The following is a 57671-nucleotide window of genomic DNA, read 5'->3' on the forward strand; positions in this document are numbered from 1 at the left end:
CGCGAGCAAGCTCGCTCCCACCAATTGGATCGGGGTACAACCGCAAGAGACAGGCCGGCTAGAAGGCCGCCTTCGCGGGCAAGCCCGCTCCCACAGAGGATTGGAGGTGTCGCAGATATCACCGGCAACACAAAACAACTGTGGGAGCGAGCTTGCTCGCGATGGCGGCGGGTCAGTCAACAGGGATGCCAACTGAACGGACGCTATCGCGAGCAAGCCCGCTCCCACAGGTTTTGGCTGCTGACCAATGATCAGCAGCCCTCACTCAATCAAACATTCGGGCAAGGAACCGGTGCCCAGTCACCCAGGTCCGGGTTTTTGCACATGCTATTGACCTGAGTAGTACCGGCACTGGCAACCTGCTTGCTTTCATCCTGCTTGGCCTTGGCAGTCAGCAGGGTTTTCTCGGTGGTTACCGCTTCTTTCGGCACGGTCGGCAGGTCTTTCTTCTTGGCCGGTTGTACGTTCTTGTTCTTTTTCTTGTTGGTGGTCTGAGCCACGACCGGCGTGGTATCAGCAGTGGCCACAGTCACCACGTCAGTACGCTGCACACCCACTTGCTGCAGGTCTTTCTCGTAGGCCTGGGTGTAGTTGTTCAGATCTTCGGAGGCTTTGCCATTGACCGCGACGATCAGGTCGTTCGACTCTTTCAGGCCAGCGACGATTTCCGCCAGGCGCTTGCGGCCTTCGGTGTCGTTGACGGTCTTGGCCTTGCGGTCGGCAACCAGTTTGCTGAACGCATTCTGGTAGCACTGCTGCGAAGTCTTCGCGTAAGCGGTGCTGCGGTCGATGTCGGAGACGCTTTTGTTGACGTCGGCAGCGTAGGAAGCGATGCGCTGGTTGTCATCGGCGATCTGCTTCTGGCGCTCGGTGTAGTAACCGGCGGCACCACCGGCCAGGGCGCCGCCCGCAGCACCGATGGCGGCGTTGCGACCACGGTCTTCCTTGTCGGCAGTCAGGGCGCCCAGCAGCGCACCACCGACGGCGCCGACAGCGGCACCGGTGACGACCGACTTGGTCATGTTGCCTTCGGTGGAGCGCAGGTGCTGCACCGGCTCGTAGCAGTTGGGGTAGTACTCGACCTTGGTGCTAGAGGCGACCTTGGAGGTCGGCGACGTGGCGCAGCCGGTCAGTACGGTGCTGAAGCCGACAGCGACCATCAGCAAGTGACGCTTGGAAACCGAAGCAAATGGTTTACGGGAGAAAAGCATAGTTGTGTTCTCGTTTAAGTGTTGACCAGCTCAGCACGGCGCTATCGCCGCCTGAGTCCCTTCCAAGCTCGCTGACAACGAACGCTCAAGACCGCTGAGCGTTCGATGCGAGCAATTCCTTCAATATCGCCGCCGGGTCGGCTCGTTTTTGCTGACGATAATCCCCGACATGACGAACGAATAACGTTGCACGCGCCACCAGGCTTTTGCCCAGTACCGGTTTGCGCTCCAATTCTTCCTTGATGCGCTGGAACTGCGCCTGGATCACGGCATCGGTGTAGCGCGTGCCGGTGGCCAGGTTGTCGATGTAGATCGCCACCGCGCCATCCAGCGCGCTGCGGCCATTGTCGATGGCCGTGGCAAACAGTTGCGCGCTGGCCTCATCCTTGGCATCCAGCGCGGCTTGCCGGCTGTTCTGAAGATTGGTCAGGCGAATGTTGTAGTTGTTGACGGTCTCGGCCACCAGGGCCGATGACTGGATCAGGTTGCCCGCCGCTTCTTCGCGTTGCTGGGCGATGAGCGAGACGTTGCGCTTGAGCTCTTCGTTGACCAGGCCCAGTTCGGCTTGCAGGCGCGGGTCGGCGCTGGCGGCGATGATGCTGTCCAGGCGTTTGGTCGGGTCGTCGGCGTCATCGATGGCGTCGGTCAGGGACGCGAGGCGGCCTTCTTTCTGCCATTGGGCGAACAACTCCTTGTAGCGTGAACGCGGCGCCGACAACGCCCCAACGGCCACGCGGAAGCCGGTGGTTTCGTTGCTCTGCTCGGTACCGTCGGCGGCGAACAGCGGGTACTCGCGACGCATCCCGGTGAACAACGTGCCCTCGCCTTCCAGGTAGTTGCCGCCCTTGACCACGAAGCCGCCATAGGCGCCCTGGCGGCGACCGGCGTGCACCAACTGGAAGGATTCCTGGACCATCTCGGCCGCGTTGCCCACCACGTCGAACAGACCGATGGGGTTCGGCAGCTTGGTGCCGATGGGCATCAGCCGCGCTGCCTGGCCGGTGCCACCGGCGACCTGGTTGAACACCGCCCAATCGGCCAGCGGCCCGTCGCTCTCACTGCCTTCCAGGCGCCGGGGAAACAGGCGCCCTTCCAGGTCCTGGCGGCTGACGGCTTGCCCGCCGCGGGCGGCGAATTCCCATTCGACTTCCGTCGGCAAGCGCACGAAACCCAACCCGCCGTCTTCGGCAGAGGTGCCGCGACCGCTCACCGGCAGCAGGTCCTTGTGGTATTTCATCAACCAGGCGCTGTACACCGCCGAGAAGCGCTCGGCCTCGAACTTCGACAGTTTCACCTTGGGCAAACGCCCCGCCACGCCTTGGGGCAAATCGGCTTGCAGGGTTTCGCAGGCCGGCGCCGCTTCGCCGCTGGCCAGCGATTGCGCCTGGGCCATGACCTGGGCGTATTGGCGGGCCGTGACCTCGTACTTGCCGATGAAGTACAGCATCGGCTTGAGCGGCGTCTTGGCGTCGGTCTTGGGCATCAACGGCATGATGGTCTTGTTCCAGTCCGTGGGCAGGTCCTTGAGGGTGAACTGGCCGTTGATGAAGTCGCGCCGGTAGCCGGAAATGAACGACTGTTGATAGCCCGCCTCGCCTTCGCTGAACGGGTAACCGAGGCTGATCTCGCGGTCGTCCAGGGTGCCCTGGGCGAGGATGTAGACGTAGCGGAACACCATCTGGCCTTCGCACGGCAGCGGCAGGCTGACGTCGTCGGGCAACGGCTTGGGGTTGTCCAGCTTGTCCGTGCCTTCATCTGCCCAAACCATGCTGGCCAGGCTCAGCGCCACGGCGGCGCCCAATAACTTATACATCGCGAATTCCTTCACACGCCTGGATGCGCGCCACCCGCCAGCCACCACAAGCCGCCGCGACGGCGCTGACGCCGAGCACGGCCACCAGGGCCAAGGTGTAGTGACGCACCAACAGATGACTGGCGTATTCGCCGGGCATCTGCGCAAATAAATAATTCAGGCCCGACTGCGCCAGGCCATACAGGCCGGCACTCAGCAGGGCCGCAAACGTGGCGCTGTAGAGCGCCTGCAGCACCACGAACAGCAACAACGCCGCGGTGGACACCCCCAGCAGGCGCAACACCGACAGCTCCCGACGCTTACGCTCGACCGCCGCCAGGGCGCCGGCAAAGATCGCCGCGAACGCGCCGGTCAAGGCCAGCCCGGCGATGATCCAGAACACGATCGACAGATTGCGGCTCAGCGATTGCACTTGTGCGATGGTCTGGGCCTGGGTCGAAACCAACAGGTTCTGCGCGGCGAAATACTGACGCAGCGGCTCGACGTCGCCGAGGCTGCGGGCATACAAACGAAACGCCGGATAGACCCGTTGCCCGGCCACACTCAGCGCATCGCCCGCCCAGCCGAACGCGGGCACGGCGCGGCCGTCGCGGTAATCTTCAGCGGCCTCCAGCAGGGCCAGCGGTGCAAACAGGCCGTCCCGGGCGAAGGCTTCCAGGGGCAGCACGTGCAATACCTGCACGCGAGTGCGCTGCGCCTCGCTGCGACCGGCCACCTGCCGGCCGAAACTGGCCTGCACCCAATCGCCGGCCTTGGCGCCGAGCTTTTCAGCGGCGGTCTGGCTGAGCACCACTTGATCCAAGCCTTGTGGCACCGGCAAATGCTCGAACAAGGGATCGTTGGCCGCGGTGGGAATCATCTCGACCGTGACGGCCGAAGCCTCGCTGCTCAGATCCGCCGTGGCGGCGATCTGGCGGGTGCGCGGCAAGGCAAAGGTCACGTCGCCACGCTGGCCCAATTGTTCGATGAATTCAGCACTGAAGCGACCGCCGCCCAAGGGGATGATTTCCCGAGTGGCCGGATCGTTCTGCAAGCGCTCGGTCAGGCTGCTGACCAGGCCGAACTTCAGCCCGAACAACACCAGCAGCGGCGCCACCACGGCCACCAGAGCAAGCACCGAGCAGGCCGACAGCCAGGCATCGTTGCGGTAATCCTGCCAAGCCAGGGAAGCCACCAGCGCGCCGCGCATCAGCAAGCCTCCCCGAGGGTGGCGGTGACACCGCCGTCGGCATCGCGACGGCAACTGATGCGGCGCACCTGCAAACCGCTGGCGCGGGCCAGCGCCTCGTCGTGGGTGGCGACCACACAGCACACACCGTGTTCGCGAGCCTGGGCCACCAACAACTGCATGACGCGCTCGGCGTTCAGCGGGTCGAGGGCGGCAGTCGGTTCATCGGCCAGCAGTAGGCGCGGCCCATGGGCCAACGCCCGGGCACAGCTGACCCGCTGGCGCTGACCGACGGATAAGTCCGCCGGTTTCTTGTCCAGTTGATCGGCGATGTCCAACTGCCCAGCCAGGCGCGTCACGCTTGCGTCATCCTTCAAGCCCAGCAATTTGCGCGACAACGCGATGTTGCCGCGCACATCCAGGAAGCCCAACAGGCCGCCGGTTTGCAGAACATAACCCAGGTAACGGCTGCGCAGCTCGGCCAAGGTGCCCTGTTGCGACGCACGCCACAATTTGGCGATGTCCAGCGGCGTGTCGGCGGGCGTGAAGTCGAACCGGCCAGCCTGATCCGGTGCCGACACCAGCGCCAGCAGGTCCAGCAACGTACTCTTGCCACAACCGCTGGGGCCGACCACTGCCAGTTGTTCACCGCCGCGCAATTGCAGCCGTGGAATCACCAGGCTGTAGCGCTGGCTGCCGGCGCCCCGGCTTTTGTGCACTGCGTTCAGGGTCAGCATCACGGCAGCGTCGACAACGGAACGCGGTACAAGGCATCGCCCGGCTCGGCGTCGCCGAAGCGCACCCAGTTGGCGAGGTCGTTGTGGAAGGTTTCGTAGAGGCGGATTTTCGAATCCAGCTCGTCGATGAAATCTTCCTGCTCGGCCACGCTCAAGGACAGCCACAAGTCCTGGGTCATGTTCAGCGACTTGCTGCGGTACGGCAGCCCTTCCAGGTACTCGCCCAGAATCCCGCCGTCGGCCAGGTTGCCGCCCTTGCGCAGGGCCGACGGGTCGCGGCTCATGTAGGCACTGGCGCTGGCGATTTCCTGGAAGAAATCCTTGGGTGAGCTCTGGGTCTTGCGGGCCGCGTCGACAATCAGCTTCAGCGACTGCTGCAGGTCGTTGAGTTGCAGCTTGGTCAGCATCACACAGACCTGGAACGCCGGCAGCGCCGGATTGGTCAGGTCGCGGTCGGCGGTCCAGGCGCTGACCAGCTGCGGCGCCTGGCTGGCGGATTTGCGCCCCAGGAAATCCATGTGCATCGCGTAGCCGACCGCGGCCGACTTGTCGGCCAGGCTCGGCGCGGAGCTGAGCAGTGGCACGCTTTGCGCCTTGTTGCTGCGCACCTGATGCACCAGGTCGGCGAACACCGAACCGATCTCGCCGACCCGCTCGCCAAACTTGCGCACGTCGGCGCCCGGCACCGGAATGTACAGGTCGCCGATCTGCGGGTTGGCGTCGGCGGTCAGGGTGCGGTACTGGCTCTGGGCGCCGGCATGGGTTTTCTTGCCCGCGTCGCTGAGCAGGTGCAAGGCGTAGATCTTGATCTGCTTGCCCAGCGCCGCCTGGCGCACTTCGGCCTCGTTCATTTGCGTGGCGGCAAACGGGTCGTTCTTGCGCAGGGCACCGGCGTCGGTGACCAGCAGGATCAAGCGCCCGCCGTAACCGGACCAGTCCATGCCTTCGACGGCTTCCATGACCCCGGCGAACGCATCTTCGTTGAACGAATGGCTCGACACCGTCGATGCCTTGACCTGCCGCGCCAGCTCCATGAAGCGCTGCGGATCGCGGCCCTGCTCGAGGGTGATCAAGGTCTTGGCGACGTATTCCAGGCCCGGGGTTTTCTTGATGCTGCTGCGGAAACCCACCATGCCGAAGCTGACGCTGTCCAACTCGCCGCGCTCGGCGATGCGGGTTTGCAGTTCGTGGACCACGTCACGCACCTGGTCGATGTAGGGCTGCATCGACACGGTGGTGTCCACCACCAGCACCACGGCGGTGCGGAACGCGTCGGCGTTGGCGGTGGTGATCGGCGTGTTGCCCGTCGCCTTGGGGGTGTTGCCCGGGTCGATGGACGCCACGTTCAGCAACTGCACCGGCTGGCCGTTTTCATCGAGGCTTTCGCGGGAATCGAAGATCGGCAGCAGGTAGAACTGGCTCTGCGGCACCGCGCTGGCGGCCGGCTCAAGGGCCAGCACTTGCTGGTCGTCCTGCGGGCTCTGCTGGGCCTTGAGCAACACGTTCTTGGCGGCCGATGGGTTAGCCAGGAGCTTTTCCACTTCGCCAGGCTGACGCAGGAACATCACTGGCGCACGGCCGGAACGTTCGGTGAATTTGAGCACCAGGCTTTGCTTCCAGTCGCTGACCTGGGCGGCGGGCAACCAGCCGTCGCTGCGCCCGTCAGTGGCCGCACCGACCCGCACCCACGAACCGCCGTCGACGTCCTTGCGCTGATACACGTACAGCACGGAAAACGCCGGCAATGCCTTGCCCGGCGCGGCACCCGGCGCCTCGGCGAGTTTCGCCCCCGGCTTGCTGAGCACACGCTGGAACAGGGTCTTCTTGCCGGCCATCAACAGCGGACGCTGGCCGCCGTCGGCCTCGGTCGCCACGGGCGGTTGAGCCGCAGGGACAACAGGCGGTTTGACCGCGGGCACTTCCGGGGCCTGCGGCGGCTTCACTTCCGGTGGCTTGACCGAGGTGGTCGTGGCCACTGGCGTCTTCACCTCTTTGCCATCGTCACCGGCCAGCCACCAATAACCCGCGCCACCCAACGCCAGCGCCACGGCGACCGCAACGGCGGCCAGGGCGAACACCGGGCCCTTGCGCTGCTCCGACACCGAGGATTGAACCGTCGGCTTTATCGGCGGCGGAACGGGCTTGGACTGCGGCTTCGACTGTGGCTGCGGTGGTGAATAAGCCGGGCCGCTGGGAATGTCGATGGACATGGGCGTCAAGCCCGCCAAGTCATCCACCGGCGGCGTGGTCGGCAGTTGCAACGACAACGGCCGGATCAGCGTCGCTTCCGACTCCTCAGGCAGGGTATCCAGCGCCCGCAGCAACGCCGCCGCGTCCGGGAAACGCTCCGCCGGGTCCTTCGCCAATAGTTTGCGCAACACGTCCTGGTAACGGCCGTGGTGCACCGGCAACTCCGGCAACGGTTCGGTCAGGTGGGCCAGGGCCGTGGACAGGGCGTCGTTGCCGGTATACGGCAGTTTGCCGACGAGGATTTCGTAAAGCACCACGCCCAGGGCGTACAGGTCGGCGCGACCGTCGATGTCTTGCCCACGGGCCTGTTCCGGGCTCATGTAGCTGGGTGTACCGACGGCAAAGCCGGCCTGGGTGAACTGGGTGCGGTCGTCCAAGGACTTAGCGATGCCGAAGTCCGAGAGCACCGCCGTGCCATCGGCGCGGAACAGAATGTTGGCCGGCTTGACGTCGCGGTGGACCAAGCCCAAGCCGTGGGCATAGCCCAGGGCCGAGGCGATCTGGCGGATGTAGGTCAGGCCCTGCTCCGGCGTCAGGCCCGCGGCGATGCGTTCCTTGAGCGTGCCGTTGGGCAGGTATTCCATCGCCATGTAATACAACTCACCGACGTTGCCGATGTCATGGATGGTGACGGTGTGCGGGTGCGACAAGCGCGCCAGGGTCTTGCCTTCGCGCAAAAAACGCTCGCAGAACGTCGGGTCGGCGGCCAGGGCTGCCGCCATCACTTTCAACGCCACCTTGCGCTCCAGCGAACGCTGGGTCGCCAGGTACACGCTGGCCATCGCGCCTTCGCCGATCGGCCCTTCGATGTCGTAGCCGGGGATGACAATGTTCAGGGTCAAGCTCATGACGGCACCTTCACGACCACCACGGTGATGTTGTCCGGCGCGCCGCGCATCAAGCCCAGGGACACCAGGCTGCTGGCGATTTCGCCGGGCTCGTCGTGGCTCAGTACTTCGCGGATCTCATCGTCCTCGACGGTCTTGGTCAGCCCGTCGCTGCACAACAGGTAGCTGTCGCCAGGCACCAGCAGCAGCTCGGTCAGCGCCAGGTTCAGTTGCGCCTCGACGCCAATTGCCCGGGTGACGATGTTGGCCCGCGGGTGCACCCGCGCCTCGGCTTCGCTGAGCAGGCCGCTGTCCTGCAGATCCTGGACGTAGCTGTGGTCCCGGGAGATGCCTTCGAGCACGCCGTCGCGCAGGCGATACAGGCGGCTGTCACCGGCCCACAGGCACATGCCCCGCAGGTCGCGGGCGGCCAGTACCACCACGGTGCTGCCCATCATGGTCACGCCACGGTTGGCGGTTTCTTCCCGCACGGCGGCGTTGACCCGTAGCAGATCGCTTTGCAGCGCCGCGACGTATTCGTCCAGCGAACGCCCCACGGCGATGCCGCGCAGGCTGTCGACGATCAGGCTGCTGACGTAGTCGCCCGCCGCGTGCCCGCCCATCCCGTCGGCCACCACCCAGAGGCCGTTTTCCGGCAGGTCCAGGCAGGCGTCTTCGTTGACCTGGCGGACCATCCCGACATGGCTCTTGCTTGCAGACTTGATTGCTTTTCCGGCACTTGGACGCATCTACACAACACCTTCTTGGCCGAGCAAAAATTGCGCAAAATCGGCGGCTGCCGGCAATCCCTGGCAGCGCATCAAACCCGGGGCAATGCGCTCCGATCCCTGGCCCCACCACAGGCTCGCGCCTTCGCAGGCCGCCTCGGCCAGGGCGCTCATGCGCCGCTGCGGGTCGGTGGCATCGAAGCGATGCAGGCTGGCGAAACGGCTGCTCGACGTACGCGGCAGGCACATCGGGCTACCGAGGGTTTCCAGCTGTTCGTTGAACGCCTCGAAACTGGCCTCCACGCTCAACGTGCTCAGCAACAGGTTCTCGACCCGCTCGAACCACTCGTCCGCACCACCCACCACCGAGGCCGGATCCGCGTCGGGTTCCAGCAGCACCGCGACGGTCAGCGGAAAATAACGGCCGACCCGGTCGATGCTCGGCATCACCACCCCGACGGCGGCGTCCGGGCCACACACACCCGGCGCGACCATGAAGCGCCACAGCGGGCTGACCAGATAAGCATCCAGCCAGCGCTCGCCGAGGCTGCTCTGGCTGGCGAGCAAACCCGCCGCCAGCCACGAATCCCACGGGCCGATAAACCCCTGGGGCAAGCCACGGCTGACGAAGTCGCCGCGGCTGGCCAACTTTCCATAGAAGCCCGGCGTACTCATAGCCGCTCCGGCAGGCTGAAGCCGCTGAGCACCCGGCTCTTGAACGGGTTGAAGGCGCTGTTGGCCCGCAGCTCGTAAGAGGCGCTGGCACCATCGACCCGCAGCCGCAGGTTGAAGCGATCCGGCGAGTTGCCGGCGGTCAGGTCCGATTGCTCCAGCAGCCGGAACCAGGCCCACGGCCCGTCCAGGGTGATGCCGGAACGCCCGCTGGACGACGGCGGCATGATGGAGATCCGCACCACGCCGATGCTGCCCGGGTTCGGCCACTGCATGGCGGTCGGGCGGCTCGGGCCGTGGTCGTAGCTCAACTGCTGGCCGTCGAGGTCGAGCAGGAACTGAGTGATGGTCGAGTCCATCGCCACCGGCTTGAGTTCGAAGCGCACCATCGGCTGGGTGCCGCCGGAACGGAAGAACGCATCGCGGATGGTCGCCGCGCGCTGGAAGGTCTGCAGCACGCTGGGGGCGATGCCGAGCTTCTGCGCCGCGCCCGGCTGCCAGCGCCAGGTCGGCGTCGAGGTGTCGACGTAGGGTTGCAGGTACTTGCGGAAGTAGTTGTCCATCACCCCGCCAACCCCGAAGAACTGACCGAAATCATCCAGGGTCGCGTCCCGCGCACTGCCCGGCGACATCGGATAGCGCCCGGCCAGGGACTGGCGATAGATGTTCACCACTTCGCTGGTCCAGGCGGCGTTCAGTTGGTTGCGCACCCCACCCATCATGCTGTTGGTGGTGGAGTTGACTACCGACTTGACCAAGCCCTGCACCAGCGGCGGCTGGCGTTCGGCGTTGAGGCTGACCCGCGTGGCGGCGGCCGTGGCCTGGTTCTTGGCTTCGCCAAGCAAGGCGTCGCCGCTGGCCCCGACCATGGCGCTGACCTGCACGTACAGAGCGTTCATGTCGGCCAACAGACCGTCGATGGCCGCCGGCTCGCCTTCGCTTTTGCTGACGATGCTGTTGAGCTCGGCGAAGTGCGCGGTGATCGGGTCATCGCTCGCCGCCGGCGCGTTTGGCGTCGCCTGCTCCTGGCCGAGCAAGCTGCCCAAACGCTCCTTTAGCTTGTCCACGCCGCCTTCCACCGGCGCACCTTGGGCGGCCAGCAGGCGTTCATCCTGTTGCAGGTCGGTTTCCTTCGCCACCGCCACCAGCAGCTTTTTCAGCGGCGAAGTCGGGCCGGAAATCACCCGCAGCACATCGGCGGCCTGGGCCACGCTGGTGATCGGCACGAAGTCGATGTCGGCCAGCAAGGCGTCCCATTGGCGCAGGTAGTCCTGGAAGTACAAGCGACGCACATCGGCGGCCAGGCTGGCGACGTTCTGCTGATCGGCCTGTTCATGGCCCAGCACCCATTGCTCTTCAGCCAGGGTGCCGGTCTGGCTCAGGCTGGTGAGCAAGAAGCCCTGGCGGTAGCCCTTGACGGTGAAGAACCCACTCAGTGGCTCGCCCAGCGGCTTGCCGCTCTTGCGGCTGAACACCAGCGCCGCGTCACGCCCGGCGGCTTCGTTGATACGGAAGTCCGGGATGCCTTCGGGCAGTTTCTGGCGCTTGATCCGGTCATAGACCCGCTGGGCCACCGGCAATTGCTGCAACTGGCGACGCAGGTCTTCGACCAGGCGCTGGTCCAGGCGCGCGAGGGGCGGACGTCGCTCGAACAGTGCCTGCAAATGCGCGGCCAGGGCCTGGCGCTGCTCGGCCGGCAAGTCCCGCGGCAGGCTGCGATCCCAATCCAGGGCGATCCAGGCCTTGATGAAGTCGGCATCGTAATGCTCGGTGTCGGCGAGCATCAGGTAGGCCTTCAAGCCTTCGTAGAGGAAATCCGAATTGCCGCCGCTGTGCAGTTGCTCTTCGATACGCGTCAGCAGGCGTGGCGCGAACACCGCGATCAGCAGCTTGCGGTAGACGCTGCCGGACTCGGCTTCGAGCATGTCGCCCTGGTACAAGCCCAGGCCTTCGGCCCAGCTCGGGGCGTCGTCGGCCAGGTGTTTCACGGCGTTGAGCAATGGCAACACCGCGAGCACATCCCGTTGCGCCGGGCTGAGGTTCTGCACGGTCTGGCCCAATGGCGCGACCTTCTGATCGACCTGGGCGATGTAGGCCTGGTTGGCACGGTAGCTGACCCACCACAATGTGCTGACCACCAGCACCAGCACCACCGTGGAGGCCAGAACACCGCGGGCGATCCACTTGCGTCGACGCTCGACTTTCGGGTCGACGCCCACCAGCCCACGCTCGGCGAAGGCCACGGCGGTGAAGAGTTTTTCGATGAAGTAGCTGCGCCCGGTGCCGGTCTGGCGCGCCAGGTGCTGGCGGTCCAGGTTCATGCTCTGGGCCATGGAGCCGATCAGGCGGTCGATCGGGCTGCCTTCCTGGGTGCCGCTGGTGAAATACACACCGCGCAGCAACACGCGCTCTTCGAAGGCGTTGGGTTTGAACACGCCTTCGAGGAAGCTTTGCAGGCAATCTTTCAGGGCGCCGAACTGCTGGGGGAAGCCGTAGATCAGGTCGCGCCGCGCCGGGTCGCGCTCTTGTTGCAAGCGCTCCACCAGACGGTCGTTGAGGCGCTGCTCAAGGCCGGTGAATTCGCTTTGCAGGTGTGCCAGCGGACTGTCGTTGCTCTTGCCATCGTCCAGGGCGAAGGTCATGCCCCAGACCTGGGCGCGCTCTTCCTTGCTCAGGGTATCGAAATACTCCATGAACCCGGGCACCAGGTCGAGCTTGGTCAGCATCAGGTAAATCGGGAAGCGCACGCCTAACTGGGTGTACAGCTCCTGGATCCGCAAGCGAATCGCCGCGGCATGGGCGGCGCGCTCGGCGTCGCTGCCCAGCAGCAGGTCGGACAGGCTGATGGCAATGAACGCACCGTCAATCGGGCGTCGGGCCCGTTGCTTTTTCAACAGCCCCAGGAAGCCCAGCCAGGCAGCCTTGTCGATGGTCGCGTCGCTGTCCTGGGTGGTGTAGCGGCCGGCGGTGTCAAGCAGGACCGCCTGGTCGGTGAACCACCAATCGCAGTTGCGCGTACCGCCGACACCGCGCACGGCACCGGCGCCCAGTTGCGCGGCCAGCGGGAAATGCAGCCCGGAGTTGACCAGCGCGGTGGTCTTGCCCGAACCCGGCGGGCCGATGATCACGTACCACGGCAGCTCGTAGAGGTTGCGACGCTCATCACCGCCCAGCTTGGCTTTCTTGAGCAGGGCCAAGGCTTCGTCCATGCGCTGGCGCAGGGTTTCGAGCTCTTCGGCGGTGGCGATGCTGGTGGGGTCGGGCGGGGTTTGCGCCGCCAGGCTGCGCATCACTTCGGCGGCCTGACGGCGCGCCTGGATGATGCGGAACACCCGGTAGGCGATCCACACCGCGAACACCAGAATGATCAAGGCCCAGCGGCGGCCTTCAGGCACCAGCCAATCGAGCAGCGGGCCGACGAACCAGATGATCAGGCTCAGGGCGATCAGCCCCAGCAATGGGATGACCCAGCGGGTCATAAAACTGAAAAACGCCTTCACTCGACCCCCTCCGCCAATACTGTGATTTCAACCCGACGATTGCGCGCACGCCCCTCTGGGGTAGCGTTGGACGCCAACGGCTCGGTGTCGCTGCGGCCTTCGGCGCTGAAGCGCTCGGGCTGGCCGGTCTTGGCCGAAAGAATTTGCAGCACCGATTGGGCCCGCGCTTCGGACAACGCCCAGTTGGACGGGAACCGGAGAGTGGCGATCGGCCGATTGTCGCTGTGGCCGGTGACCAGGACCTGGCCCTTGACCTTGCGCACCGCATCGGCGATGCGCAGCATCAGCGGCTGGAAATCGTCCTTGATGCTGGCGCTGCCCGAGGCGAACAGTTCATCGCCGCGAATGGTCACCACCGAGCGGTCGACGGCGTCTTCCACGGCAATCCGGTTGGCGCGGATTTCATCGGCCAAAAAGCCTGCCAGGCGTGGGCGTTCGACCACTTTCGGCTGCACCACGGGGCGGTCGATGGTCTGCACCGGGATTTCGCCCAGGAAGTGAATGTTCTTGAACACCGGTTCGGCATCGGAGGCCAGTTTCATGCGCAGGCCGAACAGCAGCGCCAGCAGCAAGGCCGCGCCGATGGCCACGGCGATCCACGGCGGCATGAATTGCGCCAGTCGATCACGGGCCACGGTGACACCGCGCCAGTGCGGCGACAGCTCGCGCTCGTAGTCGCCCCGGGCGCTGCGGATCACCGCACTGGTGCGTTCACGCAACGCTTCCAGTTGGCTGCGACCGTCGTTCATCACCCGGTAGCGCCCCTCGAAACCCAGGCACATGCACAGGTACAACAGCTCCAGCAGGTACAAGCGCTCACGGGGACTTTGCAGGCAATGCTCCAGCAGCTGGAACACCTTCTCGCCGCCCCAGGCTTCGTTGTGCACGGTGATCAACAGGCTTTGCTTGCCCCAATCACTGGTGCCACCCCACGGCGTGCTCAACACCGCTTCGTCCAGCGCGGTGCACAAGGCGTAGCGGGCCAGCAACACATCGTTGCGCACCACCCCGGCGGCCTCGGCGCGCTCTTCGAACTGGCGCAGGTAGGCCAGCAGTTGTGCGCGCAAACTGGCCGGCGCCGGGTGGGCGATGGTGTTGCGCAGGCGCGTCAGCAGGGCCAACAGCGGGCCGGCGGCGCTTTCCAACGGGTTGAGGCCCTCGGCCTTGCCGGTCAGGACCGGCGCGGCCGGCATCGACAGCGGCGCAGGCTGCGGACGACCCGGGTCCGGACGGCCAGGGTCCGGCCGGAATGGATCGGCGCCACGGCCACCGGGCGTCGGCATGAACTGGGTACGATCGTCGTTGCTCATCGCGGTTTATCCTCGGATCGCCCAGAAAGCCAGGTTCAGCCCTGGGAACTGGCCGGCGATGTGGAACGCAAAGCCGCCGGAGTTGCTCAACTGCTGCCAGTGGTCGCTGCCCCGGTCGAGTTCGTAGTAGGTGGAACCGGCGTGGTACGGCAGTTGCCGTGGCGCCACTGGCAACGGCAGCAGGCCGATGCCCGGCAGTTGCAGGTTGACCAGGTCGCGGATGTGCTCCACCGAGCCGACCTTGCTTTGCTGGCCGAAGCGGCTGCGCAGGGTTTCGGCCGGCACATCGGCACGCACCACCAGGATGAAGCTGGCGCTGTCGAGCAGGGTCTTGTCGGCCAGCATCGCCACGTGGATGCCGTAGGCTTTCTCGACAATCGGAATCGGCGTCGCCTTGCTGTCGATCAGCATCGACAGGGCTTCGCGCAAGGCCTGCATCACCGGCGCGTAGCTGAGCGCCAGGTCATCGTGCTGGTACGGCGGGTATTGCTGCGGTCGTCGCCCAGACGCGGTGAACGTGGAGAACTCCCCGGCCAGGCTCACCAATTCGCTGTAGAAACGCTCGGGGTGCAGCGGGCTCAACTGGCTCAGGTGCTGGATCAGCGGCTGGGCGCGGTTGACCAGTTGCAGCAGCATGAAGTCGGCAATCTCCGAGGCGCCACCGGCACCGGACGCCACCACCCGCCCGGCCAAGGCTTCGCCGCGTTGATGCAGCAGGCCCAGCAATTCGCTGCGAAACGCCGCCAGCGGTTTGGAGGCGATGACATCCAGCAGTGGCGGGATGTAGGTATCGTCGAGCACCAAGGCACGGTCGGCACGTTTTTCCTTGATGCGCACCACACCGATGGCGGCGTAGTCACCGATGCCATCCTGTTCGGTCAACAAGCGCAGGGCCCGGGAGCCAAGGGCCACCGGCGCGCGGTTTTCGAACGGTGCGTTGTCGTCGCGCACTTCGCACACCTGGCTCACATAACGCGCGGCGCCGAGGTCTTCGCCTTCGTCCACGGTGTCACGGGCGCCAGCGCGCTTGAGCGGCAAGGCCAGGTACACCAGGCCGTCGCGCAGGTTGTCATCGACGTTCAGCGGCGTCGGCGCCAGGTCATCCTGGGGAATGTTGAAGGGCGTGCCGTCCGGCAACAGGCCCCGCGCCGAGATGATCGCCAGCTTGCCCTGGGCCAGCAGGCCCTGGTCGATCAGCAATTCGGAAAAACCCCAAGCGCCGGCCGACAATGGGCGGCTGCGTGCGTCGATGAGGTTTTCCAGGTAACGGTCATGCTGTTGGAAGTGCTGCGTTCCAATGAACATGCCTTCCGACCAGACCACGCGATTGTTCCAGGACATGGGGGCTCCGATTGCTTATTGGGCAGGGCTGGATGGGGGAACGACGACGGCGCTGCGCACGGCGCGCACATCGAGGCTGATCTGGTATTCGGTGTATTCGCGCGCCGGGACATTCATCACCGTGCGCCACAACGACTGGTCCAGTTCGCGATAGCCCACCAGTATTCCGATGTGCCGCGTGGCCGGGTCGAGATCGCGTTGCAGGCTCAGTTGCTGGCCGGGCTGGATCAACACCTCGTCCTGGTCGATCAGGTCGGCGCCCAGCGTGGCCTGGGCCCGCTCGGCCAGGGCGAAATAATCGGAACGGCCAAAGGTCGCGGCATTTTTCAGTTCGAAAATGCGCACCCTGACCGGGGCCGGCTGGCCGGTGGCGCCGGGGTTGAGGCCGGCAATGGCATGAAAATGCAACTCGATGGCGGCGGTGTCGGCCTCAGCTTCTTCGGGCTGGGGGTTGGCCGCATCCTTGGCGCACGCCGTCAGCAGAAGCGCGGTGGCGACTGCGAGTAAAAACCTGGGAATCATCCTGCGTCCTCAATGACGTTTGAGCTATCCGTTGTTGGCTGATCAATATTGTTATAGGACGGCGCCGCTCAACGGCGTCGCTGTCGTGTGCTGTGTTCTTCGTAGGCGCGACTGAACTCGCGACCGAACAGGTCCTGGAAATCCTCCTGGGCTTCCCGGGAAATGTTGCTGTAGAGCTCGGTGAATTGCTGCCAGTACTGGGCCTGCCGCGAGCCGCTGAAAATACCTGAAAGCCCGCCTGGCTTGGCCATGCGTTCTTCCAGTTGTGCCGGCTCGAAGCGCCCCAGCAAATGCTTGATGGCCGCTTCCACACCGGCCATTACCGCCAGTTGGTGGGCCCGCAAGTCGTCGAAACTGTCACGCACCGCCGCGTCCGGGGCCATGAACGCCTGGTTGCCGTGGCGCAACAGCAGCAGCAAGGCTTCATCGACATTGGGGGCGAACTTCAGCGGGTTGTTTTCCACCGGCTGGATCATCGTCTGCTGGATGCGGAACTCACCCTTGAGGCTGCTGCGGGCACGCAGCACATCAATCAGGCCTTCGACCATCAACCGATAACTGCGCCCGATGCTTTCCATCTGTGCTTCGGCCTGGGCCTTGTCCAGGCGCAACTGGTCCAGCCCGGCACCGCGCAGGAAGGCTTGCAGCAAGTCGGGTTGGGCGGCCTCGGCCTGCGCGGCCGGAGCAACTGAGGCGGCCGGGGGAACTGGAGCGACTGGAGGTGCGACCGGGGTCTCGACGCGGGTCACCGGTGCTTCACGCACGGGCGCCGGCGGCGGTGCACTGATTTCAGCAAAGATGTCGACAAGCGGAGGCTGCGAAACAGGTGTCGCGATCGGCTCAACCACCGGCGGCAGCGGCACCGGCGGCGGGGCCACGGGCAGCGGGGCAACCGCCACCGGTGCAGGCTTGTCGCTGAACGGGTCCCAGTCGTCCGGAATCACCGAGGCAGACGCCGGTACAACCGGCTCGACCACGGGTGGCGGGCTCGGCCGGGCAATTGGCGTCGGCGGGCGGAAATTGTGTTGCTCGGCCGGGACATGGTCAGGCTGGGTGGCCGGCGGGACACTGCTCGGGGCCAAGAAGTCGAACAGGTCCGGCAGGGTGTCCATGGCCGACACGCCCTGGAAATGCGCAGGCGAGGCCACCTGGATCGGCGACGGCACAGGCGCGGCGGCGCTCTGCTGCCCCATCAAGGCCTCGAAACTGCTGGGCGATTCGGCGAACGGGTTGCTATCGGTGACCGGCAGGTTGAAATCGACGCGGGCCTGGATTTCATAGTCACCAATGCGGATCACTTCGCCGTCTTGCAGGGGCTCGCTATTGCCCTTGCGCAAGCGAACGCCGGCCTTGACCAATTCCACACCATTAGTGCTGTTATCGGTCAAATAATAACGCCCGTCTTTGTATTGGATAACGCAATGTTTACCGGAAACCAGACGCTCCGGGTCCGGTAATACCCAGTCATTATCGGAATTACGGCCAATTGCCATCACCCCCTGATCCATGGACTTTTCAGAACACTGGCCTGGGGTAATTTTGTGATAACTAGTGATAGTCAAACACAGCGGCATCTTGCCTCCTTGCTGAATACTTCACGCGCGGGCGGGTGGTTGAGGGTTCACACCCTGGCGACCCGCCGGCAACCTGCCAACAACCGCAACAACGGCTTTTTGCCAGCATGATTGCTGATCATAACCGGCTTGCGTGACAAAAACCCCACGTCAGTTGCCGCTTCGACCAGTAGGTCGGGCGGGCTGTTAAGCGCATCACAACTGTTACATAGGGCATACACAGGCGAAATAGCTTACCTTGACAAGCGATAAGTACTACACCAAAAATGCACAACTTCTTGAATATACATGATGGCACTTTAAGATCATCACGAATCTAAAGGGCCATTACCGTCAAGGAACATGTGAAGTTTCATCCGAAACTTGCGTGTGAACTGCCCGACTTCTATCAAGCGGGTGATAGGGAGATCGATCCAAGTGGATGTGCCTTTGCTGCTCGCCGCCGTTTCCGCGACTTCGCCGTGTGGTGAAGATCTGGAATATGACGCGGATTTCCTGCGCCTGGAACGCGACTCCCGGGGCCAACCCGAACGCAGCATGGGCGATTCGATCCTGCCTGCCGAACCCCCTGAATGGCGCAGCATCCAGCAGCAGAGCCTGGACTTGCTGCAGCGCAGCAAAGACCTGCGCATTACCCATTTCCTGATGCAAAGCTCCCTGGCCCTCGAAGGCCTGCCGGGCATGGCCCGTGTGCTGACGCTGATCAGCGAATTGCTCAAGCAATACTGGGCCGAACTGCATCCGCGCTTGGACGCCGATGACGACAACGACCCCACCGTGCGCATCAATGCCCTCGCCGGCCTGACGTCCGATCTCACCCTCCGCCTGCTGCGCGAAAGCATCCTGGCCCGTTCGCGGACCTTCGGTGCCGTCAGCCTGCGCGCCGCCGCCAACGCCAGTGGCCTGCAAAGTTTCCCGGATGAAAACCTCGGTGCCGAACAGCTCGCCGGGGCCCTGCTCGACAGCGATCCCGAGCAACTGGAAATCACCCGCGCCGCCCTGCTCGAAGCCCGCAGCGCCGCCGAAGCCATCGAGCAACAGGTCAGCGACCAGGTCGGTTCCGCCCAAGGCGTGGACCTCGGCCCGTTGAAGCAGCCTTTGAAGATGGCCCTGCAGATTCTCGGCCAGTTCGCCCCGCAGAGTGGCGACAGCGCCCAGGCCGATCCCGTCGGCGAAAACAGCCCAGCGCCCAGTGAGCATGCAAATGTCACAAGCTCACTGCGTAATACCAGCACCGTCAGCGGCGACATCAACAACCGCGACGACGTGCTGCGCAGCCTGGACCGGATTCTCGCTTACTACACCCGTCATGAGCCCTCCAGCCCGCTGCCGGTGCTGTTGAACCGGGCCAAGCATCTGGTGCACGCCGATTTCGCGGCCATTGTGCGCAACCTGATTCCCGACGGCATGAGTCAATTTGAAAACCTGCGCGGCCCAGACAGCGAATAAAAAGCGAGCGGATCACGCAGTCACGTCACCGGCACCCCCGATGACGCCAACACCGTCGCTCAAGCGACCAGGAGCAGCAACGTGGCGAAGCAAAGTTCTCAGAAATTCATCGCGCGCAACCGCGCGCCTCGAGTGCAGATCGAGTACGACGTCGAGCTCTACGGCGCCGAGAAAAAGGTCCAGTTGCCCTTCGTCATGGGCGTCATGGCCGACCTCGCCGGCAAGCCCGCCGAGCCTCTGGCCCCGGTGGCCGACCGCAAGTTCCTCGAGATCGACGTCGACAACTTCGACTCGCGCCTCAAGGCCATGCAGCCGCGCGTGGCGTTCCATGTGCCTAACGAACTGACCGGCGAAGGCAACCTGAGCCTGGACCTGACGTTCGAAAGCATGGACGACTTCAGCCCGGCGGCCGTTGCCCGCAAGGTCGACTCGCTGAACAAGCTGCTCGAAGCGCGCACCCAGTTGGCCAACCTGCTGACCTACATGGACGGCAAGACCGGCGCCGAAGAAATCATCATGAAGGCGATCAAGGACCCAGCGCTGTTGCAGGCCCTGGCGAGCGCGCCGAAGCCAGCACAGGACCAATGATCATGACTGACAATACAGCCCGCGAAGGCGCACAGAACCTGGGCGCAACCCAAGAAACCAGCGAGTTCGCGTCCCTGCTGCTGCAAGAATTCAAACCCAAGACCGAGCGCGCCCGCGAAGCCGTTGAAACGGCCGTGCGCACCTTGGCCGAGCAGGCCCTGGCGCAGACCGACCTGGTGTCCAACGACGCCATCAAGTCGATCGAATCGATCATCGCCGCCATCGACGCCAAGCTCACCGCCCAGGTCAACCAGGTCATCCACCACCCCGACTTCCAGCAACTGGAAAGTGCCTGGCGTGGCCTGCACTACCTGGTCAACAACACCGAGACCGATGAGCAGCTCAAGATCCGCGTGCTCAACATCTCCAAGACCGACCTGCACAAGACCCTGAAGAAATTCAAGGGCACCGCGTGGGACCAGAGCCCGATCTTCAAGAAGATGTACGAAGAAGAATACGGCCAGTTCGGCGGCGAGCCTTACGGCTGCCTGGTGGGCGACTACTACTTCGACCAGTCGCCACCGGATGTCGAGCTGCTGGGCGAGCTGTCGAAAGTCTGCGCGGCCATGCACTCCCCGTTCATCGCCGCGGCATCGCCGACCGTGATGGGCATGGGCTCGTGGCAGGAACTGTCGAACCCACGCGACCTGACCAAGATCTTCACCACCCCGGAATACGCCGGCTGGCGCTCGCTGCGTGAATCGGAAGACTCGCGCTACATCGGCCTGACCATGCCGCGTTTCCTGGCGCGCCTGCCTTACGGCGCCAAGACCGACCCGGTGGAAGCCTTCGCCTTCGAAGAAAACACCGACGGCGCCGACAGCTCCAAGTACACCTGGGCCAACGCCGCCTACGCGATGGCGGTGAACATCAACCGTTCGTTCAAACACTTCGGCTGGTGCTCGCGCATCCGTGGCGTTGAATCTGGCGGCGAAGTGGAAAACCTGCCAGCCCACACGTTCCCGACCGACGACGGTGGCGTGGACATGAAGTGCCCGACCGAAATCGCCATCTCGGACCGCCGTGAAGCGGAACTGGCGAAGAACGGTTTCATGCCGCTGCTGCACAAGAAAAACACCGACTTCGCCGCGTTCATCGGCGCCCAGTCGTTGCAGAAACCGGCCGAATACGACGACCCGGACGCCACCGCCAACGCCAACTTGGCCGCGCGCCTGCCGTACCTGTTCGCCACCTGCCGTTTCGCCCATTACCTGAAGTGCATCGTGCGCGACAAGATCGGTTCCTTCAAAGAGAAGGACGAGATGCAGCGCTGGTTGCAGGACTGGATCCTCAACTACGTCGACGGTGACCCGGCGCACTCCACCGAGACCACCAAGGCCCAGCACCCACTGGCTGCCGCCGAAGTGATCGTCGAAGAAGTCGAAGGCAACCCGGGGTACTACAACTCCAAGTTCTACCTGCGCCCGCACTACCAGCTCGAAGGACTGACCGTGTCGCTGCGCCTGGTATCGAAACTGCCTTCGGCCAAGGGCGCGTAAGGATTTACTGAAACGGGTGGCCGGTAACCCTGTGGGAGCGAGCTTGCTCGCGATAGCGGTGGATCAGCTTGCATTGATGTCGGATGGGACGCCGCCATCGCGAGCAAGCTCGCTCCCACAGAGGATCTCCAGCAGGCTGGAGATCGTCTTCCCCCCGTTCAGCCCCCGTAATTTCGCAAGGTCAGCGTCAACCAAACAATGTGGTTAGAAACCACACAGGGAGAAAACATGGCTGTTGATATTTTCATCAAGATCGGCGACATCAAGGGCGAGTCCATGGACAAGGCCCACAAGGACGAGATCGACGTCCTGAACTGGAGCTGGGGCATGTCCCAGTCCGGCAACATGCACGTGGGCAGCGGCGGTGGTGCCGGCAAGGTCAACGTCCAGGACCTGTCGCTGACCAAGTTCGTCGACAAGGCTTCGCCGAACCTGATGATGCACTGCGCCAGCGGCAAGCACATCGACAAGGTCAAGCTGACCGTGCGCAAGGCCGGCGGTGAAAGCCAGGTCGAGTACATGATCATCAACCTGGAAGAAGTGCTGGTCACGTCCCTGAGCACTGGCGGTTCGGGCGGCGATGATCGCCTGACCGAAAACGTCACCCTGAACTTCGCCAAGGTGATGGTGGACTACCAGCCACAGAAAGCCGACGGCACCAAGGAAGGCGGCCCGGTCAAGTTCGGCTGGAACATCCGTCAGAACGTCAAGGTGTAATCGAAAATACCCCCGGTGCCACGCGCCGGGGGTATTTGGTGCTTGCTCGAATCCAATTCTTTCCCACGTGGTATCTGAGTCATGGCCAAGCCTTCGTTTATCAATCTGTGGAACAGCTACCCGCCCTACCCGTCCGCCAATCCGGCCTGCGATGGTCCTTACATCAACCAGTGTGCCATCCGGATGAGCATCGCCTTGTGCGGGGAAAAGACCCTGCCGGTCAATTCATCGACTTATACGCTGGATCCTCGGTGCGCTCATGGGCATGCCCGCGGCGCGGAGTCATTGGCAAATTGGTTATGGAAGAAGAACCGCCTCGGTCCGCCGAAAATCTATACCAACAGCGTGACAGACCGCACGGCGCTGCTGGGCAAGACTGGAATCATTTTTTTCAAAGACTGCTACCAGCAAAGTAGCGACACTGCCGGCCGCCCTACCGGGGACCATATCGACCTGTGGAATCGTGGTTTGACCAAAAGCGGCGACCTGTTCTCGCGTTCAAAAGCCATTTGGTTCTGGGAGCTTGTGTGATGCGCAGTCCCTTGTTCTTTTCAGCGCTGACAGCAAGCCTCGTCAGCCTGAGTGCATGCGCCGGACAGGACACGGCCGCCACAGCGGCGCCGACCCAGGCGATGTTCGTCGGGCAGCCGGTGAGCCTGACCAACGATCAAGGTCGCTGCACGCTTGTCAAACCTGACCAGAGCCGGCTGCCGCTCGATATGGAATGGCCTTGCCAGTTCAGCTTGGGTCCGGACAAGCAATTGCGAGTGGAGATCTTCAACCAGGTTCCGATCTTCGCCGTTGAACGCAGCGAACACATGCCCGCGCCCAGCCGCGACTGCCTAACCAAACTCCAGGCGGTGCGCCAGATAAAGGGAACAATGGAAGTCGCGGACGTCAGTCAGTTCGCCGCCTGCGGGCCTAGCCACTGGGACCAGAAAATGTACGTAGCGCCATTCACGTGGTAACCGAAATCGCCACCCGCGATCGCCTCCAGCCCTCCCTATTGGACCGGTTGACCGACGACGATCCGACCAACCCCAAGGAAAGCGCCGACAAACGCGTGCTGTCCCTGACCCAATTGAAAGCCTCGGTGCTGCGTGACCTGGCGTGGCTGCTCAACACCACCTCATTGCTCGACGCCGATGCCACGCTGCACACCCCCGCGGGCACCTCGGTGGTGAATTTCGGCCTGCCGGCGCTGGCCGGCAACAGCGCGTCGAACGTCGATGTCTCGGCCCTGGAAACCTTGATCCACCAGGCCATTGCCACCTTCGAACCGCGCATCCTGCGCCACACCCTGCGGGTGCGCGCCCGGGCGACCGCCGAGATGAACCACAACGCCTTGAGCTTCGAAATCGAGGGCGACCTCTGGGCCCAGCCGGTGCCCCTGCGCCTGATGCTGCAGACCGACCTGGACCTGGAAACCGGCCATGTGCGCGTGGTCAACGCCGACCAGCGGAGACGCTCATGAACCCGCGCCTGCTGGAGCTGTACAACCAGGAACTGCACCACGTGCGCGAAAGCGCAGCGGAGTTCGCCAAGGAATACCCGAAGATAGCCAGTCGGCTGACGCTGTCCGGCATGGACTGCGCCGACCCGTATGTCGAGCGCCTGCTGGAAGGCTTCGCCTACCTGACGGCGCGGGTGCAGCTCAAGCTCGACGCCGAGTACCCGACCTTCACCCACAACCTGCTGGAAATCGCCTACCCCCATTACCTGGCGCCGACACCGTCGATGACCGTGGTGCAAATGCAGGCCGACCCGGACGAAGGCTCGCTGAGCAGTGGTTTCCCGCTGCCCCGCGATACCGTCCTGCGCGCCGCCCTGGGTCGCGAAACCCAGACCTGCTGCGAGTACCGCACCGCCCACGCGGTGACGTTGTGGCCGTTGCAGGTCAGCCAGGCTGAGTACTTCGGCAACCCGTCGGTGGTGCTCGGGCGCCTGGCCGCCAGCGAGCCCAAGGCCAAGGCCGGGCTGCGCCTCACACTGCGCACCGGCGCCGAACTGCCGTTCAACAGCCTGGCCCTGGACAACCTGCCGCTGTACTTGAGCGGCGCCGACGAACAGCCCTTCCGCCTCTACGAACAACTGCTGGGCAATGCCTGCGCGGTGTTCGCCCGCAAGCCCGGCGGCGACTGGGTGGAGCGGCTGCCCCAGGATGCGTTGCGCTCGCGCGGCTTCGACGATGCCGACGCCGCGCTGCCGGTGGTGTCCCGGGCCTTCCAGGGCTATCGCCTGTTGCAGGAATACTTCGCCCTGCCCCACCGCTTCCTGTTTGTGGACTTCACCCAGTTGAGCCGCGCGGTCAAACGCTGCGACGGCCAGGAACTGGAGTTGATCGTGCTGTTCGACCGTCACGACCCAAGCCTGGAAGGCAGCGTCGGCGCTTCGCAGTTCCTGCCGTTCTGCACCCCGGCCATCAACCTGTTCCCCAAGCGCCTGGATCGCATTCACTTGTCGGAACGGGTCAACGAACACCACGTGATCGCCGACCGTACCCGGCCGATGGATTTCGAAGTGCATTCGCTCAGCGGCCTCACCGGCCACGGCACCGGGCCGGAGCAGCCGTTCTTGCCGTTCTACGCCGTGCGCGATCCGTCCCGCTATGGCCGCGACCTGGCCTACTACACCGTGCGCCGCGAACCGCGCGTGCTGTCCAGCGACCAACGGCGCAACGGCCCGCGCTCGACCTACATTGGCAGCGAAACCTTCGTCAGCCTGGTGGACAGCCAGCAAGCGCCCTACCGCCACGACCTGCGCCAGCTGGGCGTGACGGCGTTGTGCACCAACCGCGACCTGCCGCTGTTCATGGGCGTGGGCAACGGCAAGACCGACTTCACCCTGGCCGACAGTGCGCCGGTTGGCGCCGTGCGTTGCGTGGCAGGTCCCAGTCGCCCACGGGCCAGTCATGCCCACGATGCCAAGGCCTGGCGGCTGATCAGCCAGTTGTCGCTGAACTACTTGTCGTTGAGCGAACAAGGCCAAGGCGCCGCCGCCCTGCGGGAACTGCTGCGCCTGTACGGCGACAGCAACGACGCGGCGCTGCAATTGCAGATCGAAGGCCTGCGGGAAGTCAGCAGCAAGGCCTGCACCCGGCGCTTGCCGATGCCCGGCCCGATCGTGTTCGGTCGGGGCCTGGAGATCACCCTGGAATTCGATGAAAACGCGTTTCGCGGCACCGGGGTGTTCCTGCTCGGTGCGGTGTTCGAGCGCTTCCTGGCACGCTACGTGTCGATCAACAGTTTTACCGAGACGGTGATCCGTACCACCGAACGCGGCGAGATCATGCGATGGAAAGCCAAGCCCGGACGTCGTCCGACCCTGTGAGTACCCTGGAGGCGATGCACCAGGAGCCCTGGGAATACGACTTCTTCCAGGCGTTGCGGCGCATCGAGTGCGAATCCCCCGAGCTGCCGCGCCTGGGCCATTCCCTGCGTCTGGCCGATGATCCGTTGCGCCTCGGGCAACAGGCCGACTGCACCTTCGCCCCGGCCACCCTCGCCTCGGTGCAACCGGGCGGTGACGGTACGCCGGCCCGCCTGGAGCAATTCTTCTTCGGCCTCGGCGGCCCCAACGGCCCGATGCCGCTGCACATCACCGAATACGTACGCGAACGCCAGCGCAACAACGCCGACAGCACCAGCAAGCGCTTCCTCGATGTGTTTCACCACCGCCTGCTCAGCCTGTTCTACCGGGCCTGGGCCGAAGCGCGGCCGACCGTCAGCCATGACCGCCCGAACGATGACTATTGGTCGGCGCGCCTGGCGGCCCTCAGCGGCCGGGGCATGCCGAGTCTGCTCAACCAGGGGCTGATCCCCGACACGGCGAAGCTGCACTACAGCGGCCACCTGTCGGCACAGACCCGCTACCCGGACGGTTTGAAGGCGATTCTCAGCGAGTACTTCGGCCTGCCGGTGGAGATCGAAGAATACGTCGGCCAATGGCTGGAACTGCCCGAACGCAGCCGCGTCGGTGTCAACGCCCGACTGGGCGTGGACTTCTGCCTGGGCCGCTTCGTGTGGGATCGCCAGCACAAATTCCGCATTCGCCTGGGGCCACTCAAGCTCGTCGACTACATGAGCATGCTGCCCGGCAGCCAACCGTTCAACGAGCTGGTGGCCTGGGTCGCCGAATACCTGGGCCATGAGCTGGACTGGGACCTGAACCTGGTCCTGGAGCAACCCGAAGTCCCGGCACTGCAACTCAACGGTCGTTTCCGCCTGGGGTTCAATACCTGGCTGGGTCGTCCCGAAACAGATGCCAAAGATTTAATACTGGCCCGGCATTACGCCGAACAGGCCAACACCTCACAGACCTCAAGGAGCCATGAGCATGGGTGAAATCAGTCGCGCCGCGTTGTTCGGCAAACTCAACAGCGTGGCCTACAAAGCCATCGAAGCCGCCACCGTGTTCTGCAAGTTGCGCGGTAACCCTTATGTGGAACTGGCCCACTGGTTTCACCAGTTGCTGCAACTGCAGGACTCGGACCTGCATCGCATCATCCGCCAGTTCAACATCGAGCCGGCGCGCCTGGCCCGTGACCTCACCGAAGCCCTCGACCGTCTGCCACGGGGTTCGACTTCCATCACCGACCTGTCCTCCCACGTCGAAGAAGCCGTGGAACGCGGCTGGGTCTACGGCAGCCTGATGTTCGGCGAAAGCCAGGTGCGCACCGGTTACCTGGTGCTGGGCATCCTCAAGACGCCGAGCCTGCGCCACGCCCTGCTGGGGCTGTCGTCGGAGTTCGACAAGGTCAAGGTTGAAGCCCTGAGCGAGCGCTTTGACGAATACGTCGGCGACTCGCCGGAAAACGCCCTGACCGCCAGCGACGGCTTCAATGCCGGTGCCGTGCCGGGCGAAGCCAGCGGCGCCATGGCCCCCAGCGCCATGGGCAAGCAGGAAGCTCTCAAGCGCTTCACCGTCGACCTCACCGAGCAGGCCCGCAGCGGCAAGCTCGACCCCATCGTCGGCCGCGACGAAGAGATCCGCCAACTGGTGGACATCCTCATGCGCCGCCGGCAGAACAACCCGATCCTCACCGGCGAAGCCGGTGTGGGCAAGACCGCCGTGGTCGAAGGCTTTGCCCTGCGCATCGTCGCCGGCGACGTACCGCCAGCCCTCAAGGACGTGGAACTGCGCAGCCTCGACGTGGGCCTGTTGCAGGCCGGCGCGAGCATGAAAGGTGAATTCGAACAGCGCCTGCGCCAGGTCATCGAAGACGTCCAGGCCTCGCCCAAGCCGATCATCCTGTTCATCGACGAAGCCCACACCCTGGTGGGTGCCGGTGGCGCCGCCGGCACGGGCGACGCGGCCAACCTGCTCAAGCCGGCCCTGGCCCGCGGCACCTTGCGCACCGTGGCGGCCACGACCTGGGCCGAGTACAAGAAGCACATCGAAAAAGACCCGGCCCTGACCCGCCGTTTCCAAGTGGTGCAAGTGGCCGAACCGTCGGAAGACAAAGCCCTGCTGATGATGCGCGGCGTGGCTTCGACCATGGAAAAACACCACCAGGTGCAGATCCTCGACGAAGCCCTGGAAGCCTCGGTCAAGCTGTCCCATCGCTACATTCCCGCACGCCAGTTGCCGGACAAGTCTGTGAGCCTGCTGGACACCGCCTGCGCCCGCGTCGCCATCAGCCTGCACGCCGTGCCGGCCGAAGTGGACGACAGCCGTCGGCGCATCGAAGCGCTGGAAACCGAGCTGCAAATCATCGCCCGTGAGCACGCGATTGGCGTGGTCATCGGCACTCGCCAGACCCAGACCGAAAGCCTGCTGAGCGCCGAACGCGAGCGTCTGGCCGAGCTGGAGAGCCGCTGGGCGGAAGAGAAAACCCTGGTGGACGAGCTGCTCGCCACCCGCGCCACCCTGCGCGAGCGCGTCGGCGTGGTGGACAGCGAGGACGGCAGCGAAGCCAGCCACGACTTGCGCGAGAAACTGGTGGACTTGCAACAGCGCCTGACCGCCCTGCAAGGCGAAACCCCGCTGATCCTGCCCACCGTGGATTACCAGGCCGTAGCCTCGGTGGTCGCCGACTGGACCGGTATCCCGGTGGGCCGCATGGCCCGCAACGAACTGGAAACCGTGCTCAATCTCGACCAGCACCTGAAAAAACGCATCATCGGCCAGGACCATGCCTTGCAGATGATCGCCAAGCGCATCCAGACCTCCCGCGCTGGCCTCGACAACCCGAGCAAGCCGATTGGCGTGTTCATGCTCGCCGGCACCTCCGGCGTGGGCAAGACCGAAACCGCCCTGGCCCTGGCCGAAGCCATGTACGGCGGCGAGCAGAACGTCATCACCATCAACATGAGCGAGTTCCAGGAAGCCCACACCGTGTCCACCCTCAAGGGCGCGCCACCGGGCTACATCGGCTACGGCGAAGGCGGCGTGCTGACCGAAGCCGTGCGGCGCAAACCGTACAGCGTGGTGCTGCTGGACGAAGTGGAAAAAGCCCACCCCGACGTGCATGAAATTTTCTTCCAGGTGTTCGACAAAGGCGTGATGGAGGACGGCGAAGGCCGGGTGATTGACTTCAAGAACACCTTGATCCTGCTGACCACCAACGCTGGCACCGAGCTGATCGCCGACGTCTGCAAAGATCCGCAGAACGTGCCCGAGCCGGAAGAAATCGCCAAGGCCCTGCGCCAGCCGCTGCTGGAAATTTTCCCGCCGGCCCTGCTCGGCCGCCTGGTGACGATCCCGTACTACCCGCTCAGCGACGAGATGCTCAAGGCCATCACCCGCCTGCAACTCAACCGCATCAAGAAGCGCGTGGAGAGCACCCACAAAGTGGCCTTCGACTACGACGACGCGGTGATCGATTTGATCGTCTCGCGTTGCACCGAAACCGAAAGCGGCGGGCGTATGATCGACACCATCCTGACCAACAGCCTGCTGCCGGACATGAGCCGCGAGTTCCTGACCCGCATGCTCGAAGGCAAGGCCTTGGCCGGCGTGCGGATCAGCGCGGTGGACAACGAATTGCAGTACGATTTCAGCGACGCGGCCTGACCTGATAGGAACCGGATCAAGTGTGGGAGCGGGCTTGCTCGCGAAGGCAATCTGTCAGTGACATTAATGTTGGCTGACACACCGCTTTCGCGAGCAAGCCCGCTCCCACAGTGCATCCGGTGTCTTCAGGCAATCAGCGGCGCAGCCATTACAACGATGAGATGACCGATGTTATTCAACCAAGCCTCACGCCTGGCCAAGATCACCAGCCCCCTGGGACCTGAGGTACTGCTGCTCAAGGACATGAGCGGCGGCGAAGAACTGGGGCGGCTGTTCAACTACGAGCTGCAGCTGCACTCGCTGGACAACGCCATCGACCTCAATCAGGTGCTCGGCAAGCCCATGTGCGTGAGCCTGCAGCTCGATGGCGGTGGCGAGCGTTACTTCCATGGCATCGTCGCCCGTTTCAGCCAGAACGTCGACCAGGGCCAGTTCGCCAGCTACCACGCCACCCTGCGCCCGTGGTTTTGGCTGCTGACCCGCACCTCCGATTGCCGGATTTTCCAGAACCTGACCATCCCGCAGATCATCAAGCAGGTGTTCCGCGACCTGGGCTTTTCCGATTTCGAAGACGCCTTGAGCCAGACGTATCGCGAGTGGGAATACTGCGTGCAGTATCGCGAGACCAGTTTCGATTTCGTCAGCCGGCTGATGGAGCAGGAAGGCATCTACTACTTCTTCCGCCATGAGCAGGGTCGTCATGTGCTGGTGCTGGCCGACGCCTATGGTGCCCACACCCGTGCGCCGGGCTACGCAACGGTGCCTTACTATCCGAAGAACGAGCAGCAGCGCGAGCGCGACCACATCCACGACTGGCACCTGGCCCAGGAAGTCCAGCCCGGCTCGCTGGAGCTCAACGACTACGACTTTCAACGCCCCAGCGCACGCATCGACGTACGCTCGGCCATGCCCCGCCCACACACTGCCGGCGACTATCCCCTCTACGACTACCCTGGCACCTACGTGCAGAGCCAGGACGGCGAACACTATGCCCGCACTCGCATCGAAGCCTTGCAGACCCAGCACGAACAGGTCGAGCTGGCCGGTAACGCTCGGGGCCTGGGCTCGGGGCATCTGTTCAGCCTCACCGGCTTCACCCGCCAGGACCAGAACCGCGAATACCTGATCGTCGGCGCCCGCTACTACATTTCCCAGGAAAGCGGCGAAACCGGCGGTGGCGCGCCAACCGCGCAGTTCGAAAGCAGCCTGACCTGTATCGACGCCCAGCAAAGCTATCGGCCACTGCCCATCACCCATCGCCCTATCGTCAAAGGCCCGCAGACTGCGTTAGTGGTGGGTCCCAAGGGCGAGGAAATCTGGACTGATCAGTTCGGCCGGGTGAAGGTGCATTTCTACTGGGACCGTCACGACCAATCCAACGAAAACAGCTCGTGCTGGATTCGCGTGTCGCAGGCATGGGCCGGGAAAAACTGGGGCTCGATGCAGATCCCGCGAATTGGCCAGGAAGTGATCGTCAGTTTCCTCGAAGGCGACCCGGATCGGCCGATCATCACCGGTCGCGTCTACAACGCCGAACAGACCGTGCCCTATGATCTGCCCGCCAATGCCACCCAGAGCGGCATGAAAAGCCGTTCGAGCAAGGGCGGCACGCCAGCGAATTTCAACGAAATCCGCATGGAAGACAAGAAAGGCGCCGAGCAACTGTACATCCACGCCGAGCGTAACCAGGACATCGTGGTCGAGGTGGATGAAAGCCATTCGGTGGGCCATGACCGCAACAAGAGCATCGGCCACAACGAGACGGTGACCATCGGCAACAACCGCCTGCGCATCGTCAAGCAGGAGGACATCCTCTCCGTCGGCCAGCGCAAGACCGACAGCATCAGCCAGAGCTACGTGATTGAAGTGGGCGAAAACCTGCGCCTGGTATGCGGCGAAAGCATCCTGGAGCTCAACGCCAGCGGCCAGATCAACCTGACCGGCGTACAGATCAGCTTCTACGCCAGCGGCGATGCCGAGTTCAACACCGGCGGCGTGCTGCACCTGAACAACGGTGGCGGCCCCGGAGCCACGCCGGACGGCCAGGGCGTCAAGGGCAGCATCGATGCCAACATCCAAGCCGCGTTCCCTGCACCCAAGGGTTAACCTCGAGATTTTTGCGCCATGACTTACCGCCTCAATGAATTCCAGTTCCAGCTGCCGCCCAGCGAATTGCTGGACGCGACAATCAACATCCTCAAGTTCCCCGAACTGGGCACGTCCTTGATCGTCAGCCGCAGCTTGCTGGCCGAGGGCGAGACCCTGCAAAGCAACCTCGACGACCAGCTCAAGCGCCTGGAAAAACAGGTCCAGGACCTGCGCTGCCAACCGGGCGCCACCGTGCGCGTAGGCGCCAACCAGGAAGTCGAAGCCATCGAACTGCGCAGCCAGTTCAACAAGGGCAATGAAAAGGTCTTCCAGTTCCAGCTGGCCCTGGTGCTGCCCGGCACCCGCAAAATGCTTGCCCTGAGCTACGTGAAAGCCGAGAAACTGGGCGATGCCGAAGCGGCGCATTGGGCAACGATCAAGGGTTCGCTGCTGTTCGACGTTCAGGCTTGATGAGCACCTTGGATGTCTGACGCACTCTGGGCCGCTCGGCTAGGCGACGCGCTGAACCACACCTCGATGATGGCCGATATCCTCGGCGGCGTCTTGGAAGTGGCCGCGAACATTGCGATCACCGCGGTGGCGACGGCTGCCGTGGTCGCGGCCACGGGCATTACCGTTGCCACTGGCGGCTTGGGTTGCTTCCTGCTCGGCGCGGTGGTGGGCGCCGTGGTCGGCCTCGCCATGAGCAAGACCGGGGCCGACAAGGGGCTAAGCGACCTATGCGAGGGCATCGGCAACGCCCTCTTCCCGCCCACGGTGCAGGCCAACATCCTCACCGGCTCCACCAACACCTTGACCAACAACATCCCTGCCGCCCGCGCCGCCGGGGCGATCGAGTCCCATGTCGCGCCGGCCGGCACCGAACTTGAAGCACCCGAAGCCGAACCCAGCTACCTGGACATGGCCGAGAATTTCTTCTCGCAGATGTGGCGTCCCACCGTCGCCGTGCCCGCGCCCGGTGCCGTGCCCAAGCCGCTGGACATGATCACCTGCATGAAACACCCGCCGATGCCGCCGCAGTTCCTGGCCGAAGGCTCGGACAAAGTCACCATCAACGGTCAGCCCGCCGTGCGCAGTGGCGACCGCAGCACCTGCGATGCGACCGTGGTATCAGCCGGGCTGATTTCACCTGACGTGACCATCGGTGGCGGTTCGGTGGTGGTGCGCGAGATCCGCAGCGGCAAGACCCCGGGCGTCGGGCTGGCGGTCACGGCGCTGCTGATGCTCAAGGGCGGCAAGGGTAAATTCCTCAGTAACCTGCCCTGCATGTTGGTCGGCGGTGCGGCGTCGATGGCGGTCAGTAGCGCGATGGGCGCCGCGGCCAACGCCGCGATGGGCTCGTCGAACCCTGTGCACGCCGCCACCGGGGCCAAAGTGTTGGGCGATGTCGAGGAGATGGACTTCGTCCTGCCCGGCATCTTGCCGATCGACTGGCAACGCTTCTACAACAGCCGCGACGAACGCCGCGACGGATTGTTCGGTGCCGGTTGGAGCGTGCCCTACGAGGTGCGCGTCGAAATCCTGCCTCATCCAGACGGCGGCGAAACCCTGGTCTATAGCGACGAACAGGGCCGACGCATCGACATGGGCTCGATCCCCCTGGGCGGTGCCGTGTTCAGTGCCGGTGAAGGCCTCAGCGTGCGCCGGCATGCCAACGGCGAGCTGCTGATAGAGAGCGCGGACGGGCTGTACCGCTTGTTCGAACCCACGTCAGCCAATGCAGCGCTGCTGCGCCTGAACCAACTGGGTGACCGCAACGACAACCGTATCCACCTGGAATACGACGATAACGGACGCCTGGCGCAACTGCGTGACACCTTCGACCTGACCCGCATCGCACTGGCGTATGACGAGCGCTGGCCACAACGGGTCAGCCGGATCGACCGCCTCTATGCCGATCGGCGCCGGGAAGTGCTGATGCACTATGGCTACGACGGCCAGGGCGATCTGGCGCAGGTCCGTCAGTCCAACGACCAGGTAAAACGTCGCTACGCCTACGATGCCGGGCGGCGAATGGTGGAACACCAACTGCCTACCGGGCTTCGCTGTTTTTATGAATGGGCATTGGTTGAAAACCTGGAATGGCGCGTGGTTCGCCACTGGACCGACGCGGGCGACGCCTACACCTTCGATTACGACCTGGCCGCCGGGACTACGCGCATCACCGACGGTTTGCAGCGCATCAGCACCCGTCGCTGGGATAGCCGATATCAGATTACCGAAAACACCGACGCGCTGGGTCGCACCTGGACCTTCCAGTGGAACGACGAAAGCCAGTTGCTGGGGGCGACCGATCCCAACGGCGGACAACATCAGTTCAGCTATGACGAAGCGGGCAACCTCTGCGAAACCCGCGACCCGCTGGGGCGCAGCGAGTCAACCCTGTGGCTCGAACACTGGGCCCTGCCCCTGGCTGAAACCGATGCCGCGGGAAATACCTGGCAGTACCGCTATGACGCGCGGGGCAACCGCATTCGCGAAACCGACCCGCTAGGCCACGTCACCCGCTATCGCCACGATGCCCACGGCCAAGTGGTGGAGGTCATCGACGCCACCGGCAAAAGCAAGCGCATGCGCTGGACGGCGCTTGGGCAACTCAGCGAACACACCGATTGTTCCGGTTACACCACACGGTTGAGCTATTGCGAGCGAGGGCTGTTGCTCAGCAGCACCGACGCACTGGGAGAGCGGACGCTTTTCAGCTACGACGACCAGGGTCGACTGCTGAGCAAGCAACTGCCGGACGGGCGCACCGAGCACTATCAGCGTGACGCAAGCGGACAATTGATCAGCTATAGCGATCCGGCCGGGCATACGACAACTTTCCAACACACCCTAAGCGGTCAACTGCAGGTGCGCACCGACGCCCACGGTCGCCGGGTGGAGCTGAGCTACGACAACTACGGGCGCCTGCTGGCCCTGACCAACGAAAACGGTGAGCGCTACCGGTTTGCCTGGGACGCCGCCGACCGCTTGACCGCCCAACACAGCCTGGACGGCAGCCTCAAGCGCTACGCCTACGACCCGCTGGACAACGTCACCCGCGTGGAAGCGCTCGCGGTGCCTGGCAGCACCGACCTGGACCTCGCGCCCCAAGCCCCCATCACTCATGAGCTGGAGCGCGATGCGATGGGACGACTGGTGGCGAAAGTCACCGCGGACGGGCGCACCGAGTACCGCTATGACGCGCTCGACCAGGTCAATGCGATCACCTTCACCAGCCAGACCGGTGAAGTACAAAGCCTGGGCTTGCGTTACGACGCCCTGGGGCAATTGATTGCCGAGCAAGGCTGGGCGGGGAACCTCGAACATCGCTATGACGAACTGGGCAACCTGAACCAGACGCTGCTTCCCGACGGTCGTTGGCTGAACCGCCTGCACTACGGCAGCGGTCACCTGCACCAGATCAACCTCGACGGCCAGGTCATCAGCGATTTCGAGCGCGACCGCCTGCACCGCGAAGTGCTGCGCACCCAGGGGCGCCAGAGCACCCGCAGCGAATACGACCGCAGTGGCCGCCTGCGGGCCCGCCAGCGGCGGCAACAGGGGCAATCCACGCTGCTGCAGCCTGTGGCGCAATCGCTGTTTGGCTATGACGCCAGCGATCAACGGGTGGAGCGGTTCGACAGCCAGCCCGAAGCGTCCCATCGCCAGTTACTGCACTATGACGCCACCGGCCGCATTCTTGCCAGCCAGGACAACCTTCAAGGCCAGCGTGAAAGCTTCGCCTATGACCCGGCCGCCAACCTGCTGGACGGTCTGGGCACTGGCCAGGTCGCGCATAACCGCTTGTTGACCTATCAGGACAAGCGCTACCGCTATGACGGTTTCGGTCGCATGGTGGAAAAACGCAGCGCCCGACGTGGCGTCCAGCGTTTTCGCTACGATGCTGAACAACGCCTGGTGGAAGTGCGCAACGATAACGGCTCGGTCGTAAAAATGACCTATGACCCGTTGGGTCGACGCATCGAAAAAGCCGAGTACGACCGCAACGCCACGCTGCTCAGCCGCACCCGTTTCACCTGGGATGCGCTGCAACTTTTGCAGGAATACCGCGACAGCCAGACCAGCCTCTACATCTACGCCGACGACAGCCACGAACCCCTGGCGAGGGTCGACGGCCTGGGCGATCAGCAGAAGGTCCGCTACTACCACAACGACTTCAACGGCCTGCCCGAACAGCTCTCGGAAGCCGACGGCCACACACTCTGGCGAGCCCGTTACCAAGTGTGGGGCAACACCGCCGAAGAGCTGCGCGAACCGTACTACATCGAAGAGCAGAACCTGCGCTTCCAGGGCCAATACCTGGACCGCGAAACCGGGCTGCACTACAACACCCTGCGTTTCTACGACCCGGACATCGGCCGCTTCACCACACCGGACCCGATCGGCCTAGCGGGTGGGCTGAACCTCTACCAGTACGCGCCGAACCCGGTGAGTTGGATCGACCCCTTCGGGCTGATGAAATGCTCGACGCCACCCAAGGGTCGCAAGGTCAACCGAACGGTGTATCGCTTTGAAGAACCGGGGCGGATCAGCACGACTTGGACGGCGCACAAGTGGAACGTCGCCTCCAGGCACCGTTACACCGCCCCCGGCCTGGGCGGTGTCTATGGCGCCAACTCACGCAAGACAGCCATGGGCGAAGTCAATCACTGGGGCGTGGACCTGTCCACACGGGTGCTGGTCAGCAAGAAAGTGCAGCTCAACAACGTCCTGGACCTGACCCGGGCCGATGTGCGCAAACAATTGGGGGTCTCCCTCAAGAGCATTACCGGCGACAAATACACCCAGACCCATCAAATCGGCGCCTGGGCCAAGGCGAATGGTTATGATGGGATCCTGGCGCCGTCGGCGCGAAACCCGACCGGCAGCAACTTGATTTCGTTTGCAGGTTTTTAAAATGGGACTGGAAGACGAATACGTCGGCGATGCCGATTGGCAGCATTTCGTGCGGTTGTACGAAGAGGACTACCTCGACGACAACGCCCGCGCGCTGGCCAAGGCCATGGATGACCACCTTGACATGGCCGTGGTGCTCTATGGCAAAAGGGGGCTCAAGGAAGGCTTATGGTGGCTGGAACAGACCGTGCCCGCCCTGGGTAACAAACGCCCGGCCGATTGCCTCAAGACCCCGAAACTGATCAAGCGCCTGAGAATGGCCCTGATGAGCATGCCCTAACCCACAAGGACAGATGCAATGGAAGGCATCCAACTGCTTGAACACACTCTCCCCAACCACCCTACCCGCCTGAGCAACCTGCATGTCTGACGCGCTCTGGGCCGCCCGCCTGGGCGATGCACTCAACCACACCTCGATGATGGCCGACATCCTGGGCGGTGTATTGGAGGTGGCGGCCAACATCGCGATCACTGCCCTGGCGACCGCCGCCGTGGTCGCGGCCACGGGCATCACCGTGGTCACCGGCGGCCTGGGCTGCTTCGTCCTGGGCCTGGTGGTGGGCACCATCGTTGGCCTGGCCATGAGCAAGACTGGGGCCGACAAAGGCCTGAGCAATTTATGCGAGGGCATCGGCAACGCCCTCTTTCCGCCCACGGTGCAGGCCAACATCCTCACCGGCTCCAAGGACACCTTCACCAACAACATCCCCTCGGCCCGCGCCGCCGGCGCGGTGGTTTCCCATGTCGCGCCGGCCGGCACCGAACTGGAAATGCCCGAGCCGGAAGAAGAACCCAGTTACCTGGACATGGCCGGGAGTTTCTTCTCGCAAATGTGGCGCCCCACTGTCGCCTCGCCCGCCCCCGGTACGGAGACCCGCCCGGAAGACCTGGTGATCTGCACCAAGCACCCACCCATGCCACCGCAGTTCATGGCCGAAGGTTCGGACAAGGTCACCATCAACGGCCAGCCCGCCGTGCGCAGCGGCGACCGCAGCACCTGCGATGCCACGGTGGTGTCGGCTGGGCTGATTTCCCCTGACGTGACCATTGGCGGCGGCTCGGTGGTGGTGCGCGAGATTCGCAGCGGCAAGACCCCGGGCGTGGGCCTGGCGGTCACCGCACTGCTGATGCTCAAGGGCGGCAAGGGCAAGTTCTTCAGCAAACTGCCGTGCATGCTGGTGGGCGGCGCGGTGTCCATGGCCGCCAGCAGCGCGGCGAACGCGGCCGCCAATGCGGCCATGGGTTCGTCGAATCCGGTGCATGCCGCCACCGGGGCCAAAGTGCTGGGCGCTGACGAGGACCTGGATTTCGTCTTGCCCGGCATCCTGCCGATTGACTGGCAGCGCGTCTACAACAGCCGCGACGAACGCCGCGACAGTCTGTTCGGCGCCGGCTGGAGCGTCGCCTACGAAGTGCAGGTGGACATCCAGCCCCACCCCGAGGGCGGCGAAACCCTGGTCTACACCGACGAACAGGGCCGGCCCATCGACATGGGCTCCATCCCCTTGGGCGGCGCGGTGTTCAGCGCCGGCGAAGGCCTGGCCGTGCGCCGCCATGTGAACGGGCAATTGCTGATCGAAAGCGAAGACGGCCAGTACCGTTTGTTCGAACCATCACCCGCCAACCCATCACACCTGCGCCTGAGCCAACTGGGCGACCGCAACGACAACCGCATCCACCTCGACTACGACGACGCCGGACGCCTGGTACGGCTGCGCGACACCTTCGACCTGGTGCACGTCGAGCTGATCCGCGCAGGCGAACGCGTCACCCACATCGAACGTCTCTACCCCGACCAAACGCGGGAGGTGCTGGTCAGCTACGCCTACGACGCGGCCAACACCCTCGCCGAAGTGCACGACGCCACCGGCCAGGTGCAACGGCGCTTCCGCTACGACGCCGGACAACGGATGGTCGAGCACCAGCTGCCCACCGGCCTGCACTGCTTCTACGAATGGGCTCTGATCGATGATCAGGAATGGCGCGTGGTCCGCCACTGGACCGACGAAGGCGACGCCTACCAGTTCGACTATGACCTTGAGGCCGGCATCACCCGCATCAGTGACAGCCTGCAACGCGTCAGCACCCGGCAGTGGAACAGCCAACACCAGATCACCCAATACACCGACAACCTCGGCCAGACCTGGCTGTTCGAATGGAACGATGAGCGCCAGTTGCTCAGCGCTACCGATCCACAGGGCGGCCAGTACTCATTCAGCTACGACGAAGCCGGCAACCTGATCAGCGAAACCGACCCGTTGGGCCGCAGCGAATCCACCCTCTGGCTCGAACACTGGGCCCTGCCGCTGGTGGACACCAACGCCGCCGGCCACAGCTGGAAATACCGTTACGATCAACGCGGCAACTGCACGGCAGAAACCGACCCGCTGGGCCACGTCACCCGCTACCGCTACGACGCCCACGGCCAGGTCGTGGAAATCATCGACGCCACCGGCAAAAGCAAGAAGCTGCGCTGGAACCCGTTCGGCCAATTGGTGGAACACGTCGATTGCTCGGGTTACCCGACGCGTTTCAGCTACGACGCCCGCGGTTATCTGCACACCATCACCGACGCCCTCGGCGAGCGCACCCAATTCAGCTACGACGCCCAGGGGCGCCTGCTCGGCAGCCAATTGCCGGACGGCCGCACCGAGCGTTACCAGCGCGACACCGCCGGCCAGCTCACCGGCTACACCGACCCGGCCGGGCACACCACGCTCTACCACCACAACCGCCGCGGCCAGGTTCGCCAACGCACCGACGCCCAGGGCCGGCAGGTGCAGTTTGCCTACGACAGCTTCGGCCGGCTGCAAGCACTGACCAATGAGAATGGTGAGAGTTACCGGTTTGCCTGGGATGCAGGGGATCGGTTGGCCGAACAGCGCAACCTTGATGGCAGCGCCAAAGGCTACACATACGACGCCCTCAACAACGTAAAACGGGTCGAAACCGTCGCCGCGCCGCGAGGTGGTCATCAGCCCAGTGAAAAGCCCCTTGTTCATCAGTTAGAACGTGATGCCATTGGCCGGCTGACAACCCGAATCACACCGGATGGACAGTCCCGGTACAGCTATAGCCCGTTGAATCAGTTAATCGAAGCCACGGTCATCGATAACGACGGCAACGAACAACGACTGGGCTTTGCTTATGACGCTCTGGGTTATCTGATTGAGGAGCAGAGTTCAGCAGGTGTTCTGAAGCATCACTACGATGAACTCGGCAACCTGATCCAGACCCACCTACCCGATGGCCGTTGGGTCAACCGTTTGTACTACGGCAGTGGTCATCTGCACCAAATCAACCTCGACGGCCACGTCATCAGCGACTTCGAACGCGATCGGCTGCATCGAGAGGTACTGCGCACCCAAGGCCAAATCAGCACACGGAGTGAGTACGACCGTAGCGGGCGCTTACGCAGCCGCCAACGTCGGCATACCCGCCAACCGGCGTTGATCCCTGCCACCGATCAGACCCATTTCGAGTTTGATCCTGGCGACCACCTGGTGGGGCGCCTTGAGCGGCTGCCAACAGGTCAACAACGCCAATTGCTGCACTACGATGTGACGGGCCGGATCCTGGCCAGCCAGGGCACTCGGCAAGGCCAGAATGAAACATTTTCCTTCGATGCCGCCGCCAATCTCCTCGACAGTTCACCGGGTACAAGTGGGCGGGTTACGCACAACCAACTCAAGCGCTATCAGGATAAGCACTATCGCTACGATGGCTTTGGCCGAATGATTGAAAAGCGCAGCAGCCGGCATGGCCTGCAGCGTTTCAGCTACGACTCGGATCATCGGTTGGTTGAAGTTCGAACGCACAAGTCCGACGGTGAAAGCATCGTCAGGATGCGCTACGACCCGTTGGGCCGAAGGATTGAGAAAACCGAACACGATGACGACGGACGTCTCATCGCCTGCACGCGTTTCGACTGGGATGGCCTGCAACTACTCAAGGAACATAAAAATAGCCTGACCAGCCTGTACCTCTACATCGGCGACAGTCACGAACCCTTGGCCCGCGTCGACGGCATCGATGAACATCAACGCATCCGCTATTACCACAACGACCCCAATGGTTTGCCACAAGCCTTGACGGAAAGTGACGGCCATCCGCTATGGCACGCGCACTACCAGGTATGGGGCAACACCACTGATGAAGTCCGTGAACCGTACTACATCGAAGAACAGAACCTGCGGTTTCAGGGGCAGTACCTGGACCGGGAAACGGGCCTGCACTACAACACCTTCCGCTTCTATGATCCCGACATAGGCCGCTTTACCACGCCCGACCCGCTGGGCCTGGCGGCAAGCCTGAATCTTTATCGCTACGCACCGAATCCATTTACCTGGATCGACCCGCTGGGGCTCAAAGAGAATGAGATTATCCGGTACATGGGCGAAAGCGAAACCGTCTCGTCCAAGGCTGCCAACGGAGGCAAAGGTGGCCTGGTTCCGAATATCCGAGGAGAGAAAGCGGTGTGGGTCAACCAGGACAGTAACCCTGGGTTCAACCCAGGCAATGAGAAGTATCGGGTAGTGGCCACCGTCAATAATGAAGGTGTGAGCATGCTCAATAATCACAAGGACATCTCTACCGTTGACTATAAAGAGACGGGCCTGAAAGATGGCGTGCTGTCCAAGACGAATGAGCCCAAGGCCAGAGGCATCGGTTTCCGATTATTGGATAAATTCAATAAAACCATTACGTCATTTCGTGTCGAGAAAAAAGGCCCGAACGGAAAATGGAAGACCTGCGGATAACGCCAGATGGACATATTCGATCTTCTCTCCTACAAGCTTGAAAATTTCCTCAACGTCCGGCCGTATCCGAAGGCGTTGGGTGCTGTTTTTTACGAAGAAGACGAGCCTGCGCTGCTGACCGCTGTCGCCAGAAAACGCAATGGCGTGCCCTTCAGCGTTAGCCGCTGGCATGATTTGTTTTCCGTCAGCGCTTTCGAAAAAGCCATGTTGAAGAACGGCTTCACAGAACCCGACTGCTACGCCCTGCTGCTGGTCCTGTCGCGTTTTGGCTACCTGCTTGAAATCGACAACCGTCAACGAACCAACAAGCAGTACTTTATTTTCTTCTACCTGATCCAACTGATCAGCCTGAAGAACAGCGCCCTGGATGCGGACGCGCACCTGAGGAACTACATGCTCAGGTTCCTGCTTTTCGAATTGAGCATTGATGACGAGGCTTATCGCCGGTTCAGCATCGAAGGCGATCAACTGATGATGGCGACCGACGGGCTGGGGTCCGTGGCTTTTCTGGATGTGATTGATCGGGTCTACAAAACGATCAAGGCCGACAGCAGGAAAGAGCATGAACTGCTCAGGACGTTGAAGACCTTTCAAACAAGCACCGTCAGATTACTCACCGAGCCCGACGAGACTCATTACCGCTTCGCGATCAATGATCGGCACAGCGAGCTTATGTACCCCGATGTATTTCTGCTCACGTACGCTCAGGACCCGAAAAAAATATTTGATGCGTTGATCGATGCGGTCAATCCGCTTCAGTCAACGGCAAACCTGTTCGTCTCCAATATGGTTGTGATGAATTACACCTTTCACATCCTGAAAGACAAACCTCGCGACGTTCTAAAACTGAAAAAACACGTCCGCGATGAAGCGTTGTTTGGCCAATTGCTGGAGATGATCATCCGGCGTCGGATGGGGGTCGACAAAGCGCTGTTCGAAAAAATTCCCACGGGACAGGATCTTGCCTTGATCAACGATGAGCAAACCTCGTTCTACAACATCTTGTACAGCCACGCAGGCTGAGCACAAATCCCCGTGGCGAGGGAGCTTGCTCCCGCTGGGCGGGCATGCTGAAAGAGCAAGTCCGTAGTGGTCACGATGGTTTCGATCTCGGAACTGTCCTTGGCCTCCAACAAGGGGATGGTGTTGATCAACACCGTTTGGTTGGGGATCAGTTCGGCTGCCTGCTTCAGCTCAGCCAAGGCCGTGCGCGCCTCGATACAGCGCTTGAGTACTGCACGGGTTTCCAGTTCGGCGGCTGGAGGCAGAGGCGGTAATTGGTTATACGGTTTATCGGCCTGCCAGATGGGAGGGGCTGCAGTCATGGGGCGATCCTGGTCCTTTAGATAAGGGGCGAGGGCGCTCGGTCAGGCGCCCTCTCATGTCGTCAGTGTGAACACGACGGAATAACGTGTCGCTGTTTTTCGATTTTTGCGACACGTCATGTTCTCATGTCGCTGGCGACGACATGAGAACGGAACGTGTCGTCGAAATGGCTTTTTAGCGACAATGGAGGCGTCCTGAATGGCTTCAGCGCTCATCGAGCCTTTGACGAACTGATCGATGAACTCCTGGGGGATCGAGGGCAACTCCCTCGCTAACCGCAGCCCCCCCCGTGGCGAGAGAGCTTGCTCCCGCTGGGTGGCGAAGCCGCCCCAAAGCAGGCTGACGCATTCTTCCATGCAGACCGCAGCAACCGGTTTACGGCGGCGCCACCGAACGCAAGCAAGCTCCTTCGCCACGGTCTGCATACACCTTGAAGCCAGGTGATATGGCTGCCGCCTTCGCAAGCAAGCTCGCTCCCACAAAGGAGGCGGCCTCCCCGTCCTGTGAAGCCCAGCCTGCGCGCCTTAAGGTGTACTGCAAGTTAAGAAAAAATCCGCAAAACCAGCGTAAGTGAAGATTTTCTTGGCGCACTGAAAAAAAACTGGGCCTAAGGCAGAAAAGTAAAAAATTCACCATGAGCTCGGCTAGTACGTGCGGATCTAGGAGTCCTTTCAAGGATCCTTACCAAATTTGGAGTGGTTCAGAGACAGCAGCAAAACTTTCTATACGTGCAATACCTTAGCTCTAATTGCATATTTAGCTGGACAGCTAAACATGCCAAACAAGCTAATAATCGATCATTTTTTGATCCATCAAGATTCTGGGACCAGTTGGGATGGGCTTGTAGAACATCAAGGAATTCACCGTACGGTTCCCTGCCCGACGTCCAACGACTGCTCAAATTCATTCATTGCTGACGAGCCGAATGCCGGGTTATGTCGCCTCCCCCTCTCCGCAGCACCACAATCCCGCTGGACGACAACCCCCAAAACAGCCGGCTCATTCCTACAGAAAAATCACTGCGCCACCGAACGAGAGCAAGCTCCCTCGCCCCGAATCCTGGGCATTACAAAGGCTTGTTTATTCCCCCTCCGCAACGCCTCCACCAAGCTACGAATCCTTGCGCCATTGCCTACAACTACGCCAGAATCCGCCCGCTTGTGCGCCTTGTCTCTAGCCTCTATCGTTTTCCCTGCCACTGCCCATCAGTGGTCGGGTTTAGTAGCCCTGGTTGGAAATACATAATGGTTGCATGAGTCTCATCAGTCAGGCGTTGTCTGCACTTGATGGTGGCTGTGCGCATGGCGCCCTCGGGCGCGCCGGGCTTTTATGTGTTTTCCACCGGTCTACTAACTTGCGCACAGCTGCCACCCCTTCGTTTAGTAGCGAGATGGTTGCGGCCTACTAGAGGGAAAAATGCATATGTTCAAGATAACTCCAAATCCTCCAGAAACAGACCCAACCGCTACCCGTTCCGGTAGCAAAAACAAAAAGCAGGACGAAGCTGCTAAACGCGCCTTGGATTACTACCTGCTACCGAAACCGGAAAAGTCCGAAGATGCATCCAAACCGGGCCAACTATTCACCGTGGCAAAAAACGCCGACAACGAATGCCTGCTCGCCAACCTCAGCGAAAACCTGGCATCCGCCGACGCGATGATCAGCAACTTGGCCTTCGACCTCGAAGGCCCCCGCCGTCACATCGCCCTCGGCATCCAGCAACTGATCGAACTGAGTTCATTGCTGGCGCACCGAGTGCTAGATAACGTCGACCCGCGCTAGTAACAAGGGCATGGAAAAAGGCATACCGGTCAATCGATATGCCCTTTTCCTACTTCGGCCAAGGGGTTATCGCGGCAGCTCTGTGTGTCATTCTAAAGAGCGCCAGCGAGTTAAGAAAAATCAGCAAATTGGGCACAACTGGAGCTTTCCTTGGCACACCAAAAACATTCTATGCCCAAGGAGAATATTAATAGTTTTTGCTATGACGGCTCGGCCCTTGGCATCCATCGACTATCGAACTGAGTGCAACGCAGACAATTGGGCGCTAGAAAACGTCGTTTCACAATAGCCGCTTCATCAACCCCTTACTTACAGCCCCCACGAGTAGGCTCGCTCCAATAGGAAATTGTTGGTGAGTCTCTGGCTGCTCTAAGGCGGCGCGGTGAGTTTCCTATAGCCACAGACAGCAAACGGCCAGAAGCGGGCACTTGGCCCCATCGACTATTTACTCAGCGCCTCTTTATGCTCGTAACCCACATGTAAATTCAGATTCGAATAGAGCTCGATACATACAATCAAATTACTGTGCTTCCAACGTTTTTATATTACCCGACAAAGCCTTGTATCTCTCTTTAGCCTCAACACATACTATACCTGTTGCGTCCGCGACACAGGAAGCACTGGATTCCAGCGCCAACATCTTTAGGTTATCCTTTAAGCGTTGCAATTTATGAGCATTACTCTCATTCGTACCTTCAGCCAAAGCGACTCTTAAACCATCCATGAAAGAGCAAGACTCATGAAAATTATAAAAATCTAACAAGGCACGATTCACCGAATAATCACTAATATTTTTTTCCTCCAGACTGGCATACAACTGTTCAGCCTTATCAGTTCGGAGTTCAATAATTTTTTTGTCTACACTAGTTACCAGCATTTGTTTGTAAACACTCTCATTCACAAGTGATCGCTCAGCGTTGGACAATAATGCCAATGCTGAGAGTATACTTTTTCCCACTTGCGCTGTTGCAACAGTAGAGGCACCAGCAAATAAGTTAGTAAAGCTGCCCGCAGTGATATTAAATGCAGCATCATTACCGTAAATTGTTTTACGATGAGCGACACATAGATTTTCCGATGCCAAAACCATGGCAGAGATCCCATCATTCCGCGCTATCGTGCAAGTCGATTCGAGATTGGTGGGAGTGGTGGGAATGGGATTATTGAAGCAGTCTACGGGAATAAGTTTGGAATCAACCAATAGCGACTTTATGGAAGTGTAATCTTTGAGCATATCCGAATTTACCGGGCCAATAGAGTACCCATCATACTGCTTCAAATCAGAAAACCAACTACACCCTGTCATTAATGACGTAGCGACAGCAATTGAAATTACTTTATACATGACAAACTCCTTATGAGAACAAGATTAATCGGAGACTCTTACCGCCAGACGCTTTACGTTGGGCTGACTGTCTTGCAGTGTTTGCTCTACCGCAGGCGAGCCTTCTCCTGCGAGCCCGGTTATAACCATAGCCGCACAGTATCTTTTATTGTGCGACAGCTGCTTTTGCCCCGCGGGTATTTCAGAAAACCAGAAGTATTTATCCAAACTGTACAATAGATTTCCTTTTTGGCTTACAGAGCATTTTTTAGCATCAAAACAGCTAGCCAAATACCTCAAGTGTTCTGCGATACTTGAGCCACCTCTAAAAGGGAGTTCGTAGTTGGTCCCGTCGGGGTGATAGTTAAATATTTGATTATCTGGAATTACGTCTTGAACAATATCTGCGTAAGCTAACAACTGCGGTTTCAGCTCGGAGTGTTTAGCCTCCCAGAACGCAAAAAAGTGGCCCGTCGCACTAAAAAAACTTCCAATCTTTCTAAGAAGCGCAGGAGCGGCTGATAAACGATCACTTTCCGATTGCTGATCATTCACAGAGTAGCCACTACCGTCCGCAGGTGGTTTGTATTCATTGCATTTGGAGTTTACGCTGTCTAGGAAAATCCGATTTGAGCGGACACTCATCGCCCCCCCATCATACAGTTCAAATGAAATATCTCTGTAATATAATGGCGCATCTGCAAGACTGCCTGTGTTCAGTTCCTGCAAATGTCCTCCTCCGAAATCGTGTTCGTACCACCCACCTTCGTGCGTATGAGCAGTCACAACAAATCGGAGAGATTGCTTCCCCATGCTCAACGTCATGAATCTATTCAATTTTTCGCCTTTCCAACTCTCCACTTTCCAATCTTTAAAAGAATGATGCCCAGTAAAAAAATATCGAGAGTCATCTGACAATGACGAAACTAATTGCTGAGCGGCCTTGATTTGATCGAGTGAGATTCCTGCATCAATGCCTGCGGTAGGTCCACCTATTCCAAAATTCGGGCGACTTAGATAGTCTGAGGTATCTAAAAGAAGTGCATATATTCCTCTGCTATTATTTCTGGAGGGCGGTAATTTAACGAGTTGAACTATAAATGACCTCCACGGTTCAGAAGCTATTCGGTAGGCAACGCATAGCTGATTTCCATCTAAACAGAACTGTCCACTCGCAGGATTTTTCTGACTCAGAGGCTGCCCTCTAAGCAGATTCACGTAGTCGTTTACAATAGCTTCTTTCGGCATTCTGCCGAACCGTTGCTTGGAACCGGCGTAGCCCCGACCAACGTTGCACACATTGGTCCAATACTCAGTCTTATAAATACCGTCGGCTTTTGGATATATGTTACCTACCATAAAGCCGTCATGATTCCCAGGAGAGAAAAGCCATGACGAAGCGGAAGGATGCCCTTTAGCCTCACCCATAACTTGCTTGAATAATGACCACTCTGTCTGACACGAGACGTCGATTCCATCACCCAAGTGCAACGCTAATGGATAAGATTTCCCTTGATCCAATGCTCTTAATAGAAGATCAGGAGCACCGATTACCTGCTGCCCGGTTCTGATGGTTACAGGAAAAAACTCATCCCCGGCCATTGAAAAATAATGACTGGCTGTCCCACGGCTCTCATGAAACTGCGTATCGGCAACAAGCATTATCGGTTCAGTTAAACTTTCGGAATGCTGGTCGTCTAAAACCGTAGAATCATGCCAATTTGACGCCTGTTTATTGGCACAACCTGATAACGAAAAGGTACAAACTCCCATTACCACGAACAGTGTCCGAATGATCTTCATACAACGCCTCTTTGGGCAAGTTCCGCATTTTTTTGAAGGCTAGATGGCTTATTTCAAACTGTCCAAAAAAAAAGAAGGTTTGTTAGAAAAATATCTATCGAAAGGGCCTAGCAGGCAAGTACTGCTCGCGACACCTCGCTAAGCTTTCCCGCAAAACCTCTTCCGATACGCTGAGCCTGATTCACGGAAAAGTTAAACGTCTCAAGCATCTACACAAAAATGACGCAACCGACCTTCAGAGTCGGACCTTGGGAAATGGTGAAATTATGGGTGGGGTTCGGCACACTACGTATGATGGCGAGATCGCTTCACGCTACATAGACCGTAGTCTTGGTCTACGCCACTAGAGCCTTATGATTAGGACAGGCAGTCACAAATCCCCTTCCAAATAGGCTTTGAAGCTCACCGGATTCTCTCCGGTTTTCCTAAAAGGATTGGAGTAGTAGGAGCAATAGTCCTCGGCCTTGGAACTCTTTTTAGGAGAGTTCAGGAACTGAACGTCATATTTTTTGAGGATGACAAACGTTGACTCGTCGGCATATGGGTTAGCGATCTTTCCATGGAAGAAGAGCTGATACAAAAGGATCCAGCATCGATCTAGCTCGTAAAGACCACCACCCTCAATCACCTGATTTGCATAGGCCACCGCAGCTTCCTCTCCAGCCTCGAAGCTACTGAGTAGCGCGATAGCAGTAGCATCTAGCGTCTGTACCACTCGCGTGACGTTTTCTGGCGTCGGCTGAGCGCTTAGTTGCTTCAGGTAATATAGCGCCCAGCACATGCCATCAGAACGCCGATGTAACGCATTGACTTCCAAGATTCCATTGAACTTCTGAACTACGGCGTCCTTATCGTAGAGGTCGGATGTGGCATCAATTTTTTCAAGCAATGGCAAGAGAATTGGGTAATGCCAGCTAAGACTCAAGACATACTGGAATACTATAGCGGCGGTGTCGCCTTGAGCCCTACTACATATAAGACCTGCGGCGAGCTTCAAGACGCTGCCGTCAGGCTCTGCTCTCTTCAATTGGACGGCGAAGTCTAAGAAGTTTATCGCGTCGCGCGTGCACAAAGATGAAGTCCCATTGGGTTCCGCCCTCCATGGGATGGCGTTATTTAGCTCAGTAATCCAAGGGTCTACTAATGGTTCTGGAAGTTCAGTTATCCTAGTTTTGCTTAGATTCAGCGTTAAGCGGTATTTATATAATGCGATGCTAAGTGCACGAATGAACTCTTGGGCCTCTAGGTGCGTCCAGCAGTAGGCGGTGTAATCGTCGATGTATCGAACAAATCGAAATTTTCCTGCCAGCTCTTTATCGACTGCCGCAAGGATGATTTCTACGGCAATACTTGAGGTGCAGGGACCAATAGGAAGACCCGTCGTCTCTTTACGCTTAGCATTTCGAAGCACCGTATCGAGGGCAGAGCTCCAGTGTTTGGGGCCGTTTTTCTTCTGAAACTGCCTCTTTGCCTCATCGTATCCCTGAATTGCCCATTCCAATGAGTGCGTATAAATGGATCCGAAGCAATTGGCCACGTCTGCATGCGCTCTAAATTCCGCTCCAAAGCTGAGATCTAACATGTCCTTAGTTTTTGTTTCATGATCCTCATAATTCATGATAAACATTCGACCGTCATTGTGCTGCTCGGCAGTAATGGCGCTATTTTCATCATCCATGAGTTCGAGTATTTCCCCTCTGTAAGTCTTTAGAGTGGTAAATATCTTCGAGTAGGCAAGAGGGTGTATGAGGCCCAGGATTCGAGGCACGTTATTAAATCGTGTTGCCTTGTACTCTGCCAGGTCGAATTGAAAATCCTTTCGGTCGCCCGTCAACACGATTTCAGATAGTTCTGCAGCCACCTCTGGAGTAAACCTGCTAGTTGAAAAGCAGGGAGGCAGTTCAGTTGAAGAGTCTTTCTGATTGGGGAAATAATTCCAGCGAGTCAGGGCCTCTAGGAAGTGCCTTTCTGAGTCGAGAAATATAGCGATATTTGAGACGGGGTTAGTAAATTCTCTCACGGGCTTCATGCCTCCTAAGGGCTCGCATATAAAATAAAAACTGCTGAACTTTATGCGCTTACGCATCCGATAGCTATGAGGCTATCAATCCTTGCTATGTGCAGTAATGCCTCCATAGTCGCTGCAGCAGTTTTGCCATCAAGCGAAGCGCCACTTCCAGGCAGTCTGCGCCTAGTGGATGCAGATCGACGGGGTATCTCGATCTCCCAATTGCACAGGGATCATGCCTATGCCGCCAGCGACCTTGACACGGGCAATGGTGGTGTCGAGCAAAAAGTGGGCATCCGTTTTTTGGCTGAACACAGCCGCTCAGAACCGACCGCTCTTGGCAGTTAACTGCCGGATTGTCTGTCTAACCAAGCGTATTCTTTGAATTCCCGTTGCAACACCATCACCGGCCCATGAGCTTGAAAAGGCCACCGGATAGCTCTGCATTACTGACCTAACTCATCCAGACCGGCAACCATTTCATGCTCCCCAGCTACATCCCCGCTTGCTGGGCGACCTTGCGGCGCTGGCAGGAAGCGCACATAACCGGAAGCACACTGGCGACAAAACGCGAATATGAATGGATCGACAATGCGCTGGCACGCATTACCCAACAGCTGCGTGATGAAGAGCGCTCCCTGGCGGGACGGAGCGCACCCAATGGACGTAGCGAAAGCGATATCAACATTGCGCTCATCCGCGAGGTCGACAAGCTGCACAGCACCCGCGCGCGCCTTGCTACGTTGCGCACTGCGTCGGTCAGCGAAAAAGACGTCTATGGGAGCTTGTCGGAACACCCCGGGCAACTGGCACAAAACCTGGCCCGCTGGCAGGCACACCCGGAAAACAGGGAGGCGGAGCAACTGGCGATGGCACCGGCCCGGGATGACGACAGTGACTTGATCCGTGGTGCTCACGGGTACGCTATTGGTGAACCGTATACGCTGGATCTCGATTCAATCGTTTGACCGGCGTAGCCGCCAATACGACGGCTACGCCGTCGAGCGGGAGCAAGCTCCCTCGCCACGGACCGTGTACACCCTTTAATCCGGGTATGTCACATGCTGCCGCTTCGCGAGCAAGCTCGCTCCCACAAGGGATTGGTGGTGGGTGCCCGCTCTGTGATCGCCTCGGGATAAGGCACGTCCTAGAACCATCGAAATTCACATCGCAACAAAATAACCATATTCTATTTTATGAACCACAATTGACTAGATGGTTTTTCAGGTAGACGATGGTTCCATCTCTTCTACGTCGGAGGAGCTTTCCCAGAGTCATTCCCTATGAACGATGTTGAAAAGGCCGAAACGGTCTCCTACACGCTGCGTAATTTGAGCAGCAGCCTGGACAGGACCATTGCCGCTGTCGCCAATACCCTTGGCAAATCGAAAAACGCCTTGATCCTTGAGACCTTGGAGCGGGAGTTCTACACCTACATCTCCACCTACGCCCGGTCGAATCTGCTGGTTTCGGCGATGGATGCCGAGCTGGCGAAAAAATTCGGCATCGAGATTCTTTCGGAATGGTATGAAAGCGACCACACCATTCGATACGACCGCTACCTCAGCGGCGAACTCAAACTGGACAGCATCGATAAGGTGGATGCTATGTTCAAGACGAATCTCCCATTGCTTGAACTGCGTGCCAAGCAACTTATAGACAAAGGTTACTTCCGGCTGCCACGGGGCATCTCTTTGACGTTTGCCGTGTTCATTGAGATCGCCAAGCAAGATGAGGCTCTCGTTCACAAGATCTACAGAGGGGCGTTCGGCAACACTGAGGATTTCTACGTGTCCTTGAACGCAATACGTGCAGCCCTTTCGCTTCCCGCGATCAAACCTGAATAGCCAATGCCCAAGGGGCTCCACCCGCTAACCCCGCGCATTCGTTCAGCTAACAAATGAACAAGGAAATATGACGCATGCTACTCGATCATCTGAGTGAAATTACAGACAACCAACACTACCTTGTAAAAACAAGTATTCATTACGACGAGTACCTACACGCGCTGAATAAAATCCTCAATTCGCTTCAGGCTAAGATAGGCGAGAAACCAGTCAAACGTCTCATCCGAGATAAATTGCAAGTTCGCGCCGGGGCTTTTAACGAGAGTCAATATATACAGGCTGCTTGCGAGCTAACAGCCATGAGTGAATTTATCGACTACCCCAACGCGGCATTCGTCTACGAAGATAAAGTCACGTCGCCTAAAGATGTGGACTTCAGCGTAACCGTAAAAGGGAAAAAATATAATCTCGAAGTAAAATGTGCCTCTTACAAAGATGAAGTACGCTCCCCTGACGAAGTGACGCTTACCTTTTCAAACAGAATGCCCCATAACGCACTCCGCGAGCAGGCGCTTAAGGACGCGCGTGAGCGCTTAACGCCACAAGGCATCACAGTTAAAGAAGGAAAAAATCTAGATAACGTAATGAAGGATTTTCTGGAATCCACCCAAGCAAAAGTCAAGCAATGCAGAGTCGAAGACACCAACATATTAATTGTGTGCTGTCACAAAGAGATCGACATGCAACTGTGGCGTGGCTACCTGTTTGGTGAGGGTGGTTTTTTTACCGAAGACAGTCCAATTGGGCATGAACGCTTCGATCTCGTGGATTTTGTCCTGCTCACCAACATCTACAACCGGCATTTCAATTACTTCAATGACTTCAGGGTATCCAATCACTGGCGCCTTTCGTCCTCTTTCAATCTGTTGTACCCCAATAGATTTTCAAAGAAAAGCAAGTCCATAACCGTAGAAAATGGACGAAAAAAACTAAATGAGCTAAATGAGATATTTCCCAACCACAATGTAAAATTTGAAGAATTCTTAAAAAACCGGGACGATGTTCCTTCCGGAGAAAAGGAAGCAATGAAGCATATTCTCGGCGTTGCTTGGTACGCCGACAAATTCAAGACCAACGGTGTTTTCTATTTTCAACAGAGCTGAATCACGAAGTCTTGCGTGATCAAAAGCATTATTCATTACACACAAAACTACTTGAGCACCTCTAAATGGCCTCGACCCCTGACGTTTTCATTATTGAAACACTTGATCCTGACGATGAGGGCAATGGCCGCTTTGAAGGGGGTGTTATTTCTTCAGTCTTAAGGCTACACGAAAAAAACCCCATCTACCGTTATGTCAGGACACGACACCAGTTCATTGAAGCCGTTACAGAGTTCGGGAAGTCGGGTTACCGGTATCTGCACATCTCTGCTCATGGGAACGAAGATGGATTGTTCACGACCAATCAGAATGAGATCGGCTATACGGATCTTGCAAAAATCCTAGAACCTCACCTGAAAAAACGTCGCCTGTTCCTATCCGCTTGCTCCATGATCCATGACAAATTTTTATCTGCACTTTTCTCTACTACAAAGTGCATCTCAGTCGTGGGCCCCCGTGAGGACATCTATTTTTCGGACGCAGCTGTCACTTGGCCTGCCATTTACCACCTTATGTTTTCAGAAAATACTGATCGCATGACTCGATCTCATCTCAAAGCACAGCTCGCCCACGTCCGCGCTCTTTTTAAAATCGATCTGGCTTATTACTCCAAATCAACCAAGGAAAAACGCGGCTATGCCCATAATCTCTAAGCTGATTGGCCCCCGGCTCTGACCGCTCCCCTGCCCCAACCCCGCGCACACCCGCGCCAACAAGGGGCGATTTACGGTCAAACTTATTGGCCATTTCGATCCCCTTTTGGCCTCTCCTGCCGTTCTCTGAAACGCCTCTGGCCGCAAGACTGTGTTCAAACCGACCAGCCTTGCGGAGAACAAAAAAATGCTGACGATCTACTCAGACGATCACCACCTGCACCACGGGCGCTGCGAGTTGATGGATGGGCAATTGATGCCCTGTTTCGAGATGCCGTCCCGGGCCGATCATGTGTTGGAGCGGGTCAAGGCGCGGGGGCTGGGGCCGGTGGAGGCGCCGCAGGATTTTGGCCTGGGGCCGATCCAGCGCATCCACAGTGCGGCGTACCTGGAGTTTTTCAAAGGCGCCTGGGACCGCTGGGCCAAGTACAACCGCGAGGGTGATTTGTTGCCCTTCACCTGGCCGGCGCGAACCCTGCGCTCGGTCATCCCCACGAGCCTGCACGGCCAGTTGGGTTATTACAGTTTCGACGGCGGTGCGCCGATTACCGCCGGTACTTGGCAGGCGGCCTACAGCGCCGCGCAAGTGGCCCTCACCGCTCAGGCAGACATCCAGCGCGGCGCGCGCAGTGCCTTTGCGTTGTGCCGCCCACCGGGGCACCACGCCGCCGGCGATTTGATGGGCGGTTATTGCTACCTCAACAACGCCGCCATCGCCGCCCAGGCCTTTCTCGACCAGGGCCATCAGAAGGTCGCGATCCTGGATGTGGATTACCACCACGGCAACGGCACCCAATCGATTTTCTATGAGCGCAGCGACGTGTTGTTCGCCTCGATTCACGGTCACCCCGAGGCGGAGTTTCCGTTCTTCCTGGGGTATGCCGACGAGCAGGGCGAGGGCGACGGCGAGGGCTTCAATTTCAACTACCCTTTGCCTGCCGGCTCCGGCTGGGACACCTGGAGCGCGGCGCTGGAGCAGGCCTGTGGGCAAATCCGGGGTTACGACGCCGATGTCATCGTCGTGTCCCTGGGTGTCGACACGTTCAAGGACGACCCCATCTCGCAATTCAAGCTCGACAGCCCGGATTACCTGGCGATGGGCAAGCGCATCGCGGCGCTCGGCAAGCCGACGCTGTTCGTGATGGAAGGCGGCTACGCGGTGGCAGAAATCGGCATCAATGCCGTGAACGTTCTTGAAGGTTTCCAAAGCGCCCCATGAGGAATCACAGCATGAACAGACTCAAGCGTTTTATGGCTCCAGCCGTGTGCGCCGCGCTGCTTTGCGGCGCTGTCCAGGCCGAGGAGCGCACCTTGCGCGTCTACAACTGGTTCGACTACATCACGCCCAAGGCCTTGGAGGATTTCAAGGCGCAGAACAGCCAGGTCAAGCTGGTCTACGACATCTTCGACACCAACGAGGCCCTGGAGGCCAAGCTGCTGACGGGTAATTCCGGCTATGACGTGGTGGTGCCGTCCAACGTGTTCCTGGCCAAGCAGATCGAGGCCGGGGTGTTCCAGCCCCTGGACCGCAGCAAGCTGCCGAACTGGAACCACCTCGATCCCAAGCTGATGAAGCTGATCGAAGCCAACGACCCAGGCAACAAGTTCGCCGTGCCCTACATGTACGGCACCATCCTGATCGGCTTCAACCCGGACAAGGTCAAGGCCGCCCTGGGCGACAACGCGCCGGTGGACAGTTGGGACCTGATCTTCAAGGAAGAGAACATCAGCAAGCTCAAGCAGTGCGGCGTGGCGCTGCTGGATTCGCCGTCGGAGATCCTGCCCCTGGCCTTGCAGCACCTGGGCCTGGACCCCAACAGCAAGAAGCCGGCGGACTACGCCAAGGCCGAAGCGCTGATGATGAAGATTCGCCCGCACATCACCTATTTCCACTCGTCCAAGTACATGGCCGACATCGCCAACGGCGACATTTGCGTGGCGGTGGGTTACTCCGGCAGCTTTTCCCAGGCGGCCAACCGCGCCAAGGAGGCCAAGAACGGCGTGAAGGTGGACATGCGCCTGCCCAAGGAAGGCGCGCCAATCTGGTTCGACATGCTCGCCATTCCCAAAGGCGCCGCCAACCCAGGGGACGCCTACGCCTTCATCAACTATTTGCTGCAACCGCAGGTGATCGCGCCGGTCAGTGATTTTGTCGGCTATCCCAACCCGAACAAGGACGCGACCGAGATGGTCGACCCGGCGATCCGCAACAACCCCAACCTGTACCCGACCGAAGCGGCCATGACCACGCTCTACACTTTGCAACCCTTGCCACGGGATGCCGAACGGGCGCGGACACGGGCCTGGACGCGGATCAAATCCGGTCAATGAGATCGTCAAGCTAAGCAGAAAACCTGTGGGAGCGAGCTTGCTCGCGAAGGCGCCGGCACATTCAACATCACTGGCGCCTGATACACCGCTTTCGCGAGCAAGCTCGCTCCCACAGGCGCTCTCCCCGTCCCCTCCCATGTCCCATACATAGTTACCACCTTCCCCGTTTTGAGCCGCCCTAGCATGGAAAACCCCGAGCGTTTCGCTCCGGGAACGCCATGGATCACAAGACAGGGAGACTCAGATGACATCTACGTCTAACACCAGGCCCAAAGCCGACCCCAAGGAAGCGGTTTACAACCAGTTGCTCGCAGGGCCCACTTATCCAGAGGTCGCGGCCGTACTCCTGAGCGATGGCCTCAAGAAGCTCTACCCCACGCTCAACCTCGATCCGCACAATACCTTGGTCGGCGAGCCGTCCTGGGACATTGTCGATGACGAAATCGTGCGGCGCCCGACCCGCTACGAAACCCTCAGCGAGATGCTGGCCGGGCTGGTGAACGAAAAAAGCGACCCGGTGCTGCTGATCGAAGGCTTGCACTTCCTGACCCAATTGCCGCTCACCGAGCCCGAAGTGCATTTGCCGGTGCGCATCGACCAGATCGGGCGTCTGCTCAACGAACTGGTACCGGCCATGCTGACGGCCTGTCAGGAGCAGCAACTGGCGTATTGGAATGCGCCGCAGGGCGAGTCCGGCCCACTCTGGCATGAACTCTCCAATACCCTGCGCAAGGCCTGGGATGTCACGCGCATCGAGGGCTGGACGGCCACTGAATGCGCCATGGCCCGGCAATTGTTCCATTACCCCGACCGCAAGGACCGTAAGGACAACGACCCTTATGACACCCACGCGTACCTGATCGACATCGATAAAGTCGATGGCCCTGAGGTCAGACGCCTGGGTGACACCTCGCTCGTGGTGCTGATCGGTACGGTCGATAAAAAGGAAGTCATCCTGACCTACTCGCTCAACAACGCCTACGAGAAGTTCGATTCGCGGCAGGCCTTTGGGGAGTCTTTGCCGTCCCACTTCGTTCCGGGCAGCTACCGGAAACTCCAATGGCGACTGTACGAGCCCGACGGCAATATTTTCGATCACAAAGCCTGCGGAATCATCGCCGAGCAAGTCACGATCCTCGGGACCTTTCCGCAAACATGGGCGATCTACGAAAACACACCGCCCCCGGCCAACGAAGAAACGGACGACGATGCGCTCGTGGCCTTGTTCCAGAAACAAATACCCGATTGGTTGCTGGGGGCCTCGCCGACCGACCAGATCCTGTTCGCCCAGCACATGAAGCGCCTGTCGATATTGAATCAGGCCCATGCCGGCAAAACCTACCTGGATGGGATTGCTCCCCTCAAGGAATATGCGCTCGGCCTGCTGAGGAAGCGGATGGTCTCGAAGCATGCCGACGCCTCGAAGCTCGACCTGGAGGCCATCGAGATCGAGGTGCGCAGCCCCGTGGTCTGGGGCAGCTTCGTGGTGCCCGGCAAGATCGAGACCACCCGGTTCAGCCTTGTCGAGCTCGCCTTGCAAAACCTCATCGCGCTCCCCCTTGGCGACAAGATCGTCAAGTTCGTGGACGACACCGAGTTGCCCGACTGGATGACCGTCGCGTACGTCGAGAGCCTCATCACCCAGGTCGACATCGGCCGTGTCTACCCCGAGCTGATCAAGCAAAAGCTGCTCGACGATCCGGCAGAGTCGAGCCGCCGCGAAAAGCTCTACACGTCCCAGTTACGCATCCAGCTCCCGATGCTCGCGCTGGAATGCAAGATCCGTGGCCTGGGTCACCTGGACGATCGGGGCTACCGCTACGTCGCCGCACTGATGCAGCCCGAAGAAGCCAATCGCAAGGTGGATGGAAAAACCATCGTCCTGCGCAAACTGGCCTTCGTGCCCGAGCTGCAACTGGGCGACGCGGAGGATGTCGTGGCCAATATGTTCATCATCGGCCCCGAGGACTCGAGCGCCGGGCCCTGCCTGCTGTATCGCCCCATGATGGAGCCGCAGTTGAGCCAGTACCCGTCGTTCAGCAATCTGTTGTACGCGATCAAGCAAACCCCTTCTTTGCGTCAATCGGTGCTGGCGTGGTTGCCCGATGGGGTGCGCGACGATTACGGCCGGTTCGTCTTCCCTGACTTGCTGCCCTCCCCTTGGAGCATCGTGGCGTTCGTGGCCGCCCCGTTGACTTCATTGGCCAATAGCGGCCCCGTCAGGTTGACCGACAAGACCCTCGGGGCGGATTTCCTGCCGCTGTTGTTCAAGGCCAACGCCGATGCCCTGGTGGAGCTGGCCGATCGGCAAGCGGTGTCCAACCGTGAAAATCGCTGGGAGACCTTCAAGCGGACAGGCTGGCTGATTTTCAACCTGGTCTTGCCTTACCTGGGGACCACCGTCGGCACCGCGGCCTGGCTCTGGCAGATCATGGACGACATCGACAAGCTGACGCAGCGCAACGACGAAGCCAATCGCCCGGTCAAGTGGGAAGCGTTCACCGACCTGCTGCTGAACCTCGCATTGGCGATCATTACCCATGCCATTGACCGCGCCAGGGCCGCCAGGAGTCCGAATCGGGCACAGGCATCGAAGGAGGTGCGCGAACTGGAGAGCCTGCCAAAACCCGAACATCAACTGGTGATAGAACAGCTCGAACCGTTGTCGAGCACGGCGCTGCCGGCCGAACACTACGAGCCCATCCGCTCCAGTGGCGCCTTGATGGGACGCTCGAGGGAAACCACCCGGCTCCTGGATGCCTTGAGCATCGACGAGCCCGCAGAGCCTGGGCAACTCCAGGCC

At 60.5% G+C, this 57671-nt stretch carries 39 protein-coding genes and 1 pseudogene (1 of these 40 running past the window's edge); 24 read left to right on the forward strand and 16 right to left on the reverse strand.

Annotation, left to right across the window (positions count from 1 at the left end; genetic code table 11):
• Positions 1 to 269: 269 nt before the first annotated feature.
• From tagQ to tagH, 12 genes are all read right to left on the reverse strand, one after another.
• The gene (gene tagQ, locus BT125_RS12935) at positions 270 to 1211 is read right to left on the reverse strand and encodes a type VI secretion system-associated lipoprotein TagQ (RefSeq protein ID WP_072407473.1); all 942 of its coding nucleotides are present in this window, start codon (positions 1209 to 1211) and stop codon (positions 270 to 272) included.
• Between the two features lie 85 nt (positions 1212 to 1296).
• Complete coding sequence (locus tag BT125_RS12940) at positions 1297 to 3024, reverse strand: formylglycine-generating enzyme family protein (RefSeq protein WP_072407475.1); 1728 nt, start codon at positions 3022 to 3024, stop codon at positions 1297 to 1299.
• A complete protein-coding gene (locus BT125_RS12945) occupies positions 3017 to 4213 on the reverse strand; it encodes an ABC transporter permease (protein ID WP_072407477.1) in 1197 nt (398 codons plus the stop codon). Before BT125_RS12945 ends, BT125_RS12940 begins: the two co-directional genes overlap by 8 nt.
• The gene (locus BT125_RS12950) at positions 4213 to 4929 is read right to left on the reverse strand and encodes an ABC transporter ATP-binding protein (RefSeq protein WP_072407480.1); all 717 of its coding nucleotides are present in this window, start codon (positions 4927 to 4929) and stop codon (positions 4213 to 4215) included. Before BT125_RS12950 ends, BT125_RS12945 begins: the two co-directional genes overlap by 1 nt.
• On the reverse strand, positions 4929 to 8027 hold the full coding sequence (locus BT125_RS12955; RefSeq protein WP_072407482.1) for a serine/threonine-protein kinase: 3099 nt from the start codon (positions 8025 to 8027) through the stop codon (positions 4929 to 4931). Before BT125_RS12955 ends, BT125_RS12950 begins: the two co-directional genes overlap by 1 nt.
• Positions 8024 to 8755: a PP2C family protein-serine/threonine phosphatase gene (locus tag BT125_RS12960; protein ID WP_003206909.1), complete on the reverse strand. Its 732-nt coding sequence runs from the start codon at positions 8753 to 8755 to the stop codon at positions 8024 to 8026. The genes BT125_RS12955 and BT125_RS12960 overlap by 4 nt, the downstream gene beginning before the upstream one ends.
• Entirely contained in the window at positions 8756 to 9409 is a 654-nt protein-coding gene (gene tagF, locus BT125_RS12965) for a type VI secretion system-associated protein TagF (RefSeq protein ID WP_072407484.1), read from the reverse strand. It abuts the gene before it with no gap.
• Positions 9406 to 12906, reverse strand: coding sequence for a type VI secretion system membrane subunit TssM (gene tssM / locus BT125_RS12970; RefSeq protein WP_072407486.1), 3501 nt, complete (start codon positions 12904 to 12906; stop codon positions 9406 to 9408). The genes tagF and tssM overlap by 4 nt, the downstream gene beginning before the upstream one ends.
• Positions 12903 to 14216 (reverse strand): DotU family type VI secretion system protein, encoded by a 1314-nt coding sequence (locus tag BT125_RS12975; protein WP_072407488.1) that lies wholly within the window; start codon positions 14214 to 14216, stop codon positions 12903 to 12905. The genes tssM and BT125_RS12975 overlap by 4 nt, the downstream gene beginning before the upstream one ends.
• A gap of 6 nt (positions 14217 to 14222) precedes the next feature.
• On the reverse strand, positions 14223 to 15557 hold the full coding sequence (gene tssK, locus BT125_RS12980) for a type VI secretion system baseplate subunit TssK (RefSeq protein ID WP_072407490.1): 1335 nt from the start codon (positions 15555 to 15557) through the stop codon (positions 14223 to 14225).
• 15 nt (positions 15558 to 15572) lie between these two features.
• Complete coding sequence (gene tssJ / locus BT125_RS12985; protein ID WP_060740022.1) at positions 15573 to 16079, reverse strand: type VI secretion system lipoprotein TssJ; 507 nt, start codon at positions 16077 to 16079, stop codon at positions 15573 to 15575.
• Between the two features lie 68 nt (positions 16080 to 16147).
• The gene (tagH, locus tag BT125_RS12990) at positions 16148 to 17653 is read right to left on the reverse strand and encodes a type VI secretion system-associated FHA domain protein TagH (protein WP_072407492.1); all 1506 of its coding nucleotides are present in this window, start codon (positions 17651 to 17653) and stop codon (positions 16148 to 16150) included.
• A 417-nt stretch (positions 17654 to 18070) separates the two neighbouring features.
• On the opposite strand from tagH, the gene tssA reads away from it, so the two are divergent.
• The 16 genes from tssA to BT125_RS13070 all read left to right on the forward strand — a co-directional run bounded on the left by tssA (position 18071) and on the right by BT125_RS13070 (position 41714).
• The gene (tssA, locus tag BT125_RS12995; RefSeq protein ID WP_072407494.1) at positions 18071 to 19102 is read left to right on the forward strand and encodes a type VI secretion system protein TssA; all 1032 of its coding nucleotides are present in this window, start codon (positions 18071 to 18073) and stop codon (positions 19100 to 19102) included.
• Positions 19103 to 19183: 81 nt separating this feature from the next.
• Positions 19184 to 19690 (forward strand): type VI secretion system contractile sheath small subunit, encoded by a 507-nt coding sequence (gene tssB / locus BT125_RS13000; protein WP_003177230.1) that lies wholly within the window; start codon positions 19184 to 19186, stop codon positions 19688 to 19690.
• 2 nt (positions 19691 to 19692) lie between these two features.
• Positions 19693 to 21189, forward strand: a complete 1497-nt coding sequence (tssC, locus tag BT125_RS13005; protein ID WP_072407496.1) for a type VI secretion system contractile sheath large subunit — start codon at positions 19693 to 19695, stop codon at positions 21187 to 21189.
• Between the two features lie 228 nt (positions 21190 to 21417).
• Complete coding sequence (locus tag BT125_RS13010; RefSeq protein WP_072407498.1) at positions 21418 to 21906, forward strand: Hcp family type VI secretion system effector; 489 nt, start codon at positions 21418 to 21420, stop codon at positions 21904 to 21906.
• 81 nt (positions 21907 to 21987) lie between these two features.
• A complete protein-coding gene (locus tag BT125_RS13015; RefSeq protein ID WP_003177227.1) occupies positions 21988 to 22437 on the forward strand; it encodes a type VI secretion system amidase effector protein Tae4 in 450 nt (149 codons plus the stop codon).
• Positions 22437 to 22874, forward strand: coding sequence for a hypothetical protein (locus BT125_RS13020; RefSeq protein ID WP_072407500.1), 438 nt, complete (start codon positions 22437 to 22439; stop codon positions 22872 to 22874). Before BT125_RS13015 ends, BT125_RS13020 begins: the two co-directional genes overlap by 1 nt.
• Positions 22868 to 23380 (forward strand): type VI secretion system baseplate subunit TssE, encoded by a 513-nt coding sequence (tssE, locus tag BT125_RS13025; protein WP_058542707.1) that lies wholly within the window; start codon positions 22868 to 22870, stop codon positions 23378 to 23380. The genes BT125_RS13020 and tssE overlap by 7 nt, the downstream gene beginning before the upstream one ends.
• Positions 23377 to 25236, forward strand: coding sequence for a type VI secretion system baseplate subunit TssF (tssF, locus tag BT125_RS13030; RefSeq protein WP_072407502.1), 1860 nt, complete (start codon positions 23377 to 23379; stop codon positions 25234 to 25236). Before tssE ends, tssF begins: the two co-directional genes overlap by 4 nt.
• Positions 25200 to 26249 (forward strand): type VI secretion system baseplate subunit TssG, encoded by a 1050-nt coding sequence (gene tssG / locus BT125_RS13035; protein WP_072407504.1) that lies wholly within the window; start codon positions 25200 to 25202, stop codon positions 26247 to 26249. Before tssF ends, tssG begins: the two co-directional genes overlap by 37 nt.
• Positions 26242 to 28920 (forward strand): type VI secretion system ATPase TssH, encoded by a 2679-nt coding sequence (gene tssH, locus BT125_RS13040; RefSeq protein WP_072348178.1) that lies wholly within the window; start codon positions 26242 to 26244, stop codon positions 28918 to 28920. The genes tssG and tssH overlap by 8 nt, the downstream gene beginning before the upstream one ends.
• 168 nt (positions 28921 to 29088) lie before the next feature.
• Entirely contained in the window at positions 29089 to 31026 is a 1938-nt protein-coding gene (gene tssI / locus BT125_RS13045) for a type VI secretion system Vgr family protein (RefSeq protein ID WP_072407506.1), read from the forward strand.
• Between the two features lie 18 nt (positions 31027 to 31044).
• Positions 31045 to 31479, forward strand: a complete 435-nt coding sequence (locus BT125_RS13050) for a DcrB-related protein (RefSeq protein ID WP_072407508.1) — start codon at positions 31045 to 31047, stop codon at positions 31477 to 31479.
• A gap of 12 nt (positions 31480 to 31491) precedes the next feature.
• On the forward strand, positions 31492 to 35931 hold the full coding sequence (locus tag BT125_RS13055; protein ID WP_072407510.1) for an RHS repeat-associated core domain-containing protein: 4440 nt from the start codon (positions 31492 to 31494) through the stop codon (positions 35929 to 35931).
• Between the two features lies 1 nt (position 35932).
• On the forward strand, positions 35933 to 36211 hold the full coding sequence (locus BT125_RS13060; RefSeq protein WP_072407512.1) for a hypothetical protein: 279 nt from the start codon (positions 35933 to 35935) through the stop codon (positions 36209 to 36211).
• Between the two features lie 82 nt (positions 36212 to 36293).
• On the forward strand, positions 36294 to 40691 hold the full coding sequence (locus tag BT125_RS13065; RefSeq protein WP_256573765.1) for an RHS repeat-associated core domain-containing protein: 4398 nt from the start codon (positions 36294 to 36296) through the stop codon (positions 40689 to 40691).
• Positions 40692 to 40697: 6 nt separating this feature from the next.
• Positions 40698 to 41714 carry a hypothetical protein gene (locus BT125_RS13070; RefSeq protein ID WP_072407515.1) on the forward strand — a complete coding sequence of 339 codons (1017 nt, stop codon included), beginning with the start codon at positions 40698 to 40700 and terminating at the stop codon, positions 41712 to 41714.
• Between the two features lie 38 nt (positions 41715 to 41752).
• Here the strand turns inward: BT125_RS13070 and BT125_RS13075 are convergent.
• A pseudogene (locus BT125_RS13075) lies at positions 41753 to 42016 on the reverse strand (Fic/DOC family N-terminal domain-containing protein); the annotation flags it as partial.
• Positions 42017 to 43439: 1423 nt separating this feature from the next.
• Here BT125_RS13075 and BT125_RS13085 point away from each other — a divergent pair.
• Complete coding sequence (locus BT125_RS13085) at positions 43440 to 43799, forward strand: DUF6124 family protein (RefSeq protein ID WP_072407517.1); 360 nt, start codon at positions 43440 to 43442, stop codon at positions 43797 to 43799.
• A gap of 520 nt (positions 43800 to 44319) precedes the next feature.
• On the opposite strand, the gene BT125_RS28765 is transcribed toward BT125_RS13085, so the two are convergent.
• The 3 genes from BT125_RS28765 to drt4 all read right to left on the reverse strand — a co-directional run bounded on the left by BT125_RS28765 (position 44320) and on the right by drt4 (position 48946).
• Positions 44320 to 45144 (reverse strand): hypothetical protein, encoded by an 825-nt coding sequence (locus BT125_RS28765; RefSeq protein WP_139271733.1) that lies wholly within the window; start codon positions 45142 to 45144, stop codon positions 44320 to 44322.
• A 24-nt stretch (positions 45145 to 45168) separates the two neighbouring features.
• The gene (locus BT125_RS28770; RefSeq protein WP_139271734.1) at positions 45169 to 46926 is read right to left on the reverse strand and encodes a hypothetical protein; all 1758 of its coding nucleotides are present in this window, start codon (positions 46924 to 46926) and stop codon (positions 45169 to 45171) included.
• A 370-nt stretch (positions 46927 to 47296) separates the two neighbouring features.
• The gene (gene drt4 / locus BT125_RS13095) at positions 47297 to 48946 is read right to left on the reverse strand and encodes an antiviral reverse transcriptase Drt4 (protein ID WP_256573767.1); all 1650 of its coding nucleotides are present in this window, start codon (positions 48944 to 48946) and stop codon (positions 47297 to 47299) included.
• A gap of 470 nt (positions 48947 to 49416) precedes the next feature.
• Here drt4 and BT125_RS13100 point away from each other — a divergent pair, with 470 nt between their 5' ends.
• The 7 genes from BT125_RS13100 to BT125_RS13135 form a co-directional block, all read left to right on the forward strand.
• The gene (locus BT125_RS13100; RefSeq protein WP_072407521.1) at positions 49417 to 49902 is read left to right on the forward strand and encodes a hypothetical protein; all 486 of its coding nucleotides are present in this window, start codon (positions 49417 to 49419) and stop codon (positions 49900 to 49902) included.
• A gap of 315 nt (positions 49903 to 50217) precedes the next feature.
• A complete protein-coding gene (locus BT125_RS13105; protein WP_072407523.1) occupies positions 50218 to 50781 on the forward strand; it encodes a hypothetical protein in 564 nt (187 codons plus the stop codon).
• Positions 50782 to 50855: 74 nt separating this feature from the next.
• On the forward strand, positions 50856 to 51884 hold the full coding sequence (locus BT125_RS13110; protein WP_072407525.1) for a hypothetical protein: 1029 nt from the start codon (positions 50856 to 50858) through the stop codon (positions 51882 to 51884).
• A gap of 65 nt (positions 51885 to 51949) precedes the next feature.
• Positions 51950 to 52537: a hypothetical protein gene (locus BT125_RS13115; RefSeq protein ID WP_072407527.1), complete on the forward strand. Its 588-nt coding sequence runs from the start codon at positions 51950 to 51952 to the stop codon at positions 52535 to 52537.
• 187 nt (positions 52538 to 52724) lie between these two features.
• Positions 52725 to 53756, forward strand: coding sequence for a histone deacetylase family protein (locus tag BT125_RS13120; RefSeq protein WP_072348086.1), 1032 nt, complete (start codon positions 52725 to 52727; stop codon positions 53754 to 53756).
• Positions 53757 to 53767: 11 nt separating this feature from the next.
• Positions 53768 to 54868: a polyamine ABC transporter substrate-binding protein gene (locus tag BT125_RS13125; RefSeq protein WP_072407529.1), complete on the forward strand. Its 1101-nt coding sequence runs from the start codon at positions 53768 to 53770 to the stop codon at positions 54866 to 54868.
• Between the two features lie 244 nt (positions 54869 to 55112).
• Positions 55113 to 57671: the 5' portion of a dermonecrotic toxin domain-containing protein gene (locus BT125_RS13135; protein WP_072407533.1), read on the forward strand. Its footprint extends 2052 nt past the window's final position; the window shows 2559 of its 4611 coding nt (coding positions 1-2559); its start codon is at positions 55113 to 55115; its stop codon lies beyond the right edge, outside the window.

The organism is Pseudomonas sp. NFACC04-2, assembly GCF_900119265.1.
Classification (GTDB): domain Bacteria; phylum Pseudomonadota; class Gammaproteobacteria; order Pseudomonadales; family Pseudomonadaceae; genus Aquipseudomonas; species Aquipseudomonas fluorescens_AA.

Excerpts from the sequence above, each read along its gene's own strand:
- BT125_RS13125 (WP_072407529.1), top strand. The coding sequence starts at position 53,768 with ATGAACAGACTCAAGCGTTTTATGGCTCCAGCCGTGTGCGCCGCGCTG.
- tssH (WP_072348178.1), top strand. The coding sequence starts at position 26,242 with ATGGGTGAAATCAGTCGCGCCGCGTTGTTCGGCAAACTCAACAGCGTG.
- BT125_RS12975 (WP_072407488.1), bottom strand. The coding sequence starts at position 14,216 with ATGAGCAACGACGATCGTACCCAGTTCATGCCGACGCCCGGTGGCCGT.
- BT125_RS12945 (WP_072407477.1), bottom strand. The coding sequence starts at position 4,213 with ATGCGCGGCGCGCTGGTGGCTTCCCTGGCTTGGCAGGATTACCGCAAC.
- BT125_RS13015 (WP_003177227.1), top strand. The coding sequence starts at position 21,988 with ATGGCCAAGCCTTCGTTTATCAATCTGTGGAACAGCTACCCGCCCTAC.
- BT125_RS13010 (WP_072407498.1), top strand. The coding sequence starts at position 21,418 with ATGGCTGTTGATATTTTCATCAAGATCGGCGACATCAAGGGCGAGTCC.
- tagH (WP_072407492.1), bottom strand. The coding sequence starts at position 17,653 with ATGCCGCTGTGTTTGACTATCACTAGTTATCACAAAATTACCCCAGGC.
- BT125_RS13105 (WP_072407523.1), top strand. The coding sequence starts at position 50,218 with ATGAACGATGTTGAAAAGGCCGAAACGGTCTCCTACACGCTGCGTAAT.
- tssK (WP_072407490.1), bottom strand. The coding sequence starts at position 15,557 with ATGTCCTGGAACAATCGCGTGGTCTGGTCGGAAGGCATGTTCATTGGA.
- BT125_RS12940 (WP_072407475.1), bottom strand. The coding sequence starts at position 3,024 with ATGTATAAGTTATTGGGCGCCGCCGTGGCGCTGAGCCTGGCCAGCATG.
- tagF (WP_072407484.1), bottom strand. The coding sequence starts at position 9,409 with ATGAGTACGCCGGGCTTCTATGGAAAGTTGGCCAGCCGCGGCGACTTC.
- BT125_RS13020 (WP_072407500.1), top strand. The coding sequence starts at position 22,437 with ATGCGCAGTCCCTTGTTCTTTTCAGCGCTGACAGCAAGCCTCGTCAGC.
- BT125_RS13120 (WP_072348086.1), top strand. The coding sequence starts at position 52,725 with ATGCTGACGATCTACTCAGACGATCACCACCTGCACCACGGGCGCTGC.
- tssG (WP_072407504.1), top strand. The coding sequence starts at position 25,200 with ATGGAAAGCCAAGCCCGGACGTCGTCCGACCCTGTGAGTACCCTGGAG.
- BT125_RS13055 (WP_072407510.1), top strand. The coding sequence starts at position 31,492 with ATGTCTGACGCACTCTGGGCCGCTCGGCTAGGCGACGCGCTGAACCAC.
- tagQ (WP_072407473.1), bottom strand. The coding sequence starts at position 1,211 with ATGCTTTTCTCCCGTAAACCATTTGCTTCGGTTTCCAAGCGTCACTTG.
- BT125_RS13110 (WP_072407525.1), top strand. The coding sequence starts at position 50,856 with ATGCTACTCGATCATCTGAGTGAAATTACAGACAACCAACACTACCTT.
- BT125_RS13100 (WP_072407521.1), top strand. The coding sequence starts at position 49,417 with ATGCTCCCCAGCTACATCCCCGCTTGCTGGGCGACCTTGCGGCGCTGG.
- tssI (WP_072407506.1), top strand. The coding sequence starts at position 29,089 with ATGTTATTCAACCAAGCCTCACGCCTGGCCAAGATCACCAGCCCCCTG.
- BT125_RS13085 (WP_072407517.1), top strand. The coding sequence starts at position 43,440 with ATGTTCAAGATAACTCCAAATCCTCCAGAAACAGACCCAACCGCTACC.
- BT125_RS28770 (WP_139271734.1), bottom strand. The coding sequence starts at position 46,926 with ATGAAGATCATTCGGACACTGTTCGTGGTAATGGGAGTTTGTACCTTT.
- BT125_RS13065 (WP_256573765.1), top strand. The coding sequence starts at position 36,294 with ATGTCTGACGCGCTCTGGGCCGCCCGCCTGGGCGATGCACTCAACCAC.
- BT125_RS13050 (WP_072407508.1), top strand. The coding sequence starts at position 31,045 with ATGACTTACCGCCTCAATGAATTCCAGTTCCAGCTGCCGCCCAGCGAA.
- BT125_RS12955 (WP_072407482.1), bottom strand. The coding sequence starts at position 8,027 with ATGAGCTTGACCCTGAACATTGTCATCCCCGGCTACGACATCGAAGGG.
- tssF (WP_072407502.1), top strand. The coding sequence starts at position 23,377 with ATGAACCCGCGCCTGCTGGAGCTGTACAACCAGGAACTGCACCACGTG.
- tssC (WP_072407496.1), top strand. The coding sequence starts at position 19,693 with ATGACTGACAATACAGCCCGCGAAGGCGCACAGAACCTGGGCGCAACC.
- BT125_RS12960 (WP_003206909.1), bottom strand. The coding sequence starts at position 8,755 with ATGCGTCCAAGTGCCGGAAAAGCAATCAAGTCTGCAAGCAAGAGCCAT.
- tssJ (WP_060740022.1), bottom strand. The coding sequence starts at position 16,079 with ATGATTCCCAGGTTTTTACTCGCAGTCGCCACCGCGCTTCTGCTGACG.
- BT125_RS13060 (WP_072407512.1), top strand. The coding sequence starts at position 35,933 with ATGGGACTGGAAGACGAATACGTCGGCGATGCCGATTGGCAGCATTTC.
- BT125_RS28765 (WP_139271733.1), bottom strand. The coding sequence starts at position 45,144 with ATGTATAAAGTAATTTCAATTGCTGTCGCTACGTCATTAATGACAGGG.
- BT125_RS13115 (WP_072407527.1), top strand. The coding sequence starts at position 51,950 with ATGGCCTCGACCCCTGACGTTTTCATTATTGAAACACTTGATCCTGAC.
- BT125_RS13070 (WP_072407515.1), top strand. The coding sequence starts at position 40,698 with ATGGACATATTCGATCTTCTCTCCTACAAGCTTGAAAATTTCCTCAAC.
- BT125_RS12950 (WP_072407480.1), bottom strand. The coding sequence starts at position 4,929 with ATGCTGACCCTGAACGCAGTGCACAAAAGCCGGGGCGCCGGCAGCCAG.